42 protein-coding genes (1 of these 42 running past the window's edge) are annotated in these 57,671 nt (G+C 57.7%); 11 read left to right on the top strand and 31 right to left on the bottom strand.

Features of this window, described 5'->3' with window-relative positions:
- Positions 1-163: 163 nt before the first annotated feature.
- Positions 164-1,879: an amidohydrolase gene (locus CLV84_RS15275; RefSeq protein WP_104420636.1), complete on the bottom strand. Its 1,716-nt coding sequence runs from the start codon at positions 1,877-1,879 to the stop codon at positions 164-166.
- A 266-nt stretch (positions 1,880-2,145) separates the two neighbouring features.
- On the opposite strand from CLV84_RS15275, the gene murA reads away from it, so the two are divergent.
- Together murA and CLV84_RS15265 are read left to right on the top strand one after the other, a co-directional pair.
- Positions 2,146-3,462 (top strand): UDP-N-acetylglucosamine 1-carboxyvinyltransferase, encoded by a 1,317-nt coding sequence (gene murA, locus CLV84_RS15270; protein ID WP_104420635.1) that lies wholly within the window; start codon positions 2,146-2,148, stop codon positions 3,460-3,462.
- Between the two features lie 9 nt (positions 3,463-3,471).
- Positions 3,472-3,786, top strand: a complete 315-nt coding sequence (locus CLV84_RS15265; RefSeq protein WP_104420634.1) for a DUF4286 family protein — start codon at positions 3,472-3,474, stop codon at positions 3,784-3,786.
- A gap of 134 nt (positions 3,787-3,920) precedes the next feature.
- Here the strand turns inward: CLV84_RS15265 and CLV84_RS22005 are convergent, their stop codons facing one another.
- On the bottom strand, positions 3,921-5,186 hold the full coding sequence (locus CLV84_RS22005) for an N-acetylmuramoyl-L-alanine amidase family protein (RefSeq protein WP_211295268.1): 1,266 nt from the start codon (positions 5,184-5,186) through the stop codon (positions 3,921-3,923).
- Positions 5,187-5,274: 88 nt separating this feature from the next.
- Here CLV84_RS22005 and CLV84_RS15255 point away from each other — a divergent pair, with 88 nt between their 5' ends.
- Positions 5,275-5,937 (top strand): heme exporter protein CcmB, encoded by a 663-nt coding sequence (locus CLV84_RS15255; protein WP_104420633.1) that lies wholly within the window; start codon positions 5,275-5,277, stop codon positions 5,935-5,937.
- A gap of 46 nt (positions 5,938-5,983) precedes the next feature.
- Positions 5,984-7,384 carry an L-serine ammonia-lyase gene (locus CLV84_RS15250; RefSeq protein ID WP_104420632.1) on the top strand — a complete coding sequence of 467 codons (1,401 nt, stop codon included), beginning with the start codon at positions 5,984-5,986 and terminating at the stop codon, positions 7,382-7,384.
- Between the two features lie 1,426 nt (positions 7,385-8,810).
- On the opposite strand, the gene lptE is transcribed toward CLV84_RS15250, so the two are convergent.
- From lptE to CLV84_RS15225, 5 genes are all read right to left on the bottom strand, one after another.
- The gene (gene lptE, locus CLV84_RS15245; protein WP_104420631.1) at positions 8,811-9,317 is read right to left on the bottom strand and encodes an LPS assembly lipoprotein LptE; all 507 of its coding nucleotides are present in this window, start codon (positions 9,315-9,317) and stop codon (positions 8,811-8,813) included.
- A gap of 84 nt (positions 9,318-9,401) precedes the next feature.
- Positions 9,402-10,094, bottom strand: coding sequence for a Crp/Fnr family transcriptional regulator (locus tag CLV84_RS15240; protein ID WP_104420630.1), 693 nt, complete (start codon positions 10,092-10,094; stop codon positions 9,402-9,404).
- Between the two features lie 138 nt (positions 10,095-10,232).
- Entirely contained in the window at positions 10,233-10,799 is a 567-nt protein-coding gene (locus CLV84_RS15235; RefSeq protein WP_104420629.1) for an NUDIX domain-containing protein, read from the bottom strand.
- An 83-nt stretch (positions 10,800-10,882) separates the two neighbouring features.
- Positions 10,883-11,251: a cupin domain-containing protein gene (locus CLV84_RS15230; protein WP_104420628.1), complete on the bottom strand. Its 369-nt coding sequence runs from the start codon at positions 11,249-11,251 to the stop codon at positions 10,883-10,885.
- A gap of 29 nt (positions 11,252-11,280) precedes the next feature.
- Positions 11,281-13,641: a TonB-dependent receptor gene (locus CLV84_RS15225; protein WP_211295267.1), complete on the bottom strand. Its 2,361-nt coding sequence runs from the start codon at positions 13,639-13,641 to the stop codon at positions 11,281-11,283.
- Positions 13,642-13,713: 72 nt separating this feature from the next.
- Between CLV84_RS15225 and CLV84_RS15220 the strand changes: the two genes are divergently transcribed.
- Positions 13,714-14,400 (top strand): metal-dependent transcriptional regulator, encoded by a 687-nt coding sequence (locus tag CLV84_RS15220; protein WP_104420627.1) that lies wholly within the window; start codon positions 13,714-13,716, stop codon positions 14,398-14,400.
- On the opposite strand, the gene CLV84_RS15215 is transcribed toward CLV84_RS15220, so the two are convergent.
- From CLV84_RS15215 to CLV84_RS15115, 21 genes are all read right to left on the bottom strand, one after another.
- Positions 14,357-14,596, bottom strand: a complete 240-nt coding sequence (locus CLV84_RS15215) for a hypothetical protein (protein WP_104420626.1) — start codon at positions 14,594-14,596, stop codon at positions 14,357-14,359. The genes CLV84_RS15220 and CLV84_RS15215 overlap by 44 nt on opposite strands.
- Positions 14,597-14,606: 10 nt before the next feature.
- Positions 14,607-15,203 carry a DUF420 domain-containing protein gene (locus CLV84_RS15210; RefSeq protein ID WP_104420625.1) on the bottom strand — a complete coding sequence of 199 codons (597 nt, stop codon included), beginning with the start codon at positions 15,201-15,203 and terminating at the stop codon, positions 14,607-14,609.
- 1 nt (position 15,204) lies between these two features.
- The gene (locus CLV84_RS15205; RefSeq protein ID WP_104420624.1) at positions 15,205-15,849 is read right to left on the bottom strand and encodes a hypothetical protein; all 645 of its coding nucleotides are present in this window, start codon (positions 15,847-15,849) and stop codon (positions 15,205-15,207) included.
- A 121-nt stretch (positions 15,850-15,970) separates the two neighbouring features.
- Entirely contained in the window at positions 15,971-16,396 is a 426-nt protein-coding gene (locus CLV84_RS15200) for a cytochrome C oxidase subunit IV family protein (RefSeq protein ID WP_104420623.1), read from the bottom strand.
- A gap of 56 nt (positions 16,397-16,452) precedes the next feature.
- Complete coding sequence (locus CLV84_RS15195) at positions 16,453-17,496, bottom strand: cytochrome c oxidase subunit 3 (protein ID WP_104420622.1); 1,044 nt, start codon at positions 17,494-17,496, stop codon at positions 16,453-16,455.
- 31 nt (positions 17,497-17,527) lie between these two features.
- A complete protein-coding gene (locus CLV84_RS15190; protein WP_245911526.1) occupies positions 17,528-18,127 on the bottom strand; it encodes a cytochrome c oxidase subunit 3 in 600 nt (199 codons plus the stop codon).
- A complete protein-coding gene (cyoE, locus tag CLV84_RS15185; RefSeq protein ID WP_104420621.1) occupies positions 18,127-19,038 on the bottom strand; it encodes a heme o synthase in 912 nt (303 codons plus the stop codon). Before cyoE ends, CLV84_RS15190 begins: the two co-directional genes overlap by 1 nt.
- A gap of 92 nt (positions 19,039-19,130) precedes the next feature.
- Positions 19,131-20,987 carry a cytochrome c oxidase subunit I gene (locus CLV84_RS15180; RefSeq protein ID WP_104420620.1) on the bottom strand — a complete coding sequence of 619 codons (1,857 nt, stop codon included), beginning with the start codon at positions 20,985-20,987 and terminating at the stop codon, positions 19,131-19,133.
- 35 nt (positions 20,988-21,022) lie between these two features.
- Positions 21,023-22,540, bottom strand: coding sequence for an OmpA family protein (locus CLV84_RS15175; protein ID WP_104420619.1), 1,518 nt, complete (start codon positions 22,538-22,540; stop codon positions 21,023-21,025).
- A 129-nt stretch (positions 22,541-22,669) separates the two neighbouring features.
- Positions 22,670-24,334 carry a hypothetical protein gene (locus CLV84_RS15170; RefSeq protein WP_211295266.1) on the bottom strand — a complete coding sequence of 555 codons (1,665 nt, stop codon included), beginning with the start codon at positions 24,332-24,334 and terminating at the stop codon, positions 22,670-22,672.
- 52 nt (positions 24,335-24,386) lie between these two features.
- On the bottom strand, positions 24,387-25,280 hold the full coding sequence (locus tag CLV84_RS15165; protein WP_245911525.1) for a c-type cytochrome: 894 nt from the start codon (positions 25,278-25,280) through the stop codon (positions 24,387-24,389).
- A gap of 47 nt (positions 25,281-25,327) precedes the next feature.
- Positions 25,328-25,930 (bottom strand): DUF3341 domain-containing protein, encoded by a 603-nt coding sequence (locus tag CLV84_RS15160; RefSeq protein ID WP_245911524.1) that lies wholly within the window; start codon positions 25,928-25,930, stop codon positions 25,328-25,330.
- A gap of 21 nt (positions 25,931-25,951) precedes the next feature.
- Positions 25,952-27,478: an NrfD/PsrC family molybdoenzyme membrane anchor subunit gene (gene nrfD / locus CLV84_RS15155; RefSeq protein WP_104420616.1), complete on the bottom strand. Its 1,527-nt coding sequence runs from the start codon at positions 27,476-27,478 to the stop codon at positions 25,952-25,954.
- 96 nt (positions 27,479-27,574) lie between these two features.
- Positions 27,575-31,120, bottom strand: a complete 3,546-nt coding sequence (locus CLV84_RS15150; protein WP_104420615.1) for a TAT-variant-translocated molybdopterin oxidoreductase — start codon at positions 31,118-31,120, stop codon at positions 27,575-27,577.
- Between the two features lie 74 nt (positions 31,121-31,194).
- A complete protein-coding gene (locus CLV84_RS15145) occupies positions 31,195-32,724 on the bottom strand; it encodes a c-type cytochrome (protein WP_211295265.1) in 1,530 nt (509 codons plus the stop codon).
- 304 nt (positions 32,725-33,028) lie between these two features.
- On the bottom strand, positions 33,029-34,615 hold the full coding sequence (locus tag CLV84_RS15140; protein WP_104420614.1) for an alpha-N-arabinofuranosidase: 1,587 nt from the start codon (positions 34,613-34,615) through the stop codon (positions 33,029-33,031).
- Positions 34,616-34,658: 43 nt separating this feature from the next.
- Complete coding sequence (locus tag CLV84_RS15135) at positions 34,659-35,678, bottom strand: arabinan endo-1,5-alpha-L-arabinosidase (protein ID WP_211295264.1); 1,020 nt, start codon at positions 35,676-35,678, stop codon at positions 34,659-34,661.
- A gap of 2 nt (positions 35,679-35,680) precedes the next feature.
- Positions 35,681-37,189, bottom strand: a complete 1,509-nt coding sequence (locus CLV84_RS15130; protein ID WP_211295263.1) for an arabinan endo-1,5-alpha-L-arabinosidase — start codon at positions 37,187-37,189, stop codon at positions 35,681-35,683.
- A 42-nt stretch (positions 37,190-37,231) separates the two neighbouring features.
- Positions 37,232-38,788: an alpha-N-arabinofuranosidase gene (locus CLV84_RS15125; protein WP_104420613.1), complete on the bottom strand. Its 1,557-nt coding sequence runs from the start codon at positions 38,786-38,788 to the stop codon at positions 37,232-37,234.
- Positions 38,789-38,901: 113 nt separating this feature from the next.
- The gene (locus CLV84_RS15120) at positions 38,902-40,449 is read right to left on the bottom strand and encodes a RagB/SusD family nutrient uptake outer membrane protein (protein WP_104420612.1); all 1,548 of its coding nucleotides are present in this window, start codon (positions 40,447-40,449) and stop codon (positions 38,902-38,904) included.
- 12 nt (positions 40,450-40,461) lie between these two features.
- Positions 40,462-43,596, bottom strand: coding sequence for a SusC/RagA family TonB-linked outer membrane protein (locus tag CLV84_RS15115; RefSeq protein ID WP_170067722.1), 3,135 nt, complete (start codon positions 43,594-43,596; stop codon positions 40,462-40,464).
- A 289-nt stretch (positions 43,597-43,885) separates the two neighbouring features.
- Here CLV84_RS15115 and CLV84_RS15110 point away from each other — a divergent pair, with 289 nt between their 5' ends.
- The 3 genes from CLV84_RS15110 (at position 43,886) to CLV84_RS15100 (ending at position 51,490) form a co-directional block, all read left to right on the top strand.
- A complete protein-coding gene (locus CLV84_RS15110; RefSeq protein ID WP_146088825.1) occupies positions 43,886-48,244 on the top strand; it encodes a hybrid sensor histidine kinase/response regulator transcription factor in 4,359 nt (1,452 codons plus the stop codon).
- A 263-nt stretch (positions 48,245-48,507) separates the two neighbouring features.
- On the top strand, positions 48,508-50,262 hold the full coding sequence (locus tag CLV84_RS15105) for a sodium:solute symporter (RefSeq protein WP_104420609.1): 1,755 nt from the start codon (positions 48,508-48,510) through the stop codon (positions 50,260-50,262).
- Positions 50,263-50,329: 67 nt separating this feature from the next.
- Positions 50,330-51,490, top strand: a complete 1,161-nt coding sequence (locus CLV84_RS15100) for an aldose epimerase family protein (RefSeq protein WP_104420608.1) — start codon at positions 50,330-50,332, stop codon at positions 51,488-51,490.
- 197 nt (positions 51,491-51,687) lie between these two features.
- Here the strand turns inward: CLV84_RS15100 and CLV84_RS15095 are convergent, their stop codons facing one another.
- From CLV84_RS15095 to CLV84_RS15085, 3 genes are all read right to left on the bottom strand, one after another.
- Positions 51,688-52,209: a hypothetical protein gene (locus tag CLV84_RS15095; protein ID WP_104420607.1), complete on the bottom strand. Its 522-nt coding sequence runs from the start codon at positions 52,207-52,209 to the stop codon at positions 51,688-51,690.
- Positions 52,210-52,324: 115 nt separating this feature from the next.
- Positions 52,325-53,935, bottom strand: coding sequence for a carboxylesterase/lipase family protein (locus CLV84_RS15090; protein ID WP_104420606.1), 1,611 nt, complete (start codon positions 53,933-53,935; stop codon positions 52,325-52,327).
- 37 nt (positions 53,936-53,972) lie between these two features.
- Complete coding sequence (locus CLV84_RS15085) at positions 53,973-55,607, bottom strand: carboxylesterase/lipase family protein (protein WP_104420605.1); 1,635 nt, start codon at positions 55,605-55,607, stop codon at positions 53,973-53,975.
- Between the two features lie 108 nt (positions 55,608-55,715).
- On the opposite strand from CLV84_RS15085, the gene CLV84_RS15080 reads away from it, so the two are divergent.
- The 3 genes in view from CLV84_RS15080 to CLV84_RS15070 are tightly spaced (at most 56 nt apart) and all read left to right on the top strand, a layout consistent with a single transcriptional unit that may run on beyond the window.
- Positions 55,716-56,429 (top strand): NUDIX hydrolase, encoded by a 714-nt coding sequence (locus CLV84_RS15080; protein ID WP_104420604.1) that lies wholly within the window; start codon positions 55,716-55,718, stop codon positions 56,427-56,429.
- Between the two features lie 56 nt (positions 56,430-56,485).
- Positions 56,486-57,547 carry an aldo/keto reductase gene (locus CLV84_RS15075; RefSeq protein ID WP_245911523.1) on the top strand — a complete coding sequence of 354 codons (1,062 nt, stop codon included), beginning with the start codon at positions 56,486-56,488 and terminating at the stop codon, positions 57,545-57,547.
- A gap of 55 nt (positions 57,548-57,602) precedes the next feature.
- A protein-coding gene (locus CLV84_RS15070) for a glycoside hydrolase family 130 protein (protein ID WP_104420603.1) crosses the window boundary here: on the top strand, positions 57,603-57,671 show its start. 1,395 nt of this gene lie beyond the right edge of the window; the window shows 69 of its 1,464 coding nt (coding positions 1-69); the start codon lies at positions 57,603-57,605; its stop codon lies off the right edge, out of view.

The raw sequence follows: 57,671 nt of genomic DNA, 5'->3' as shown, positions 1-57,671 counted from the left end.
GTATATACTGAAAATAGGATGGCGAATTCTAGTGAATACTTTATTCATGCATGTGCAACGGCAAACCCATAAACCTCCGAAGTCAACTAGGTAGTAATCCGCCGGTAGACGCTTCAGGCCGGGAGATTTACTTAGCGGTCTCCTGCTCCATGGTACCTGAGATCTACCGGGCCAGTTCGTACTCCAACCTTCCTCCCACGAAGGTCATCAACACCTCCGTACCGAGGATATCTTCCTCGGCGCAGTCGCGCAGGTTGTTGGACAGCATGACGAAGTCCGCCTGCATGCCCGGCGCCAGGGTGCCTCGCTCGTCCTCCTGGAAGGCGGCGTAGGCCGGGGCGGCGGTGTAGCTGTGCAGGGCCTCCTCGCGGGTCATCGATTGCTCGGGGAAGAAGGTGGCTTTGCCGTCGGCGCGCTTGCGGGTGACGGTAGCGTAAAAGGATTCGATGGGGTTGACGTCCTCCACCGGCGCGTCGGTGCCGTTGGTGACGATCGCGCCGGCGTCAAGCAAACTACGCCAGGGGTAGGCACCCTCCCGCGCCCGTTCGGTCCCGAGGCGGGTCTCGGCAAACAGGGCGTCGGACGTACAGTGGATGCCCTGCATGGAGGCGATCACGCCCAGCTCCGCGAAGCGGGGGATGTCCGCCGGATCGATGTGCTGGCTGTGCTCGATGCGCCACCGCTTGTCGTCGGTGTCGTTGACGTATTTAGCCATGACGTTCAGGGTTTCGTGGTTGGCGCGATCACCGATGGCGTGGACGCACAGTTGCATCCCGTGCTCGTCGGCCAGCTGGGCGATGCTATCGACGGTTTCGACCAGGGTGGTATTCTGACCCACGAAGCCCGGATTGTCAAAGTAGGGTTCCAACAACCAGGCACCGTAGCTGCCCAGGGCGCCGTCGAGCTCGGTCTTGATGGCCGAGCATTCGAAACGATCGCCGTAATGGGGCAGCCCGGCCATGTTGCCGGACATCTCGTCGTAGCCGTGGCGGAGCATGACCCAGAGGTTGAGGCGCAGGCTATCGGTTGCGTCCAGTTCTTTGTACCAGTCCAGCTCGCTGAAGTAGGTTCCGGCATCCTGGAAACTGGTGATGCCATTGCGGAGGCACTCCTCCTGGGCGGCCCGGATACCGGCAAGCCACTCGTCCTTACGCTCCACCGGACTCATCGTCTGAATAAAGTTTTGGTAGGCATCCGTGATCAAGTCCATGGCGCGCTCCTCGAAGACGCCAGTGGGATCACCCACTTCGTCGCGGAGAATACGGCCGCCCCGGGGGTCGGGGGTTTCGCGGCTAACACCGGCCAGTTCCATCGCTTTATCGTTAGCGAAGAGAGCGTGGCCGCTGGCGTGGCGCAGCACCACCGGGTGGTCCGGGGTAATTTCGCTCAGGGCATCGTGCAGCGGGTAGCCGCCGATGCTGTGGTCGTGGGGCTGATCCCACTTCTCCTGGTGCCAGCCGCGGCCGGTGATCCAGACGCCTTCGGGGGTTTCTTGAGCGCGTTCCTCGACCATGGCGACAATCTCGTCCCAGCTGCGGGAGCGGAGGAAGTTGAGGTTGCGCAGGCTGCTGCCCAGTCCGCTGAAGTGGGCGTGCCCCTCAATGAAGCCCGGCATGAGGAAGCGACCGCCGGCGTCGATGCGCTCGGTCCCCCCTTCCAGATCGTCGGACCAGGCGGCGGTGTCGGTGCCGATGGCCATGATCGTCCCGTCACTGCTCACCAACAGCGCGGTGGCAGCGGGTTGATCCTGACCGGCCCAGATGTCGGCGTTATAGACCAGGAGGTCGGCGTGGGGTCGATCGGTTTCCTCGGTGCCGTTACAGCCGGCAACAAGGGCGAGAAAAACGGGAAAGAAAAAAAGTAGACGGTGGTGGTGCATGGCTGGGGTACTTCGAGTGGCTAAAATACGTTACCACGCGCCGGTCAGGGTAATGAAGGGTACCAGCCCCCCTCGCTACGTGAAGGCCGGCACCCCAAAAATTTGGAATAACCGCTCCGGAGATATACGAGATTCGGTGTCGGACGCATTAGTGGTATTGAAATGCCTTTTTCCCGCGCTCCGGCGCCCTACTTCTTCTCGTGAATTATAATCCTATAGCCATGACTTTACCCGTATTCCCCCCCAGCGATAGTACCTTGGCCGCCATGAATACCAACGGAACCTTTATCGTGGAGGGCGGCCACCGGCTTTCCGGCGAAATCATCCCCCAGGGGGCTAAGAACGAAGCCCTCCAGATCCTCAGCGCCACCTTGCTTACCGAAGAACCGGTGCGGGTGGAGAACCTGCCCGACATCGAGGACGTCAACAAGCTGCTCGACCTACTGGAAGGGCTCGGCGCGGACATCGAGCGCCACGACCGGCAGACGGTAACCATCACGGCTAAGCACATCGACCTCGATTACGTGCTCAGCGCCGATTACGTACGTGACGCCCAGCGTATCCGCGGCTCCGTCATGCTCATCGCGCCGCTACTCAACCGCTACGGCCGCGCCAGTCTGCCTAAGCCCGGCGGTGACAAAATCGGCCGCCGCCGCCTCGATACCCACCTGCTGGGTCTGCAAACCCTGGGTGCCGACTTCGAGTACGACGATGAAAAGAAAATCTACGCCTTCAAGACCGACGGCCTTAAGGGCACCTTCCTGCACATGGAAGAAATCAGCGTCACCGGCACGGCCAACGTCCTGATGGCCGCCGTCCTGGCCGAAGGCGAAACCACCATCTACAACGCCGCCTGCGAGCCCTACCTCCAGCAGCTGTCCCATATGCTCAACCGCATGGGCGCCAAGATCGAGGGCATCGGTTCCAACCTCCTGCGGGTACAGGGCGTCAAGAGCCTGAAGGGCACCACCCACCGGATGCTGCCCGACATGATCGAGATCGGCAGCTTTATCGGACTCGCGGCCATCACGAAAAGCGACATTACCATCAAGGACGTCCGCCTCGATATGCTGGGTATTATCCCACGCACCTTCGAGCGGCTGGGCATCAAGATGGAATACAACGGCGACGATATTCGGGTCGTCCCCCAGGAACACTACGAAATCCAGAACTTCCTCGACGGCGGGATCCTTACCATCTACGATGCTCCCTGGCCCGGCTTTACCCCCGACCTGATGAGTATCGCCCTGGTGACCGCCATCCAGGCCCGGGGCTCGGTCCTGTTCCATCAGAAGATGTTCGAGTCGCGCTTGTTCTTCGTCGATAAGTTGATCGACATGGGGGCCCAGGTGATCCTGTGCGATCCGCACCGGGCGACGGTGATCGGCATGGACAACCGGCAGCCCCTACGCGGCATCCGGATGACCAGTCCCGATATCCGCGCCGGTGTCAGCCTCCTTATCGCCGCCCTTTCGGCCGAGGGGACCAGCCAAATCGACAATATTTACCAGATCGACCGCGGTTACCAGAACATCGACACCCGGCTGCGCGCTTTGGGAGCACGCATCGAGCGTCAGGATTAAACGAATTGAATGCTGCTTTACAACATCACGAACAAGGTCGAACACGGAGTACACGATGAATGGGTGAGCTGGATGCGCCAGTCCTACATTCCCCACGTGATGGAGAGCGGCATTTTCGAAGATTTCAAGTTCAGTCGATTGTTGGGCGTAGATGAAACCGACGGTATCACCTACGCCCTGCAGTTTACCATCAGCTCCCGGCCGGCCTTCGATATTTACCAGGAGAAGTTCGCCTACGAGCACCAGCAGATGCACGATCTGCGCTACAAGGGCAACTTCGTGAGCTTCCGGTCGCTACTGGATGTGGTGCACCACGGCCACTAGGTTCGGCCATAGGGTTATCGGTTGTCGGGGTTGTCAGGTGGCGGGGTTATCGGTTGTCGGTTATCCCTTGTGGGGTTAGATTCTTAAAACCGAAACACCGACAACCGACAATTGACAACCGATACCCCTCCCCCCTATTCAATCAACCCCAACAACAACCAATCCGCCAGCAACTGCCGGTTGCGCGGATTGATGATGCGCTCCTGGTCGGAGGTGTTAGCGATATTGGCCAATTCGATGTAGACTCCGCTAGGGATGGTTTCCCGTAGCATATGTAAGTCACGGGAGGTTACGGATCCTTCGTAGCCGCGTCCGGGGCGGACCAGTTCGTACTGGGTCTTGATCGCTTTCTGGATTTTTTGCGCCTTCACCTCGCCTACCAGGTCCCCTTCCGGGTAGTAGAGAAAGACATCGATCCGTTGTCCGCGGTGCCGGCTATCGACGTGAATAGCGATCATGGTCTGGTCTACGATGCCTTTCTCGAAGTTTTCGCGGTAAAGGGCGTTGATGATGTCCGACCGCTGGAACAGCCGCATCTTTTGGTTCCGCGGCAGGGAGGCTCCCCCCCATACGGTTTCATCCTTGTCCGGCCGCAAAAACTGCTCGTCGCGAATCCCGTCGTTTTCGTCGCGGACGATCATGTACGGCGTCCCCCCGTGTTGGAGGATGTTGCGGCATAGGCGCAGGGCAACGTCGTAGGCATACTCGTCTTCCGCGAGCAGGTAGCCCCCGCGGCGACCGACGGCACCGGGGTCCGGTCCGCCGTGCCCGCTCACGATGTAGAAGATCTTGCCCGCCAGGCGGTCGTCGAGCAGGGGCACCTCGGCGTAGGCGTCTCCGAAGATGGCGAAAGTACGCGGGGCGACTAGGGTGACCTGCTCGGGCACGGCTATGGGATCCCGGTCGCTGCGTTCGTCCTTCAGGCGGTCGATGTCCGGAACCGGCGGCGTTTGCTCTCCCAGGGTGATTATCTCGGGCACCGGCTCCTCGGGGGTAAATTCCGAGCAATGATCGATGTGGTAGGGCACGTAGAGGAGTCGTTCCCGCTGGTAAGTGGACTCCCGCAAATTGGCGCGGAGCATCCAGTCATTGTAATCGCGGATGGCGATGGCACGGTCCCAGTCGTCGTGGCCGGTAGTGCTGCGGATACTGGTTCCGTTATACGTAAAGACCTCGATGGGCAACTGGTACCGCCTTCCTTCGAAGAGCTTGCTGCTGTGGCTGAGGCCGTTGATGCGCTTGAATTCGTCAATGTTGCAGCCGAATTCCACCAGCTGGTACCGGCGCAGCAGCGAGTAGATCCCGTCGCCGCTTTCGGCACGAACGGTCAGGTACTCGGCGTGCAGCAAATTTCCGGCCAGTAAGCAAACGGCCATTAAGATGCGGTACGGGATGGTCATTCAGTAAGTTTTCGGGAACGGCAAGCGAAATACAACAACGGTCAGGGGCGGGCACTGTGCATACGGCACGCGTATCTTCGCCCGTCCTATGTCAACCGTACGGCAAATTTATGAACTCCTGCGTTGGGAACTGAAGCTTGAGTGGCGGGACAAATACGCCCTGGCCAGTATTTTTCTTTATGTCGTCACCACGGTAGTCATCGTGTACCTGGCCGTTGGTCGCGGGCTGGAAGGGCAAATCTTCAACGCTCTCTACTGGATCGTACTTTTTTTCGGTGCCATGGTGGCCGCCACGCGGAGCTTTCTCCGGGAGGGCGGGCGACGACACCTCTATTATTACACGGTGGCCGATCCGCTGGCGCTGCTGTTCAGCAAGCTCATCTTCAACCTGCTGCTTATCTGGGCAATCGGGGCGCTTACCTACGGGCTCCTCAGCCTCTTCGCGCCCACCCAGGCGATCGTCCGCCCCCTACCCTTCTGGCTCGGGATGTTACTCGGTGGTCTTGGCTTATCGACCATCCTCACCTTCGTTTCGGCCATTGCTGCGCGGGCCGGGGGAAACGGGACGCTGATGGCCATCCTTTCCTTCCCCCTCGTCATTCCGCTGCTGAAACTCATGCTGGACGCCGGGCTGTACGCCCTCGATCTGGGCACCAACGACTGGACACAACCGCTGTACCTGACGGTCGTTATCAATCTGGTATCCCTCGCGGTGGCCGTGATCCTCTTCCCCTTCGTTTGGCGGGACTAGCCGACCACGCTTACCTTCGCGTCTTGCCCCACCTAGCCCTAGCCGTATGTCCAGATTAAGCGTTTTCGATATTTATAAGATCGGGGTCGGTCCCTCCTCTTCCCATACGTTGGGGCCCTGGCGTGCCGCCCTGGATTTTATAAAGGATTTGCGCCGGGCGCAGGTGCAGAGCATTTCCGTACAACTCTTTGGCAGTCTGGCAAAGACCGGTATTGGCCACGGTACGGACGTAGCCGTCATCCTCGGCCTCCAGGGCTACGACCCGGTGACGATGCCCACGGCGGACATCCCAGTCATCGTCGCCACGGTGAAAACCGAACAACGGATCCGGATTAACGGCCAACCGGCCCCCTTTACCTACGACCGCGACATCGTCTTCCAGCCCACTACCCACCCCGGCCACCCGAACGCCCTGACGTTCACGGCCTTGCTTGACAACGGCGAACTGCTCGTGCAAACCTACTTCAGCCTGGGTGGCGGATTCATCGAGCGGGAAGGAGAATCGGTGGAAGAAGAGATCGATTACGGATTCGTCCACGACGTCTCCTCCGGGGAGAAGATGATCCGACTCTCCCAGGATTCCGGCAAGACGGTTACCCGTCTCCTCTACGAAAACGAACGCTGTATTCGTTCCAGCGAGGAAATCCACGCACGGGTGGAACGCTTGTTCCAGGTGATGATGAACTGCGTATATCGGGGCTGCCATACCGATGGCGTACTGCCCGGCGGTCTGGGTGTCAAACGCCGGGCGGCCTTGCTAAGCCGAAAATTGTTGAGTGGCAAAACGTACCCCGACCGGGCCAGCTGGCTAGCGGCAATCCGCAAGGCACCCAAGGACTTCTCCGCCGTTAACCAGTGGATCAGCTGCTTCGCCCTGGCCGTCAACGAGGAGAATGCCGCCCTGGGCCGGGTGGTCACCTCCCCTACGAACGGTGCTTCCGGGGTGATCCCCGCGGTGCTGCTCTACCACTACCTGTTCGGCAATTTTCGGGAAAACGACCTGCTGCGATTCTTTCTCTGCAGCGGTCAGATCGGGGCGCTCTTTAAGCAGGGAGCAACGATTTCCGCGGCAGTGGGTGGCTGCCAGGCGGAAGTGGGCGTCAGCTCGGCCATGGCCGCCGCCGGGCTCACGGAAGTGTTGGGCGGAAGTACCAAGCAGGTGCTCCAGGCCGCCGAGATCGCCATGGAGCATCACCTTGGGCTGACCTGCGACCCCATTGGCGGCCTCGTGCAGGTTCCTTGCATCGAACGCAACGCCATGGGGGCGATGAAGGCCATCACCGCCAGCAACCTGGCCCTAAGCGGCAACGCTACGGATGCCGTAGTCCACTTCGACGCCGTGGTCGCCACGATGTGGGAGACGGCCCAGAACATGCACTCCAAATACAAGGAAACATCCGAGGGCGGACTGGCCGTACACGTCAGCGTCGCGCGTCCGGAATGCTGATCAATTGTTGAAGGGCTAAATCGGTGAATTTTTGAATTACTGAATTGGCCCGCACTGCCGCCCGCACTACTGAAGGGGGACCTTAGCACCCAACAGTGTATTCTTTACCGCCCCCCTGCCGCGAAGTGAGCCGCCCAGTGCGGTAGCTTATTCCCTACCTCCGGAGTGCTCATCAATTATTGAAGGGCTGAATTTTTGAATTGCTGAATTGGCCCGCAGTGCCGCCCGCACTACTGAAGGGGGACCTTAGCACCCAGCAGTGTATTCTTTACCGCCCCCCTGCCGCGAAGTGAGCCGCCCAGTGCGGTAGCTTATTCCCTACCTCCGGAGTGCTCATCAATAATTGAAGGGCTGAATTGGTGAATTTTTGAATTACTGAATTGGCCCGCACTGCCGCCCGCCCTACTAAAGGGGAACCCTTGCACCCAACAGTGTATTCTTTACCGCCCCCCTGCCGCGAAGTGGGCCGCCCAGTGCGGTAGCTTATTCCCTACCTCCGGAGTGCTCATCAATTGCTGAATTGTTGAATTTTTGAATTACTGAATTGGCCCGCACTGCCGCCCGCACTACTAAAGCGTGACCTTTGCACCCAGCAGTGTATTCTTTACCGCCCCCCTGCCGCGAAGTGAGCCGCCCAGTGCCGGAGCTTATTCCCTACCTCCGGAGTGCTCATCAATAATTGAAGGGCTGAATTGTTGAATTTTTGAATTACTGAATTGGCCCGCACTGCCGCCCGCACTACTAAAGGGGGACCTTTGCACCCAGCAGGGTATTCTTTACCGCCGCCCTGCCGCGAAGTGGGCCACTCAGTTCCGGAGCCTATTCTCCAATAAACTAATTCACCACTACCCGGCCACGAGCGAAGCGAGCTACCCCATGCGGTAGCCCATTCACGAATTCAAAAATTCACCCACTCACCATTACCCCACGAGCGAAGCGAGTTGCCCAAGCGGTAGCCCATTCACGAATTCAAAAATTCACCCATTCACCATTACCCCACGAGCGAAGCGAGCTGCCCCAAGCGGTAGCCCATTCACGAATTCAAAAATTCACCCATTCACCATTACCCCACGAGCGAAGCGAGCTGCCCCAAGCGGTAGCCCATTCACGAATTCAAAAATTCACCCATTCACCATTACCCCACGAGCGAAGCGAGCTGCCCCAAGCGGTAGCCCATTCACGAATTCAAAAATTCACCCATTCACCATTACCCCCACGAGCGAAGCGAGCTGCCCCAAGCGGTAGCCCATTCACGAATTCAAAAATTCACCCACTCACCATTACCCCACGAGCGAAGCGAGCTACCCCATGCGGTAGTCCATTCACGAATTCAAAAAGTCACAAATTCACCATTACCCCACGAGCGAAGCGAGCTGCCCCATGCGGTAGCCTATTCACAAATTCAACAATTCAACCATTCACCCCCCTACCATTCCCCGGCAAAAGCACGGTTGAAAATCTTTTCGTTGATGTTGTCCAGGATCTCCTCGATGGCCTCTTCCTCTACGGAGGCCAGGGCAACGCTGCCGTCGAAGTTGTAGTAGTCGGAGAAATTGCTTTTCCAGGACTCAGCGGTGGGGTCGCGCAAATTGATGTACTCGATGGCTACAACGATGGTAAGGCGGTTAAGTCGGGCGTAGGCGGCGGTTTCGTCGGCGGCCGTGGCTCCCTCGGCACTAACCCGGAAATCGACCAGCGTACCGCGCATTTCAATGTCGGGCTGCTCATCGGTGATAAGTAGACGGGCCTCATCGCGCACTTTATCCCGAAGCGCTTCGGTGATATCGAGGGGCAGCGTGGGCGGGGCGGTTAGGGCGTTGTTCTTGAAGACGGGTACGTAGGCTCGCTCCACCCCTTCCGGGATGGAAATACCCCGAAAAGAGTAGCAAGCGGTGAGTATAAGGGACAGAGCGGCGAGCAGTAGGATACGCATGCGAAGGGAACGAAAAAATCCCCCCCAGCGTTGCTGCCGAAGGGGATTGGAATTTTTGGGATCACAATGTTTGTTCCGCCTTGCCTAAGCGGCACTGGCGAGGAGCTCGTCCATATCGCGTACCAGAATACGGCCACGATTGAAATAAATCAGGTTTTCTTTCCGCAGCTCGTTCAGCACTAAAGTAACGGTCTGCCGGCTGGTGCAGGTAATGTTGGCGATGTCCTGGTGGGTCAGGCTGTGCTTGAGCAGCATTTCATAGCCTACGCGGCGACCGCGCTCACTGACCACTTTATGGAGGAAGCCGACGATGCGGCTCCGGGCATCTTTGAAGATGAGGTCCTCGAGCTTATGTTCGGCGGCCATCATCCGGCGTCCGAAGAGGTTGAGGATCTGGTGGCTCAGGGCCGGATTACCGAACACGATGCGCTGAAAGTCCGACACGCGAATGGTGTAGTAGTGGACTTCTTCCTTCAGCGACTGGGCGGTTTCGGTGCGGGTGGTCTCCCCGACCAGGGAAAGCTCGCCGAAGATGGCTTCGGGGTGAATCAATTGCTTGATCACCTCCTTGCCTTCGTTGCTATGGGTGCTGATCTTGATCGGACCTTTAGCGAGGAGGAAAATGTGCTCGCTGGGTTCACCGGGTTGGTAGATGACGGAGTAGCGCGGCTTTTTCTTAAACTCCATGGTTTCGCTAAGACGCTTCTTCTCGTCGGCGGAAAGGCCGTCGAAAAGGTCGAACTGTTCCAGGAGGGCTATTTTGTTGACAGAATCCATGATATTGCTTTGAGGTTAGGGCAAAGACCATTTGGCCTCTGGCGACGCCCGCCGACATTTGTCTTCGTCCGTCTGGTAATAGGACACGGATTACGTCATCCCCCCCTAAGCAATAAGGATTTTATTCCGAAATATTATTTAGTCGGGCAATTTACCCTTATCCAGCCCCATTAGTCGTACCCGTTGTAGTGCCAGTACGCTAACCGCGTCGGTGATCCGGCCATCGAGGGTCATGTCGATTGCCTCGCTCAGCGGGAGGCGCCGCAATTTCAGTTGCTCGGTATCCTCGGGTTCGGCTTCCTGCTGGTGCAAGCCGCGGGCAACGTAGGCCACGCCCCATTCGTCGGAAACGGAATTACTTAGGTGGAATTCGATAATTTGCTGCCATTCTTCGGCTACCAGCCCCGTTTCTTCCTTCAGTTCCCGTTTGGCGGTGGCGAGGGTATCCTCCCCGGCGGGGCAGCCCCCCTCTGGTATCTCCCAACTATAGGCATCCAGCGCGTAGCGGTACTGGCCTACTAAGTAGGTATAGCCGGCTGCATCGATCGGCACGATACCGATGGCGTGGTTCTTATACCGGACCAGGCCGTAAATGCCGTCCCCTCCTGCGGGATTGACCACGTCGTGGTGTTCCACCCGGATCCAGGGGTTCTCGTAGGCGACCGAAGTCTGCTTGGTAATCCAGGGGTTGCGGGTTTCGTCCATACCCCAAAGGTAAACCGGCCTTTGTTTTTCCTACCTTTTAGCTCCCTTAGAATGCCGCCGGGGACGTTAACGACCTGGCAACCTTATATCCGCTCACACGCATCCTGGGTAAGCGCGTGCCGGACTGCACCGGTGTGGGCAGTGGTCATCGGTTCGAGCAGCATGACCCAGGCCTCCTCACCGGGGTTGGTCCGGGGCCGATGTTGTACGCCGCGGGGTACCACGTAGAGTTCCCCCGTCTGGAGGGTAATGGTCGGCCGGTCCTTAAAATCGATGAAGAGCGTACCCCGAAATACCAGGAACAGCTCGTCTTCCGCCGCGTGGTCGTGCCAGACGAATTCGCCGCTGACCTTGGCGAGTTTGACGGCCTGACCGTTTAGTTCTGCGATCAGTTTGGGAGTCCAGTGGTCGTCGAATCGGTTGAATTTCTCCAGTACGTTGATGGCTGCCATGGCTTGGGAAGGATTGAAGGTTCGCAAATTTACCGGATCCGGTACCGAAAGCCGACAAAAGCTCGAATTCCCTGATTGGAAGCGTACACGTAAGTAGGATCGAAAGTCAGCGCGTACGGATTTTCCGGCGTCGGAACGACCGCTCCATCGGGTTGAAAGTCAACGTCCCGGTCGAAGGGATCGAATGCGCGGGCAATAGCGTTCGCGGGCGGCGTAAAGTCGAGCAGGTTTTTTATGCCCCCGTATAGTTCCCAGGCCGAGAAGCTCCTCCGTACCTGGAGGTTTTGAATACTGAACCACGGTGACTTCGGCGATCTCGGATCCAATGATCCCAGCAGCGGAAGGTCCATCGGTCCGTACACATTACCCGTGTAGTCTACCTGCCATCCCTTAGCCACCGGAACGTTAAGGGACCAAACTCCACTTACGGATTCAGTGAGTAATTGCCGCTGACGCAACTGCTGCTCGACGGTGTACACATCCTGGAGGGTAAACCCGATCCGGGCAGTGATGCCGTTGGTCATTGACAGATCGGCATTAATGCTGCTTCCTTTTGATACGGCGTGGCCATTCAGATTGGCGTAAATTATCCGGTTGGGATCCGTATCGTAATCCGGAAGGATGCGATTGCCGAAGCGGGTATACCAGATGGTGGCATCAAGGGTGAGTATACCCGGATCCCAGTCGTACACCTTCCGCAGTAGGTTGACGTTGACGTTCCAAGAGGTTTCCGGTCGCAGTTCGCCAGCAAAAACCGTCTCCCTCGCGCCCGTGAGCGCGGCGTGATCTTCCGTGAAGACGTTGGCGACCCGGTACCCGTTGCCGATGCTTACGCGGAGCTGGGTGTCTTCCGCGTGGTTGCTCCACTTGTAATTCAGGCGGGGCGTTAGGATGTTGCCGTGCCGGCTGTCCCGGTCGTACCGTAATCCCAGCAACAGTTGATTACGGGGCGACAGCGTGAAATGATGCTGTACGAATGCGCCCGGTAGGGAGACGGAGGAGGGTTGATTCCCTGTTTCGCTTCCCGTAGCGAAGGTATTATCGTCGTATCCCGTGTATCGGTACGCGATGCCGGCTAACAGATCGTGGGCTCCGGTCCATTCGGGATGATAAGTCAGCTGCCCGAAGCCAACGAATTGTTGGGCCTGGTAAATAGTGGTACCGTAGGTCGAATTTTGCGAATGGCCGTTCAGACTGTAGCTCAGTCGGAACGCTGCGGGCAGGGGGAGATCGTAGGTTCCGAAGAGCTCCCAACGATTCGTGTAAATGCTTTCCCCGTAGACGTTGTCGCTTCCGCGAAATTGGCGATCGAAACCCACTTCCCCGCCCAGCCGGTCTTCGTACACATAGCGGGCAGCGAAGGTCATTATCCTGTCGTCCGGCCGGGAAACGGACCACTTGTTGAAAACGGAGATCCGGTTCTGGAGGGCGATGTCCGTGAACCCATCCCCGTTATCGTCCCGGGGCCGCTCGTAGTTGAAGTAGTTTATCCCCAGCATCGAGGTAATGGATGGTCCGATGGCGGTGCGGTATCCCATGTCCGTATTGACCTCACCCCAGGACGTACCCATTACATCGACGGAAAAGCGGTCGGTATCGGCGGGAAGTTTGGTGATCACGTTGATCAATCCGCCCACCGCTTCCGAGCCGTAGAGTGTGGAAGCGGGTCCCTTCACCACCTCGACGCGCTCGATCAGGCTTTGCGGGATTCCCGTAAGACCGTACACGGTAGATAGTCCGCTGACGATCGGCATTCCGTCGATGAGCACCATGGTGTAGGGCCCCTCCAGGCCGTTCAGGTGGATATCGCCGGTGTTGCACACGTTGCAATTCAACTGGGGACGAACGCCATTGATATTCTGGAGGGATTCAAATACACTGGGGCTCGGGTTCGCGCGGAAGAATTCCGCACTATAAACTTCCACGGCGACCGGGCTCTGGCTCCGGGAAACCGTACGTAGGCTGCCGCTGACAACGACTTCGTCCAGCAGCGCGGCGGTCTTTTCCAGAACGACGTAGAGCGGTTTCGGAGACCCGGTCACCCGTTCGGTGTGTGGGTGGAACCCGATACGGGTAAAATGGATGGATAGCGAATCCGCCGCTTCCTGTACCCGAACGGTAAACGCGCCGGTTTCGTCGGAGTACGTGCCAACGGCCGTCCCTATTACGGAGATCGTTACCCCCGCCACTCCCCCTCCATCAATACCGACGACCCTTCCGGCAACCACCCGATCGTGGGGCATCGGGGTCGCCGACTGCGCTCCGGCCAGGTAACTGAGCAGGATTACGGCCAGGATACAACCGAGCCGGTCGAGGGAATTTATTCGCTTTCCCTTTTGGTAATCGTTTCCTCCTGCGCTCCGCCGCCATCCTTCTGTCTTTCGCCGCATATTAGCTTACTGTAATTACGAAGTTAGCATTATCTAACTCTGTAAACAAATCTTTCTGCTTACTTTTCGGCCATGGCAACACCCACAGTTGAAAACTACCTCAAGGCAATGCTCGCCCTTACCCGGGAGTCGGGTGCCGTGACGATATCGGACTTGAGTACGGAATTGGGGGTAAGCAAACCCACGGCAAACAACATGATTCGCAGGCTGAGTGAAAGGGGGCTGATTCACTACCAGAAATACCAGCCCCTTCGGCTTACCGAGCAGGGGCGTCGTCAGGCGGCCCTGGTGGTGCGCAAACACCGGCTGACCGAAATGTACCTGGTAAAGAAAATGGGCTTTGGTTGGGAGGAAGTACACCCCATAGCGGAACAGATCGAGCACATCGACAGTCCCGCCTTCTTCGAGAAAATGGATCAGTTATTAGGTTCCCCGAATTACGATCCCCACGGTTCGCCTATCCCCGACCGGGAAGGCAACTTGCGCGGTACCGACCGCGAGCGGCTGGGGGAATGTCAAGCCGGGGCGGTGGTCGTACTGGCCGGACTGAACGACTCATCGGCCGATTTCCTCCGGTATCTCGACGAAAAGGGGTTGCGCTTGGGAACACTAATGAAAATCGAGGCGATAGACGCCTACGACAAAAGCGTGCGATTAAGTTATGGCGGGAAGGAAACGACCCTACCGGAAACGACGGTACAACAACTCCTCGTGGTTAAGCCATCTCATGATCCTTCTTCCGGTTCCGCCACCAAATGAAGGCAACCGTACCTACCAGCACGTAGGGCATACCGAGGAGGTAAAGAATACCCTGGTTGAGCCCCTGCCCTTCCGTTCCTCCGTTGGCCAGGTTGCTTTCCGCAGTGGCGCGACACATCGGGCACTGGGCCATCAACTCGGGAGCGCCGAAAAGGAATAGCAGGAAAAGCAGCGAAAGGGGCAGCAAGTTTTTCATGACGGGTGGATTAAGGGTAGTAGGGTCGAAGCATCAGGTAAACGATCGGGCCGGTGAGTGCAACGTAGAACCACAATGGCCAAACATAACGAGCCATCTTGCGGTGCTGAGACCATTTTCCGGTAATGGCCCTTACCACAGTTAACAAAATAAAGGGCAAAAGGATGCCGGCGAGGGTGATGTGGGAAATGAGAATCACCAGGTACCAGGGCCGAATGCCCGCTACGGCGGCCCGCTCCGCATCGCTCAGCAGACCATCTAAATTGGTATCCCCGAACTTTACCTCGTCGGTAGTAAAGTGGTAGGCAACGTAGCAAAGTAGGAACACTACCGATAATCCCAGGGCGGTAATATTCGCATTCCGGTGGCTCACAAACCGGCCACGCTTGACGAAGTAAAGGGAAAAGACGAGGGCTACGGCCGTGAAGGCATTTAGCGTAGCGTTGACCGCGGGGAGGAAGCTGACGTCCCAGTCGATGGGTATTTTGACGGTACGCATCACGAATACCAACACGAGCACGGCGGCGGAAAAGACGTAAGTGAGGATCTTTAGTAAGCCCGCTTTCTCGGGATAGATTTCCAGTTCGGGATGCGGTCGGGCGTGCATGCTACAGTTCTTTGCCCCGGTCGAGGATGATCTCCTGCTTTTCGGGGAGGGGAATGATCAGGGAAATGAGTTGGACCAATCCGATCGTCTGATCGCGGCGGGCCAGATCGTAGTGTTTCACGATGGTCAGCGAGCTATCTACGAGGGCCACGACCGGCTGGATGCCAGGGGAATCGTAGGTACCGAGCGGTAGCTTAAATTGCTCCGCACTGCGGGCAAAGGTGCGTTCGTCGGCACGCAGGAAGCTAATCATGTCGTTTTCCGGAAGGTTATAGCGCGTGGCAAAGCTGTCCGCTACCTGTTCCGGATTCTCTCCCAGTATCAGGGTGGTAAAGTATAAGTTCGGACTTTCCTCGAACTGCTGGAACAGGCTGTCCAGTGTTTCCCCGTAGATGCGAGTGCCTGCTTCTTTGGTGGGATCGAGCCATCCGACCACCGTCATAGCTCCCCGTAAGGTTTCGGGCAACTCCCCGCGTACGGCGGGAAATTGGTACAGATCCGGCATGTTGCCAAAATCCTCCCGTTCGGCGAGAGCCGATCGTCGGTAATCGGCTCCCTGCTTGAGATAGTAAAAGGAAACGGCGGGAAAGCCAACCAGCAGCAGCACTACTACTAGCGAACTGAATATCTGCTTCTTATTGGCCATGGGCGAGAGTGCGCTTTAAAAGGGAAACGCCTGCTTGGGCAAAGGGCTGAAGCTTTCAGTCAATTTGACGGTAAGGTGAAAGAGGCATGCGGGGATGGATGGGTAGTAACCCAGCCTGTAGCTAAGCGGGAAGTGCGAGTAGAAGGTCGTCTTCCCGGGGAGAAATGGCGCCGACATCATCACCGGTAGGCACCTCAAGCTGATCCTTGTAGATTACCTTTTCCCGGCTTTTACGCCAGGCATCGCCTTCGTTGAAAAACGCGATCAATGCCCAAATGAGCAACATAGTAGGTAGCAGTACGGTCATCGCCAGTCCTTTCACCTCGTACCCCATGTGCATGAATTCGTAAATGATGAAGTACGCCTTGTATACCGACAGGCCGATAATCAGCAAGGATGCGACGTAAATCAGAATACGGATGTCTTCTGCCCACTCCGCGGCCTTGAGGAGGGAGAGAGCAACCTCTACGAGGGTGACGAGCGCAAGAAGGGCTAATCCCTTCCATACTCCACGAACCGATTCTTCGTAGCTGAGATGTTGTGCCATAACGTAAATGCTTTATTCCACGGTAGTGGAGAATAATTCGATTATCGGGTGCCGGATCAGAGGAGGTAGAATACCAGGAATACGAATACCCAAACAAGGTCCACGAAGTGCCAGTACAGACCAATCTTTTCGACCATCTCGTAACCGTTCTGACGAGCTACGTATACCCCGCCGCCCGCATTGATCATGATGATGAGTAGGAAGATGACCCCGGTAGCTACGTGAAAACCGTGGAAACCAGTGATACCGAAGAACAGGGCACCAAAGGCAACGGGACCGAACTCCTGGGTAAACTGAACGGGATTGCCGGCTTCGTTCGTCAGCAGATTACCTTCTTCGTCGGCGACGACGTATTTGCGGTGTATGAATGGCTTTGCTCCGGCTACCCCAGAACCGTCCGGACGCTGACCGTCAACGACGTATCCGGGATAATCACCCGGCGTAGTGGCGTAAGCGAAATGCTCGCCTTCTTCGCCATGGTCTCCGGCTGCTTCTTCGCCGTGTTCCGCACCCGCCAAGTGAAGGAGGTAGGTTTCTCCCTCCAGTACCCGCTCATCGGTGACCTCGCCGGTTTCCGGATCGAGGTAGAAACCGTTTTCCGTGTAGGTTCCGAAAGGATTCGTAGTAACGGTCATGTTCTCCGTTGCGATCAAATTCGTCCATTCCCAGGCCTGACAGCCGAGGAAGCCTAGCCCGCCGATTACGGTCAGTAACATCCAGAATACGACCCCCCGTTTGTTTTCCCGGGCGCCCTCCTGTACCGCACGCACCATGGTGCCCGAACTCACGATGAGGAGGAACGACATGAAGGTCACGAAGATCAAGGGAGCTTCCCCGTTTGGAAATAGCTCGTTGATACCGAAGGGAACGGTGGCAAACACCTTATCGGGAACGGGCCAGCTCGGGCTGCTAAAGCGGAGCGCGCCGTAAGAGATCAGGAATCCGGCGAAGGTGAAGGCATCGGAAAGGAGGAAGTACCACATCATCAGCTTCCCGTAGGAAGTACGGAAGGGCTTCCGGTCACCACCGGACCAATCACTATTTAACTCGGGCTTTTCGTCCTCGGCGATAATGATGTCCGTATCTCTTTCTTCGGTCATGTCGGTAAGGTTCTAGTTAATTGCTAACGAGCTAGCGTTGGAGGCTAAGGAATATAATGAGGTAAATCCAGAGAATATCTACAAAATGCCAGTAGATCATCGTTAGCTCCAGCCGTAATTGGCGGGCGGGGGTTTTACGAATGCGGCGAATGTACGCTACCAGAACGGTGACAAACAAGGCTGCCAGGCCACCAACTACGTGCAGGGCATGCAGCCAGCTGATCGCGTATATAAAGTCTCCGGAAGGATTTATCTTCAGCGGTACGCCCTGGGCGGCCAAATCTTGCCATCCCATAAACTGTAGCACAACGAAGGCTATGCCGAGCAGGAAGCTTACCAGTAGTAGACCCTTGTACACACCCATGGCCTCCCGTTTGAAGGCCCCGTATGCGGCGTGCAAAGTTAGGCTACTAACGACGATGACCAAAGTGTTGACGTAGAAAATGGTCGGGATAGAAAATTCCAGCCAGTTTCCCGAAGCACGGCGTACGATATAGGCACTCGTAAGCGCGACGAACATCATGACCAGGCTACCCAGTCCGATGTACATCAGCATTTTTAACGGATGCAGCCGACTACGCCGGGACAAGGCTTCCATTCGGGGATCCAGGGTTGTTTCAATTGCACTCATTACAGTAACATTTTACCGGCCCAGAAAATCGTAAATGCCAGGGGTAGGTAAGCGAATGAGAAAAACATCATTCGAAGGGCCGTGGTCCGTTGCGGACGACGATAAAAAGAAAGGGCAAAACGGAGAAAAATTACGCTCAGTACGATCACCAGTGCGGCTGCCCACCAGGTCGTTATACCAAGGAAATAAGGTAAAACGGCAAGCGGAATCAGGGCTATCGTAGCCAGGATAGCGTCCCGGCCCAAGGTTTTAGCATCCACCCCACCCTGCTCCAATTCGGGAACGAGTTTAAAGCCGGCACGGCGGTAATCATCCGCTCCCAGATAACCGATCGCGTAAAAGTGGGGTAATTGCCAAAAGAATTGGATAGTAAACAGCGTCACCCCCAGTCCCGTAATGGCGCCTTCCGCCGCCGCCGAGCCGATGAGGGCGGGCAGCGCACCGGGAATAGCGCCGATCAGTACGGCTACGGGTCCCACCCGCTTAAGCGGTGTGTACACGAAAGCATAGCTCATAAGGGAGAGCATGCCCAGAATAGCGGTCCACGGATTGAAGAGCGCCAGCAAGGCGATACCTCCCATGCTGGAGAAACCGGCCATTAGCAGCGCGTCGCTCGTAGACATACGTCCCTCCGCTAGCGGCCGTTGACGGGTACGTGCCATCTCTCGATCGAAGTCTTTCTCCAGTACTTCGTTAAGAATGTTGGCCGCGGCAGTCGTCAGGAAGCCACCGGCCGTGAGCACGGCAATGGCCCACCAACTTACGCCACCGGCGCCGAGCGCGACGAGGTAGGCCAGCACCGAGGACAGTACGACCGTAGCGGATAATCGAAACTTGACCAGGGCGGACAGATCATTCAGCGTACGGCTGAAATCCGAGGTAACGGCCTGACTTGTGGTTGAGCTTTTCATATGTAGATGACAACGACGCATTCCGTGTCCGAAAAGTAAATTTCGTGCACTCGGCGTGTAGTCAGTCGCCCCCCGTCGGAAGCGTGGGTGAATTAATGCGCTGCGCTTTCTTCCTCCAGCGGTGGCTGGAGTTGAGAAAGGTGGTCGATACCGTCCTTGCTGTAGTCATACGCCCAACGCTGTACTGTTGGGAGTTTACCGGGCCAGTTGCCGTGTCCGGGAAGAATCGGCGTGGTCCATTCAAGAGTATTGGCCTGGTATGGGTTGCGCTCGGTCACTTTCTTGCCCTTCCAGATGCTGTAGAAGTAGTTGATCACGAACAGCATTTGAAATCCGAACGTGAGGATCGCAGCGATAGTAATGAACTTGTTCATACCATCGAAGTGACCGAAGGCCTGGAAGTTGTCGAAACTGTAGTACCGACGGGGAACACCCGCCATACCGAGGTAGTGCATCGGCCAGAAAACACAGTACGCACCGATCATGGTACCCCAGAAGTGCAGATTACCAAGCGTCTTGTTCATGAAGCGACCGTACATCTTGGGAAACCAGTGGTAGATACCGGCGAACATTCCGAAGAAGGCTGCTACCCCCATCACGATGTGGAAGTGGGCAACTACGAAGTAGGTATCGTGCAGCTGAATATCGAGGGCGGAGTTACCTAACCAGATACCGGTCAATCCACCCGAGATGAACATGGATACGAAGCCGATAGCAAAGAGGCTGGCCGGATTAAACCGGATATTGCCCCCGTAAAGCGTCGCGATCCAGTTGAAAACCTTAACCGCCGAGGGTACGGCGATGATCAGGGTGAAGATTACGAAGAAGTTAGCGATGAAGGGGTTGACACCGGACATAAACATGTGGTGTGCCCATACGATAAAGGCCAGGAAGGCAATGGCCAGGATGGAGAACACCATGGCCTGATAACCGAAGATCGGCTTGCGGCTATTGACCGAAAGTACTTCGGACACGATACCGAAGGCGGGCAGGATGATGATGTACACCTCTGGGTGCCCCAGGAACCAGAACAAATGCTGGTAGAGGATCGGACTACCGCCCACGTGGTCGAGGGCAGCGCCGCCGATGTAGATGTCGCTCAAGTAAAAGCTTGTGCCCACGCCGCGATCCAGCATCAGTAGGAAAAAGGCGGAGGTGAGTACGGGGAAGGAGAGCAGACCCAGAATCGCCGTAACGAAGAAGGCCCAGATCGGAAGCGGCAGGCGCCACATGCTCATACCCTTGGTACGTAGGTTCAGTACGGTGGTGATGTAGTTGATACCACCCAGCAGCAGCGATACAACGAGCAATACCAGCGAGATCGTCCAAAGCGTCATGCCCGCACCGGAGCCGTCCATTGCCTGCGGAAGCGCGGAAAGCGGCGGATACGCTACCCAACCTCCCGCAAAGGGGCCGGTAGATAAGAACAAGGAAGCGAACATGATCGTACCGGATACGAAGAAGAACCAGTAGCTAAGCATGTTCAACAACGGGGAAGCCATATCGCGTGCACCGATCATCAAGGGGATGAGCAGGTTGCTGAAGGTGCCGGATAGGCCGGCCGTAAGGACGAAGAAGACCAGGATGGTACCGTGCATGGTTACCAAAGCATAGTAAAAGTCAGGCTGCAGCGTACCGATCCCGTCACTGTTCACGGTGATCCATTTTCCTAGTACCGGCTTGATCCACGCCAGACTCTCCTCGGGAAAACCGAGCTGCATCCGGAAAACGAGGGACATCAAAGCACCAATAACCGCCCACACCATTCCCGTAATCAGGAACTGTTTGGCGATCATTTTATGGTCCATGCTGAAAACGTAATGGCTGACGAAGTTGGACCGGTACTTATCACCATGGTGGTGATCGTGAAAGTGATCGTCGTAACCAAATTCCTCAATCAGCGCGTCGTCGCGCTTTAGTGGGGCCGTCGTAAGAACTGCTGTAGCCATGGAATTTAGATTGTAGGTATTTCTTTTAGGATAGCTTACTTCGAGGAAAGATTAGCCGTTTGGGGCTCGGAGACTTCTCCCTCTGTAATATAAATTTCGATGCTGGGGTTGCGATTCTCACCGCCTTCGGTGAGGTTTGTCGCGGTGGAAGTAGTTCCACTGGATCCACGGCTACCAAGCCGTTCGGCATCGATACCATTATCAATTAAGTACTGGCGAACCGCTTGGGCACGTACACCACTCAGGTCTTCGGTAACGTCTTCGTCACCCGCATTGTCCGAGCGTCCCATGATCATCGCCGAGTAGCCCTGGTTTTCTTCGAGGAAGGAAATCATGTTATCCAATTGGGCAAAGCTCTCCTCGGACAATTCTCCCGCTTCCTGAAAACGTACGTACTGTAGTGGAACAACGTTGTCTTCGAGACTCGGGGTGGCAATCGACTGGCTGAGTAATTGGGTAAATGCGTCCCGCTGCTCTTTCATTTCCGCCATATAGAGCGGATCGTCATCGGTGCCCTTCACGTTACCTTCGTAGTAGCTGGTCTGCTGGGAATACCACTGATCGAAGTCTTCCTGCTCCATGATCGTTACGGTACGCTTCATGGAATAGTGACCGATACCGCAGAGTTCGGCACAGGCAAGCTCGAAGTCCTGGGTTTGCCATAAGGGAAGTCCTTCATCCGAAGCCGGGTCGATTTCCTGGTATTCGGCATACTCCGACAGCCCCCGACGCCACTCCTTGGTCGTTTTACGGGGGGTGAAGACGAAATAGGTCGGTAGCCCGGGTACGGCGTCCATTTTAACGCGGAACTGAGGCAGGTAGAAATCGTGCAGTACGTCACGGGCCGTGATACGTACCCGAACTTTCTGGTCTACCGGAAGCGTAACATCGTTCACTACGATGTCATCGTGATTCTTCGGGTCGGTCCAGTCCTGGCCCAGCGGGTTTGCTCCGCTGATCAGCCGGAAATCTTTGCGACCTAATAAACCATCCGGACCGGGGTAACGCATGGTCCAGGCAAACTGAAACCCAGTGGCTTCGATCTCCATGTAGTTGTCATCATCCCCGACGTCACTCATGATGGTGTTCCAGGCATCCAGACCACCGACCACCAAGAAGGTCATCACAATGGCGGGGATGCCGGTCCATACCAGTTCGATGGTATTGTTGTGGCTGATGTACTGTGCCTGGTGGCCCTTACGGGTCCGATACTTGTAAGCGTAGTAGAACAGAAAAATATGGGTCAGGATGTAAGCCACGTAAGTGACGGCAAGCGTCCACTTCATCATGCTGTCGATTTCCGCACCGTGAACGGAGGCGGATTCGTGCGGGCCAAAACCCAAGATGTAGTTCTTAAAGTAATAAGCGGATGCGGTGGTGATGATCAGCAACAGGGCCATGAATACCATCAAACCCCGGGCCTGATTGGCGACATTGGTAGCCTCCACCTCCTCGCTTCCCCGCAGCTGTTTGGCCAAGTCGCGGACCCGAGCGATCTGAAAGATGATCAACAGGAGTAAGACGATACAGAATAAGACGATCAGCGTAGTCATTGCTTTAAATTAGCTTCGTTCGCACCGGCGAGGCATATATCGTGTTCGCCGGATGTAAAGTTAACGAGTGCGTAGGAGGATGGTTACCCTATTTATGCTTGTTTAGATTTTGTCTAAACAAAGCTCTTCCTAGGTGTGGTGGTGCAGGCTTTCCTCCAAGTATGGGTCGTGCTTCGGCTCCATTCTCGCGGTGCTGAGCTTGCTCAGCACGAAGAACAGGAAGCCCCCAAGAAAGCCGATGAAGGTGCCGATTTCCAGCAGACCGGGTAAGGTGTAGCCAGACTTGAACCCGAGGACGCTCAGCGCCTCACTGTGTCCGCCAGCGGCTTCTAGGTGACCAAGCATCTCATCGTCGCCGATATTTTCCTCCTGGATGAAGTGGTTGGGTTCGAAGACATCCGCATCCGTGCGGTCGGTAGCCGATGCGAGCTCGTCAATGCCTCCCATACGGGTATCGGGCGGTCCACCGCGGAATTCGTTAGCAACTGGTACGCCTTCTTCTTCCTCGGATGCGTCGAAGTGGATATTCTCGTTATCAATCGCATCCTCGTTGCGCCCCGCGGGATCCTGGAGGTTGTCTCCCTCGCTAACCACCTCACCCTGCGCAAGGGCAGCGGTTTCGTCTGCATCGTGGCCTTCGGCGTGTTGATCGTGGCCGAATTCGTCCTCCTCCGCGTGGGCGGCACCCATTTCAGCGTGCTCCTCCCCTTCCGCGTGACCGCCAGCGTGCTCGGTCATTTCGATAAGGCTAAGGCGGGCACCGGGCTTGATCATGGAGAAGAAGTCCAACCAGTGACCGAAGAAGACGAGCGCGGAGGCAAAAAACAGGGTTCCCATTTTACGCTTTGTATCGTTGCGCATGAGCACAAAGAAGGGCAAGAGGAAATTGAGCCCCAGGTTGGTCCAAAACAGTACCGGGTAGTTTTGCATCCGCTCGCGGAAGTAAATGGTTTCCTCTCCTACGTTCGCATACCAGATGAGCATGAACTGACTGAACCACACGTAGGTCCAGAAGATGGAGATCGCGAAGAGGTACTTACCCAGATCGTGAAAGTGTTCTTCATTCACCCCGGGAAAATACCCCCGTGACTTCAGGTAAATGAGCAGCATGATGGTCAGGGCCGTCATGGCTACGAACAGCGAGGCCGAGGCGTACCAGGCAAACATGGTCGAATACCAGTGGCTGTCGATCGACATGATCCACTGCCATATCATAGCGGCGGAAGTGAATCCGAAGATCGGCAGAAAGATCGCCGCGTATTTCTTATAGCGTTTGTAGTAGGTGAACTCGTTATCGCGATCGTCGAGATCTTCCGCGATGCTAATATTGCGCATCTTCCCAATCATAAAGTACCAAAACCCGACGAACCCGATGGTGCCGAAGGTGTACCAGTACTTATTGAGAAAGGAAGATTTGTGCTCCAGAATCGCGTCGGAAGCCACGGCAGCATCGTCATTCCAGTGGTACAGGTGATGGCCGTGGGTAAATAGTCCGACCATAATCACCCCCAACAAAAACAGGCCGGGAAGGAGGAAGGTGCCAAAACTCTCCCATACTCGCTTGAACTGCACGAACCACCCCGCATAAGCCGTGGTGAAGGCGGCCAACGCGAAACCGGCTATGGCTGCGATGCCGACAAAGAAAACGGAGTTGTGCAGGAAGTTGGTCCAGAAGCGCATGTGGTGCCCCTCACCTCCATCTGCGAAGAAGGTGATCAGGAGGCACAATAGACCAACCCCCATCATTGAGAGTGTGGTAATCTTGGCGCGGGAAGAAAAAACGAAAGTCTCCATGTACGGGATATTCGGGTGGGGACCGGCAGGCCGGCCCGGATGGTTGGGTTTCTTATTTCTTTTGCATTCCGGACTGGGAATCCCCTTCCTCGTCGGTAGCAGCTTCGCTGATCAGCGCCTCTCCGGTCTGGGTTTCGGTATCCGTAGCCTGTTGGGCCAGTGGATCGATTTCCCCGGCGGGCGTACCGAATCCCGCGTTGAGGGTATTCACTTGTTGGTTGTATTCCGTTTCGGTGTCCCGGGCTTGCAGGGCGCGAATGTAGTGAATGACCTGCCAACGCTCTTCGTAGTTCATCTTGTCGGCGTAGGCACCCATGACGTTGTATCCGTACATAATGGCATGATAGTACCGGCCGTTGCTAGCCTCCACAAACTCCGGCCGAAGAAAGCTGGCCGGAGCCGCGGGATACTTTGCCTGGGGATTCTTGTCGGTATCGTAAATGTAGCCGAGGCCATCACCGGCTTCCCCATGACAGATGGCACAGAAGATTTGGTAGAGGTTACCGCCCCGCACTAGCCCCTCCTCGGTAATCGGGAATGGGTTGGACGCAAAATCCGCAAGGGCAGCTTCGCGGCCCTCCGGGGTATCGTCGTAGTAGTATGGAACGTGACCGTTAGTCGGAATAGCGATGGCATTCGGATAATCGTTGTCTACGATCGAACCCCGCATGCTTTCCGCGTCGTCGAGGGTCCGGGGGGGCTGCATACCGGGGATGTACTGTCCGGCGTAGCCGCGGGGCACGGTACCATCTACGGTGTACTTCGGATAAGCCAGTTCTCCCAATTTGATGGTCGAACGGTCGTCCCAGGTATTGTAATAGTAGTAGTTGTACGTATTGGCCTCCATGGCAATGGAGTGGGCCATATCGGGCATGTATTCACTCCCGGTAAACTCGCCTTCGGCATCGGAGCATGCTGTCAGCAAGACCGCGAATAGGAGGGACATGATCAGATGTTGCAATTTCATGCGGTAGAATTGGGGGCAGTGCCAACTTAGGCAGCTACCGTTTTTTGGTGTACGGTTTCGACGCCGGTCCGGTCGAAGTAGTCCCGTAAACGGTCCACTTCGGATGTCCCTAGCTCCGTAACATCGAAGGCAATGCAGAATTTATCATCGGTGATGCGATCGTGCAGTCGACGCGGCTCGGCGCCCGGACCGAGTCCGTTGATGATGTAGAAAACGGTCACCATACCGACGGCCGAGAAGAGCACGGTCAATTCGAAGGTGATGGGAATAAAGGCCGGCACGGACCAGTACGGCTTACCACCGAAGATGATCGGCCAGTCGCGGGTGAACACCCAGGTCATGAAACCGAAACCTACGAGACAGCCGATGGTGCCGAAAATGAAGCCGGCAATGTGCAGCCTGCTTTCCTCCAGACCGAGCAGCGGGTCTAATCCGTGCACCGGAAAGGGAGTGTATACATCGTCGATGTCCAGGTGAGCGTCATTGGCTGCCCGAACCGCGTCCAGCAGCTTTACCTCATCGTCGTACAGCCCGAATAATATTTCCCGTTGACCGGCGCGCACGTATGACTCCTCCGGACTACCGCCGGTGACTTCTCCGCCTTCCCTTTCAATTCTTATTGTTGCCATGATATGGTCGCGTTAAGCGTGTTAGTCTAGAGGTTTGTCGTTCTCGCCGTCGATATCTACCGTACCACCGGCCGGAATGTCATTGACTTCGGGTTGCGTGGTTTTCCCGTGGGTGGTGGAGTGGTGCGCACCCGTAGCATGTGCGGTATGCCGGGTTCCTGCGTGGGCATGGGCCAGCGCGTTCGGACCGATGTACTGATCACCCGCGGTTTTGAGGATACTCTTGATCTCCGCGATCGCTACTACCGGAGCTACCCGGGTGAAAATCAGGAACAGCGTGAAGAACAGGCCCAGCGTTCCGATGAAGATGCAAATTTCGACCCAGGTCGGTACGTAGTAGCTCCAGCTGGAAGGGAGGTAATCCCTCGCCAGCGTGGTAGCAATGATCACGAAGCGCTCGAACCACATGCCGATGTTGATAAAGATTGACATGAAGAAGGTCCAGAACAGGCTCGTGCGCAACCGGCGACTCCAGAAGATCTGTGGAGATACCACGTTACAAAGCATCATACCGATGTAGCTCCAGTAGTAAGGACCAAGTACGCGGTTCAGGAAAGCAAACTGCTCGTAAATGTAACCGGAATACCAGGCGATGAAGAGCTCCGTGAGGTAAGCCACCCCGACGATGGATCCGGTCAGCAGGATTACCTTGTTCATCGATTCCACGTGCTCAATGGTGATGTAGTCTTCCAGGTGCAGCACTTTACGGGCAATGAGCATCAGTGTAAGCACCATCGCGAAGCCGGAGAAAATAGCTCCCGCCACGAAGTAAGGAGGGAAAATCGTCGTGTGCCAGCCCGGAATGACCGAAGTAGCGAAGTCAAACGATACGATCGTGTGTACCGAAAGTACCAGCGGCGTAGCCAGTCCGGCCAGGATCAGCGACAAGCTCTCCCACCGTTGCCAGTGTTTAGCGGAACCGTTCCAGCCGAAGCTGACGATGCTGTAAATCTTCTTGCGTAAACCGACCGCCCGGTCGCGTACGGTGGCGAGGTCAGGCACCAGACCGGCGTACCAGAATAGCAGGGACACCGTGAAGTAGGTTGAGATAGCGAACACGTCCCAGAGCAACGGACTATTGAAGTTCACCCACAGCGGGCCGCGCGTATTCGGATACGGAAAGATGAAGATGGCCAACCAAAGCCGTCCCATGTGAATAAGCGGGAACTGACCGGCGCACATAACCGCAAAAATGGTCATCGCTTCCGCGGCTCGGTTCACTCCCGTGCGCCACTTCTGACGGAAAAGGAGCAAGATGGCCGAAATCAAGGTACCCGCATGACCGATACCCACCCACCACACGAAGTTGGTGATGTCCCAGCCCCAGTTGACCGTCCGGTTCAGGTTCCAGGAGCCGATGCCGACCCAGATGGTCCAGGCAACGCTGAAGGCGAACAGCCCTAAACAGATCACCGAGATGATGAACGTAACGATCCAGGACAGCGAAGGCGCGGTTTCCGTCGGACGGCAGATGTCTTCCGTAATCTGGTGGTAAGTCTTGTGACCCGTGACCAGCGGCTGACGTACCGGAGCTATATGTCCACTCATAAAGATTTACGATTTTCGAATTGCGATAAACGGTGACGGGCGGTCCCTTCGGAGGTTAAAGCAAATCGGTTCAGTTGTTGTTGCGGGTTCTTGGTGTTAGGCTTCGGAGAGGCTTTCGATCGGATTGTGTACCCGGGCGGCGTAGAATACCGACGACTGGGTGTTGACTTCTTCGAGCGCCAGGTAGTTCAGCGGGTTGCGCAGTTTCCGTGGAATGTCACCGTTCTGATTATTCCGGTCACCGAAGGTGATCGCCCCGGTGGGACAGGCCGTCTGGCAAGCCGTGCGAACGTCCGAATCGCGGAGGGCCCGCTTTTCAATTTTCGCGGTGAGTTTGCCTGCCTGAAGTCGCTGGGCGCAGAAGCTACACTTCTCGATCACCCCACGGCTGCGAACGGTAACGTCAGGATTCAGCACCATGCGGGTAAGGTTGTCCGCGCCGAATGGCAGATCCTCATTGGCCAGTTCGGGCTCGTTGCTGCTGAACAGGTCGGCCGTGGTGTAATCCAGCCAGTTGAAACGCCGCACTTTGTACGGACAGTTGTTCGCGCAGTAACGCGTACCGATACAGCGGTTGTAGATCATTTGGTTGGCACCCTCGTCGCTGTGTTGGGTAGCGTTAACCGGGCAGACGTTTTCGCAGGGTGCGTTATCGCAGTGCTGACACATCATGGGTTGGTAAACCGCCCGGGGGTTCTCTACGTCACCGTAGAAATACCGGTCGATGCGCAGCCATTTCATTTCGTGGTGGCGGGAAACCTCGTACTTACCAACTACCGGAACGTTGTTCTCGGCTACACAGGCAACTTCACAGGCAGCACAACCGATACAGGCGTTGAGATCCACGTGCATCGCCCACCAGTGACCCTGGCTGTAGATGTCTTTTACGTATTCCTCGTAAGGGTAAAGGGTTTGCTCGTTGAGGTGCTGAGCTTCGGCACGTCGTTCGGCGATGTGCTCTTCCAGCTCACCGAGTTCCGAGAACTTACCCTGGAAGATGATCGAACGGTCGGTCAGTCCGCCCTGCATGCCCTTACCGATTTCCATGACGGTCGCTTCGTCCACGTTGTAGGGCTCGAGGTACTGCCGTTGGTCGGCATCCAGTTCTCCGGCGATGGTTTCCGTTTCTCCGGTGCGGTTGTTATAGTAGACTTTGCCTCCCTCGTTCGTCGTGGTCAGTCCCATCGTGTGATGGTACTGCACGCTGGCAAATTCCTCCTCGGTGTCGACTTTGTCGGAAATCAGTGCCTCGGTGGAGTAGTACTGCACGTAACCGTTATCGTCCAGTGGAAGCCAGGGGTAAACGTCGATTCCGACGTTCTGACCAATGGCCCGGCCGGGGGCGCCGGCGAGTTCCCGTCCATAGCCAAGCGCGAGGCCGAAGGTGCCTGGCATTTGGCCGAACTGACGAACGACCGTAATCTCTTTTGCTAAATCGCCGATGGCCAGTTCTACGATATCCGCCCGACCTTTGTACTCTTCGGTGTTAAGTCCTTTGTAAGCGGTGTAGCTGTTTCCGCCCGTCCACGTTACCGGGATGGTGAGGTAGTTGCCCCATACAGTTCGGGTCACGGGATCCGGACATTCCTGCAACCAGGGGTTATCCGCGTACACGCCGTTGCCTAGGTTGACGGTTTCAAAGAAGGTGATCTCGTTTTCTACTTCTACGGCTACGGTAACCCGGGCTACGGCATCCGATTCGTCGAAATCCTGAACGGAGCGTACGACGGCGTCGGCCGGTTTTACTTCATTCGTTGCCTCGCCTTCCTGCGGCTGAACGGGAGCACTGGCATTATAGCCGAGGTTGAAATCCGTCAGAGAGCCGGATGTTGGTCCGTTGAAAATACCATCGTGCAGCGCGCTGTCCCAGAAGGAACGGAAAGAGGAAAAGCGGTTTTGAGCGCTGAAGGCGGTCTCCTCCCAATTACGCATCACGTAATTCATATAGGGCTGCTCCGCGGTCGGGTCGTAGCGGTCGCTTTGCGCCCAGATGAGCAGGCTTTCGCCTTCCTGCCGCGTACCGAAACGGTTGACACTGGCAAAGATCGGTACGATCGCGGGCTGGATGAGGGAATAGACGCCCTGAACCGCCTCGGCATCACCCCAGCTTTCCAGGTAGTGATGGTTGGGAGTGATGTATTCGCAGAGTTGGCTGGTCTCCGTAGGAACTCCGGTCATACTAATGGTAAGTATGTTACGGAACCTTGCCCGGATCGGGTCTTCGACGAGGTTGGGGTCGATGCCGGGGTCGTTCTCGTCCACCACGTCGGCATCTTCGCTGCGGTCTCCCACTTCGTCCGCATCCAGCGGCGTGGAGGCATCATCATCGCCCCATTCCGGGTCGTTGCGCTGTAGGGCCGTACGGATTCGAGTTGCCCAGGGGTTATCGAAAGCGGGATTCGCTCCGTCGAGCACGATCACCGCGTCTATATCGCCGGATTCCAGCTCGGTAACGAAGCGGGCCATATCCTGGTCACTACCCTGCCGTTGGTAGCTCCACCGATCGGTTTCGATGGTGCTGCCGTAGCTGTTGAGCGCGCGGTTGATCGCGATCACCAGCTGCTGCTCGTAAAGGTTATTGCTGCCGGAAACTACCAGCGCCTCGCCACGGGCGGCGCGGAGCTCCGTTGCTACTGCCTGAATCTTGGCGGTAGTGGTCGCGTCGAGGTTAGCCGTTCCCCGACCGCCAACGATAGCGTTATACAGTGCCAGAATTGCCTGGCCCTGTTGGCTTGGCTTGACCAGAATGCGGTTGTCGGCATTCGAGCCCGTCAGGCTCATGTGGCTCTCCACCTGAATGTGGCGAGACATCCGTCCGGTAGTTGGCTTGCGCCCCATGGCGTACTGCCGACCGTATTCTACCGGCGAGATCCACGTACCGAGAAAGTCGCAGTTGAAGCCGACGATGACGTTAGCGTTGTCGAACCGGTAGTGAGGAATCGCCCGTACGCCGAACGCACTTTCGTAGGCGTCCAGTTGGGCGGCTGACGAAACCGGATCGTACTGTACGAGAACGGTGTTACCCGGCATACTCGCCTTGAAATCGCGGATCGCGGACTTCAGCGAAGGGCTTAGTATAGTGTGGGAAACGAGACGGATCTGCCGGGCGTCCTGAAGGCGATCCCGGATTTCGCCGTCCAAAATCTCCCAGCCTGCGTTATCAGCGTAATTGCGCGCCCGCTGGATTTGACCGTTCCGTACGCGGAATGGACCGTCGAATCGGCTCGTATCGTACATACTAAGTACGCTGGCCTGCGCGCGGGCACTGGTTCCCCCCTCCGTAATGGGGCTCATGCTGTTGCCTTCGATCTTGATCGGTCGACCTTCGCGGGTTTTGACGAGGACGGGGACGTAATCCCCCCCCTGAACGAATGTAGACGCGAAGTAGGTCGCGACACCCGGAACGATCGTGTCCGGCTTAGACACGTATGGAATGGCCTTACGTACCGGGATATCACACGAGGCGATGGTGGCCGCAGTCATGCCAAAGCCTAAATATTTTAGAAAGTCCCGCCGAGTAGCTTCCAGGCGCGGATTTTCGAACTGATCCTGTGCGACCTCACCGGAAGTAGCTTCCCGGTACTCGGGGCTGTTTTCCATTTGGTCGGTACCTATCCAGACGTTGTTGATTGGCTTCTTCATTCAACTATACTTTGGGGTGGGGAAATATTCCCGCACTCCGGGATTTCGCGCTAGGCGAAAAATGATTAGGTTTCTTAGTAATGGCAACGCTGGCAGTTAAGTCCGCCAACGTCTTCTACGGTAACCGCGTTACGGGTTCCCTCCTGGATTTCCTCGTGGTAGCGCTCGTAGGAGTTGTAGTATTCGTTGTCCTGGAACTGCACCTCGGTTTCCCGGTGGCAATTGATACACCATCCCATACTCAGCGGGCTGTACTGGTACACCACCTCCATTTCTTCGACGGGGCCGTGGCAGTTCTGGCACTTTAACTTGCCTACGGTCACGTGCTGCGCGTGGTTGAAGTAGGCGTGGTCGGGCAGGTTGTGAATCCGTGTCCATTCGATCGGACCGGGAACCCGGTTGTCGCCGGTATACTCGTTGGTCAGGGCTCCGTAGATACCTTCCACCTGCTCGTCGATCAATTCCTCCAGGTCGTCCACGTCGACGCCCTCGTTGTAGTTGCGGTTTTCGATCCACTTCCGGTAGATGCCCAGCGCCTGCTCGTTGCTCATCTGATCGTAGTTCTCGATGTAGGCTCCTTCGAGCGGGTCCCAGCCTACGGCAGCGAAGATTTTGGATATCTCGGCGGTACCGTACTGGCTACCGTAGTTGATGGCCCGGTGGCAATTCATACAGGTATTGACCGCGGGAATGACGGAGTGCTTCGACCGGCGGGCACCGTCGTGACAATACTGACACTCGATTTTTTGGATCCCCGCGTGGAGCTCGTGGCTGAATTTGATGGGCTGCTCCGGCTGGTAATCCTGTTGCCGGCCGAGGTCGATCGCGTGGTTGACGGTGGTGTAGCCGCCAATGACGACGACTAAGAACAGGACGAAGGCGATCATCCCTTTGCTGGTGAGGATCTGGGCCAACGTCCGCCGGGCGGGGGCAGCCCCCTCCCCGGCCTCCACCATATACTGCAGATTGCTGGTTACCCGGGCCAGAATAAGCGAAAGAACCAGCAGTACGCCACCGAGAACGATGAACAACCAGGTATTGTCGGTCTCATCGGCCTCCTCGGCTACCGCGGGGCCGATCGTCTGACCGGCCGGATTGTAGCTCCCCGTATAAATACCATCGATGTAGGCGAGCAGGTGCTCGATGTCGGAGCCGTTAAGATTTGTGTAATTCGACATCACCGTCGGTGCCCACTCGCTCCACAGCGCCAGGGCCCGCTGGCTCTCCCCCGAGCCGATGAGGCGCTGAGAGTTTTGAATCCACCGGTAAAGGTGCTCGCGTGGTTCGCCCGCCCAACGGGCTTCGACACCACCCAGAGCGGGTCCGGTCATGTCCGACGCCATGTTAGCGGCGTGGCAAGAGCCACAGACGTTCTCTTTCCACAGGGCCGCGCCCAGGGCGGGGTCACCCTCGCCCGCGGCTACGTCTCCGGCGGGAGCCGGTTCAGTAGCCGAATCGGCTGCCGAGTCGACCGGGTCTCCCTCGATGACGGATTCGGCGGTGGGGTCATCCGCTGTTTCATTCTGAGCAGAAACCGGTCCGACTAACAGAAGTAAGCCGAAGAGAAGTGGTAGGAACCGGTGGGTTTTTAGAAGATATGTCATTATCTAATTGACATTTAGGGGGTTGCAGGAAAAACCTCTAAGCGGGCTTTCCGCTGGTCGGGCAAAGATACTTTGGTGACATTTCTTTAACAAACTTGTACGGAACACGGTCCATTATTTAGATTTCATCTAGTTAAGACGGGAAATTCCTTGCTCCTGCGTTCGCGCAAAAGCCAGTTATCGGCCATAACGCCGTCCCACCGGGAAAGCGGGCAGCTTTAACGCCTCGGTTACCCTTATAAAAAGCCAGCGCCGGCCTCCATAGGGACTGCCGGCGCTAACATGAACCAGGATCGTAGGTGGATTATTTGCTCACCTTCCCCTTTAGCAGGGTGAAGGAATGGGCGGGAAAGGAATAAGTTACGCGCTCACCGTCACCAACTGCCAGATTCTCCTTTTTCACCGTACGCACCTGTTCGCCGGAGAAATCGTTGCCGGCCTTGATGTCCGGTCCATTTACCTCGTAGACTTCAAACTCCCCGGTGAAGTTGCCCGTCTGGCAGATCAGATCGGTAGCCAGGGCATCCTCCAGGTGGCGGTTGACTACCGCGATATACACCTCTCCGTTTTCTTTGTACATCGCCGATACGTCCAGGTAGGGAACGTCCTGGAGCTGCGCTTGTGACTCTCCCAGTCCAAGGAAGAAACGCTCCGTATCGTAGGTGTCCGAATCGACGTACACGTCCAGGCTCTCTCCGCCGTGCATATTTTGGGCGAAAAGCTGTAGGGGGTAGTAAATCGTCTGCCGGAAGATCCCGTCCTCCTCGGCGAAGATCGGCGCGATCACGTTCACCAGCTGGGCCATGTTGGCCATCTTCACCACGTCGGCGTTGCGGACCAACGCGTTCAGAAAGCCACTGATTACCAGGGCGTCTTCCAGGTTATACTTCTCCTCAAGGGCGCGCGTACCGGTCATGGTTTCCTCCGACCGCCAACGGTACCAGATGTTGTACTCGTCCCAGGCGATGTAAATGGGGTCCCGCTCGCCGCGATCGGCCCGGCTCATCATCTCGTCGATGAGGCCCTTCACCAGATGCGTCCGCTGCTCCAGTACCAGCGGGGTAGCCATGAAGTTGTAGTAGTTATCGTTCGGGTTGCCGACGTACATGTGCAGGGCCAGGTAGTCCACTACGTCCTTTAGTTCCTCCAGCACCACCCGGTTCCACTCCATCGGGTTGGCGTCCGGCCGGAAGTTGGACGCGCCGGCGGCGATAAGTTTGATGGAGGGATCGGTCAGCTGCATGAGCTTGGCCGCTTCCCGGGCCTTTTTCGCGTAATCCTCGGCGTTGAGGTGCCCCATCTGCCAAAAACCGTCCATTTCGTTACCGAGGCTCCAGTATTTGATGTTGTGGGGTTCCGGGTAGCCGTGTTGTTTGCGCAGCTCGGCGTAGTACGGCCCCTCCTTCACGTTGGTGTACTCCACCCACTGCTGGGCTTCCTCGATGGTTCCCGTACCCATGTTGACCGAGAAGTAAGGCTCGGTACCGATCTCCTTTACGTAGTCCATGAACTCGTTCGTGCCGAAGTGATTGGACTCCAATCGGTTCCAGGCCAATTCCATCCGGTCCGGGCGGTCGTCTACCGGCCCTACCCCGTCCTTCCAGTGGTAATTGGACACGAAATTGCCACCCGGATAGCGCACGATGGTGGGATTGAGGTCCACCACCGCCTCCATTACGTCCGTGCGAAAGCCGTTCTCATCCGACAGCGGATTGCCCGGATCGTAGATGCCGCCGTACACGCAGCGCCCCAGGTGCTCCACGAAGTTGCCGTAGAGGTGTTCGTGTACGTTTCCAACGGTTCGGTCCACGTCGATCTTGATGCGGGCATTTTGGGCGGTCAGGCCCCCGGCCGCAATTAGGAGAGCCACTAGCGTAAGGCAACGAGTCATTACTGTTCTTTGATTCACTTGAAAATGATTGTCTGTTGGTAGGTTAATTAAGTGCTTCGGGATCGGCCACCGGCCATCCGTCCCGCCAGCTTACTTCGCTGATGCGCAGCTTCGGTTTTCCGCCGTCATTCAGGTCGTAGGCGTGATAGAACAGGTAATCGGTCCCGTCTACCGTATAGATGCTGTTGTGACCCGCCCCGGCCCAGTTGGCGTTTCCTTCGACCACGAGGCTGCCGCCGCCCTCGAACATGGACTTGCCGTCCCGATCCAAATAGGGACCGGCCAGGGTTTCGGAGCGGCCAACCCGTACTTTGTAGGTGCTATTTTCTCCGCGGCAGCAGTAATCGTAAGAAGCAAACAGGTAATAATAGTCGCCCCGTTTGAAGAGGAACGGTGCCTCGATGGCGCCGTCGCCCGGGTTGGCATCGGCCAGGTCGAAGCTTCGCTCGACACGGGCCAGCGTATGCCACTCCTGGGGCTCGGCCACGGAGAGCAGATCATCGCTCAGCCTGACCATTTTCAGCCCCTCCCAAAAGGAACCGAAAGCCAGCCAGGCAACCCCCGCCTCGTCAAAAATCAGGTTCGGATCGATGGCGTTCCATAGGTCCCGGTTGGGAACGGATTGTACCACAATGCCATGGTCGGTCCACGCGTGCCGCGGATCGGCGGGATCGAGCACCGGGGTGGTCGCCACTCCGATCGCGGAGGTATTCTTAGCGAACGAGGAGACCGAATAGTAGAGGTAGTAGGTACCGTCGTGAAAAGCAATGTCCGGCGCCCAGAAGTGATGACGAAAGTCGGGCACGACTCCTCGCGTCCACGCAAGGGAATCCGAAAATACCGGCGCCTCGTTTTTCCAGTTCTTGAGATCGCGGGATGACTTAACCCCAACACCGCGGCCGGTAATAAAAAGGTAGTACGTTCCGTCCTCCTCCATCATCACCGGATCGTGGGCGATGATGCTATCCAGCGGCCGGTAGTCTTCCGTTTGGGCGCCGAGCGCGGGAGCCATGCCCATCCAGCAAATGAGCCATCCGGCCAGCAATAAACCTTTGTTAATCATGATCAACGTTTTTTACCCCAGACCGCGTAGCCTTTCGCATTTAGACCGGTAAGGATTAAGGTGTTGGGAACTTCATTCTCCCAGTCTCTGCCCCGGGCAACCCGCAACCTGTGGATACGGCCGTCAGCATAAGTTAGCACTAACCAGGGAGCCGTGTAGCTCCAGGTATTACCGGAGTCGGCTCCGAAAGTACCGTCCTCGGAAAAAGTGACGCGGTTGGATTCCTGGAAATCCGGATCCGTTTGTTGCTCGGCGTATCCGGGTACGACCGAATAGTCGAAGTCGATAATTTCCCAATCGCCCGGCAGCTCCCCTACCCCGATGCTATCCTGAACAACCCCGGCGTAGCGTTCCGGTGACACGATGGGCCAGCCGGCTTCCGTCCAGTAGATCCGCCGTACGTGCAGGTTCATAAAGAATTTGTTCTCCCCGGGACGCGCCTGGTGCGCCATGTACCAATCCGTGCCGTCATGGAAGACCGCCGGGTGGCTGACGCCCTGGTATCCGGAATGGCCGGCGAAGCGGTAGGGTGCCAGAATCATTGGGGCATTGTCCGACTCGGTATTTACGTCGTTGCCGAAGTAGTCCAAAAAGGGGCCGGTCGGACTACCTGACCGCCCTACCCGCACGTTGTACTTCGTTTCCAGCCAATCGTAAGCGATGAAAAGGTAGTAGGCATCCAGCTCCGAATGGTACATCACCTCGGGCCCTTCAATGTTGCCATTCACCGTACCCCCGGTAAATCCCCGCTGTGCAACGCGAACCCCCTTATCACCGCTCGTCTTCGGAAGGCCGGTAGCCGGATCCAGTTCGAGTACGTAAATGCCGTCCCAGGCCGAACCGTAATAAAACCAGTGGCTTCCATCTTCCGCTACCACGACACTGGGATCGATGGCGTTGGTTTGCCGGTAATTGTCGGCGGTCGAGGTAACTACCAACCCCCGCTCCGTCCACGGACCGCGGGGATCGTCAGCCGTAGCCAAGCCCATGGCACTCAGGCGACCTACGTTGGAGGCCAGAGAGTAGTACAGGCGATAGCTATCCCCGACCTTCATGGCGTAAGGCGCCCATAAGGATTGGTTGGGTAGGCCGCCGTGCTGTCGGATGAAGTTGGCCCCCTGCTGCGGCAACCCTTCGAAAACCCATCCTAGGAATTGCCAGGTTACCAGGTTCTTCGATCGCCGGATCTGCAGGCCGGGACGTACCTCGGTACCGAAAGCCACGTCGGTATTGTAGGAATAGTAATAATCTCCGTCCTTGAATACCGACGGATCGTGTACGTTATGCACCCCCCAGCGCGGGGCATTTTCGACCGCGGAGATGTTGTAGTAGGTATCCCCGAGGAGGGAAAAATCGATCTCCCCGCTGTCGGCATCCGTCGTATCCACCGGTATATCCGGTCCATCGTCATCCCCGGTCATCACCTCGTCCGGAGAGCAGGCCTCACCGAGGACCAGCACCAAGCCAAAAATCAGAAGGAAAGGAAGACGATACATCGGGGGGATGGGCATGACGGATTCGGTTTAGAAGGTGTCTGTAGGAGGAAAGCGGTACTACGATCCGGGTATTTCGATGACCACGGCCGAGAAGGGGGGGATGGTTAGTTGAAGGCCACCGTCCCCATCTTCCATACCGGTGAAGGCGGCGGGTACGATCCGCTCGGGATGATCAAAGGTGTTATGGTCCTGTACGCGGTCCGAGGTGAGGATGGTACCGGTAGCGCGGGATAGGTCGACCCCGTCGATGGCCAGCGAAACGGTATGGGTTTCCGACAGCGCGATGTTGGCCAGGGTGACATGCACGGTCCCCGTGGAGTCCCGCGAAGCGGATGCGCTGATGGCGGGCAGTTCCTCGTCCGCGAACCCGTAAGTCAGGTTATCCAGTTCGATCGGCAGGTAGTCCGCGTCCTGGTGGGCCTTGTACAAGTGCATGATCCAGTACGTCGGGGTGAGGATCATGTCCTTCCCGTTCGTCAAAATGACGGCCTGCAGTACGTTCACGGTCTGGGCCAGGTTGGCCATTCGTACCCGCTCGGAATGGTTGTTGAAGATGTTCAGGGTGGTAGCTGCGATCATGGCGTCCCGCATCGTGTTCTGCTGGTAGAGAAAGCCGGGGTTGGTACCGGGCTCTACCTGGTACCAGCCTCCCCACTCGTCCACGATCAGTCCCACCCGCCTGGCCGGGTCGTATTTGTCCATAATGGCGCTGTGCTTCTCCACCAGTTCCTCCATGCGCAGAGCGGTCTGCATGGTGGAGAAATACTGGGCTTCGTCGAAGTCGGAGGCCGACCCCTTATCGTTCCACTCCACGAAGGAGTAGGAATGCAGGGCCACCCCTTCGAGCAAGTTGTGGGGGATATCCCGCATCATTACTTCCGTCCAGTGGTAGTCGGCTACGTTAGCCCCGCTGGCAATGCGGTACAGCCGGTCGCTGTTTGTCCAGTCGGTCATGAAAGTGGCGTACTGACGGTACAGGTTAGCGTAGTATTCCGGGATCATGTTTCCCCCGCAGCCCCACATCTCGTTGCCTACCCCCCAGTATTTGACGTTCCAGGGTTCGGCGCGGCCGTTTTCGATCCGCAGATCCGACATAGGGCTTTTCACCTGGTAGTTGACGTATTGCACCCAGTCCGTGAGGTCGGCCACCGTACCGCTGCCGACGTTAGCCGCCAGGTAGGGTTCGGCACCCAAGCGCTCACACAGATTGAGAAAATCGTGGGTCCCGAAGGAGTTGTCTTCCGTTACCCCACCCCACCAACGGTTCACTATCTCCGGCCGCTCGTCCTTAGGGCCGATGCCGTCTTTCCACTGGTAGGTATCGGCAAAGCAGCCCCCGGGCCAGCGTAGGTTAGGGATTTGTAACTCCTGGAGGGCATCGATGATGTCGTTCCGTACGCCGTCGGTGTTGGGAATGGTATCGTTGCCCTCGCCGACGTAAAAGCCACCGTAAATGCAGCGCCCGAGATGCTCCGCGAAGTGGCCGTAAATATGGCGGCTGATCCGGTGGGAGGAATCCGGAAGGGAGATGGAAAGACGGGCAGTCTGAGCGGATAGCAGCAGCGGCGCAAGGAAAACTGCCAATGCAACGATAAGTCGAAAAGATGTAATCATGGTAGATAGTTGTCAGTTCCACTGGTGGCTTACACGACCGAAAAAGGCAGGGTGGCACGGGAGATAAACCGTCGCCGTCCACCCTGTGAATAAAGTCAATTAGGTAAAAAATGCTAGTTGGCCGAATTCGGCGAGAGGTTAGGATTCACGTCCAGCTCACGCTGGGGAACGGGCAGGTATTCGTTACCCGGTGACCAGGAAGTAAACTCTGCGTCGTGGGCTTGCAACTCGGCGAGCTTGTCGCCGTCGTAAAGCCATCCCCAACGGATGATGTCGTTGATGCGAGTACCTTCCAGGGCAAGCTCCAGGGCGCGTTCGTGGGCAATCCGCTCGCGCATTTCTCCCTGCGTCATGTTGGGATGTACCTCCGCCAGATCGGGCAGTTTGGCCCGATCGCGCACTTGCTGGATATAGCCATACGCTTCTTCGGTGCGCCCCAGTTCGTTCAATGCTTCGGCGTACATCAGGAGCACGTCGGCGTAGCGCATCAGCCGGTAATTGATGCCGGAATTAAAATCGAATTCGTTAGCGATACCGGGAAAACCGTCCCGGGTATATTTCCTCGGATAGATTTTATCCTCCGCGTAGGGCCATTCGTTACCGTAAATCGTGGTCGAATTCGCCTCCGGCTCGTAGCTCGCCAGGGTGGTCAGGAGCCGCGGATCTACGCCACCGTCCACGGTCCTTTCCGATTTGTAGGCGTCGTACAGCCACTGGGTGGGCAGGAAGTCGGAGTATCCATATTCATCGGCGCCGTACGTGACCGCTTGGGCGGAAACCTGCTTCCAGGTTGCCAGCGGCTCTCCGGCCCAATTCATATCCGCACCACCCACCTCGGAAGGGGAGGCAAACTGGACCTCGAAAAGGGATTCGGCATTGTTTTCGTTGACCTGTAGGAAGTTGTCCCGGTAGTCCGGCATCAGGCTGTATACCGCCAGCGGCCCGGTGACCAACTGGGCGAAACCGTCCGCTGCGGCCTGCCAGTTCTGCCGGTAAAGTTCAGCCTTTGCCAGGAAGCCCGTAGCGGCCCCTTTCGTTGCCCGGCCGAGGTCACCGGCATCCGGTCCGCTGACGTCCCGGTAGTTGACGGGCAACATATCCGCCGCCGCCCGGAAGTCATTCCGGATCAGCTCCCACAGCGCGTCTTCCGGTGCGGTTTCTGGATTGTAATCTTCCGTACCGGCCGGTGGTGTGGTGACGAGCGGGACGACTTTAAAGTTATTCGCCAGGTTGAAGTAGGCCAGCCCCCGCAGAAAATGCGCCTGCCCGAGAATGCGATCCTTGAGCGCGGCGTCCATCTCGATATCCGGCACGTTGGCCAGCACCTGGTTGGCGCGACCGATCATCAGGTAGCTGTCCCGCCAGACCCATTGAACGGGTGCGGAGGTGGTCGGTATGGTAAAGTTGCTGACCTGAACCAGATCGGCCCAGGGCGAATCGGCCTTGACGCCGTCTCCCCGCCCGTCGCTCAGGCTGGGGAAAATCCGCATATAGGCACCGTCCACGAGCATGCTGTTGTAGATCGCGTTTGCGCCGGCCAGCGCCTGTTCCGGGGTTTCCCAGTAGTTGGCGGTGGTGAGCTGGTTCGGGTTCGTTTGGTCTAGATCGTCGGCACAGGCGCAGAAGCACAGGGCGACGATGGCGTATTGTAGTTTCTTCATGATCGGCTGCTATTAAAAGGTGACCTCAAGTCCGAGCAGGTAAACCCGGGGTTTCGGAAAGGAGCCGAAGTCGAAACCAGGCTCGAAAATGCTAGGGTTGTTTTCCAGGTCGCGGGAGATGAAGTCCGGGTTGAATCCCTTGTAAGATTGGAAGGTGTACAGGTTCTGGATGGTCGCGTACACCCGGAACTTGGACAGTTGCTCGATGATGCCCTGCGGAAGGGTATAGCCGAGGCTCACGGTATTGATGCGCAGGTGGGTACCGTCCTGCAGCCAGCCCTCCCGGTTGGAATCCCGGGCATTCTGGTTGGGATCGCCCGCTACCAGGCGCGGGTATACATTGCTCGGGTTGTCCGGCGTCCACCGGTTCAGGGCATCCTCGTGGTAGTTGATGTAGCCCTGCGTATGGAGCAGGTCGCGGTACAGGCGGCTGTTGATCTGGTAGCCGGTCGCCCCGGAAGCGAAAGTGGTGAAATCGAAATTTTTGAAGGTGGCGTAGAAGTTGAAGCCATAGTATAGGCTGGGGATCGCGCTGCCCAGGTAGGTGCGGTCGTTGGCGTCGATGATACCGTCGGGAATGTTGGTGCGCTCTCCATTTTCGTCCACCCCACCGATGTCGCGGAAGATGAGATCGCCGGGAGCGGTTCCCGGGTCCTGGAAAGCGTGCTCGTCGATTTCCTCCTGGCTCTGGAATACGCCGACGACGTCCCAGCCGTAGTGCTGCCCGATCTCGCTTCCTACCTCGGTGATCGATCCGATGCCGAAGATCGGCTCGTTGTTGCCACCGAGGGCCACAACTTCGTTGTTGAGGGTCGCCATATTGGCCGATACCTCGAAATTGAACGGCCCGGAAAAGTCGCGGTATCCGAGGTTGAAGTCCAAGCCGTTGTTCCGCAGGATTCCCGCGTTGACGACCGGCGTGTTGGTAGCACCGTTGGATTCGGCGATCGGTACCCCGACCAGGATATCCGATGTCTCACTGCTGTAGTATTCTCCGGAAAAGGTCACTTTTCCTTCGAAGAGCGCTAGATCCAATCCGACGTTCGTCGTGGTTTTGGTTTCCCACTTGATGTCCTCCGAGACGATTTGCGTCTGCAATCCGCCGATTACCCGCTCGCCGTTGAAATTGTAGACGATGTTGGAGTTGATGCTGGTGGTGTAAAGGTAGTCGCCGATCTCCTGGTTGCCGAGCTTGCCGTAGCTACCGCGGAGCTTGAGTTCGGCGATCGCCTCCGGTAGGTTCAGGAAGTCCTCATTGTGCAGTTTCCAGCCAACGGCAATGGACGGGAAGTTCCCGTAGCGGTTTTCGGGGGCGAAGCGCGAGGATCCGTCCCGGCGGATGGTACCCGTGATCAGGTACCGATCGTCGTAGCTGTAGTTCACCCGCGCCAAATAGGACAGCAGCACGTTGCGGGTTTCGAAGCCGCTGGCCGTCTGGTTGGTACCGTTGTTGAGGACCGGGAAGTAGGGCTCGGTAAGCTGTTCGGTGTAGCCGTTGCGGAACAGGAAGTTGCCCTGCTGGTACATTTGGCCCACCAGTACGCTGAGCTGCTGGTTGCCGAAATCCTTCTCGAAGTTCAGCGTATTCTCTACCAATCCGGTCGAAAAGGAGCGCGACCCGTCGGTAAGGGCGGGAATGTCCTTCTGGAAGAAAAAGCCCAGGTCGAAGCCCGGCTGGAAGCTGAAGTCACGGGTGAAGGTCCGATCGTAGCTTAGGTTCAGCTTGTACTTCAGCGAGGTGCCCGCCCGCTCCAGGAGGGTAAGTTCCCCGTAGGTAACCGCGAAAATGCGGTCGGCCTCCACCCGGTTGTCGATCAGGCTGTTTAGCCCGATGACGTTCAGACTGATGGCTCGCTCCACCGCGGAAGAAGTGCCTCCGAAGCCGCCCCGCCGGTTGGGATCCAAAACCGGCATCGTAGGCACGGCCACCACCAGGTCGCCGATCAACGACGGCCGCCCGCCGGCCAGCAGCAGGCCTTCGTAGGTCAGCGGGCTCTCGTTGGAATGGCTGTAATAAAGGGATTGGCCGACCTTGAAGATGCCTTTCTCCGCCTCCGTGTTGGCACGGACTGAATAGCGGGTGTAGTCCGGCCCGTTGCCCACCAGGGTGCCTTCGTTGTCGAAATAGTCCAGCGACAGGTTATAGGTCACGTTCTCTCCCCCTCCGGCAAAGCGCAGGTTATGGTTCATCCGGTTACCGTTCTTGAAGCCTTCGGCCTGCCAGTCGGTGTCGATGTTGTCGATGTAGAGCGGGTCGTTAGGGTCGTTGCCCGGGGCGACGGTTTCCCCGCCGTTCAGCTGCGATTCGTTGTTCAGCAACTGGTACTGCTCCCGCCCCAGTACCGGAATATCCTGCCACACTTGGTCAAGGCCGTAGTAGGCGGTATAGGTAATCTGTAACGGCGTGTTGCGGCTACCCTTTTTGGTGGTAATGATAACGACGCCGTTCGCCGCCCGGGAACCGTAGATCGCGCCCGCGGACGCATCTTTCAGGATCTGGACGGAAGCAATATCGTTGGGGTTGAAGTCCCGGGGCGTCGTACCGATGGGCACCCCGTCAATAACGTAAAGGGGTTCCGCGTTTCCAAAGGTCCCAACACCCCGGATCCGGACCCGGGGGATCGATCCCGGTTCCCCGTCGCTGTTCACGTTCACTCCGGCCGCGCGGCCCTGTAATAGCTGGGCGACGTCATTGGTAGCATACTTTTCAATATCCTCCGTACTGATGACGGAAACCGATCCGGTCAGATCGGATTTGCGCTGGGTACCGTAGCCGACTACGACGATTTCATCCAGCTCGGCAATGTCGCCCGTCAACAACACATTGATGCGCGTCTCTCCGGGGCCCACCACCCGCTCCTCGTTCAGGAAACCGATGTAGGTATATAATAAGGTATCTCCGGGTACGGCACGGATGCGGTAGCTGCCGTCCACGTCGGTTACCGTTCCCGTGGTGGTGTTTTTGACCGAGACGGTAGCACCGATCAGTGGCTCGTCGTCCATCGACGTGACGTAGCCGGAAACGGTCGACTCCTGTCCGGTCAATGCCCCGGCTACGAACAGGAGAAGGGACCAGAGAGTCCACCGTCCCGCTGACCGGTGGGTAAACGGCGCGAAGGCGCGCGCTGGATGAAGGTAGGTTTGCATGATTCGTCGATTAAGTAAGAAAAAACAAAGCAACCAGCGGACCGTCATCAACTACTCTATATAGAAGGATATTGGGCCAAACAAGATTCCTGTTCGATAAAATTTGATTGACGGACCGGATCGCAGTATTATACTTCCAAAGATAGAAGCGTACTGGCTTCCGAAGGGTGGACGAATCCGTACGAATAGTGGACAATACCGTATTCCTGCCGGATCGTGTTCCCCTTCCACGGTGGACTATTTAATATTACCGATATTCGAGTCCTCCCGCACGGAAGTCGACCCCATCATGCACTACTACGTAGCTAAGCTCCTTGGCCCCCGGGCGCTCCTCGCCCTACTGCTGTGGTGGCCACCGTACGACGCGCTTTCGGCCCAGCAGCCCTTTCCTTTTCAGCTGCAGTACCTCACCACGGACGACGGCCTGGCCCAGAATACCGTGGACGCCCTCCTCAGGGATAGTGATGGATTCATGTGGTTCGCGACCTGGAACGGATTGTCCCGCTACGACGGCTACGGTTTCGAAAACTATCGATCCCAGCCGGAGGAAGCGGCGGGCCTGCCCGACAATGGCATCCACGCGCTAGCGGAAGACCACGACCGGAAGATCTGGATCGGTACCGCTAAGGGCCTGGCGGTTTACGATATGGAACGGGCGCGATTCGTCAGTTTCGGGGCGGGCGATCCGATCCTGCGCACCGCCGACATATCCGCCCTCTACACGGATTCGTCCGGGAGCGTATGGGTGGCCACCAAGTACGACGGCCTCTACGTCCTCACAATCGACCCGGAAGATCCGGCCACCATAAGGGTGGCTACGAAATTCCGCATGCCCCCCCCGGCCGGGAGCATAACTTCCCTGACGGGCGGCAACCAAAACACCGTGATCATCGGGACCACCTCCGGGGTGTTTACCAGCGAGGGGGAAGAACTGAGCCGCCTGCCCGGAGCGGCGGGCAGCTTGAATGCCACCACGCTCTACCACGACGGAGCGGAACTTTGGATCGGCACGCACACCGGCTTAATCCGCTACGGGTGGGCCGACCGCCGCATTACCGCTTTCGTACACGATCCGCAAGACGAAGCCACGCTCCTCCACAACACGGTTACCTCGATTTGCCGTGACGTCGAGGGGAATTTGCTCGTAGGAACCTTAGGCGGCATCAGTTACTTTCAACCCCTTCGTGGCGATTTTCGCTCCCTTACGCAGCGGGGCGCCGGCGCGCAGGAATTAAACAACCGCTTCGTTAACGCCTTGCTCACCGATACCCTCGGCAACGTCTGGATCGGTACGGACAAAGGCGGGGTGAATAAATACAACCTGCACCAGCACCGCTTCGGCGCGCTCACCCACCAGGCGGGCAAGGCCGGAACCCTGAGCCATCCCACCGTCAATTCCGTGCTGGAGGAGGGCAATACGCTCTGGGTGGGCACCGCCGGGGGCGGACTGAACCGGATCGACCGGAAGAGCGGCACCGTCCGCCACTATACCCACGACCCCAAAGCGACCGCGGGCATCAGCAGCGACTTTGTAACCGCTATCCTCCGGGGGCAGGGCGACGACCTTTGGTTAGGCACCTGGGGAGCCGGCGTTAATCGCATGAATACCCGCAATGGTCGCTTCGAGCCATTTCTTGTCGGCAAGGGGCAGCACCCAACCAATAGCGTGCGCTTCATATCGTCATTGCACGCGGATCCCAGGGGCTTTTTGCTGATCGGATCCGAAGAGGGGCTGGCCACCGTGGATCCGGAGACCGGCGAGCTCTTGCTCTTCACGGGCGACCACCCCCTGGCTACCATCCGCGAAGTAGGTTGCATTCTGCTAGACGCTAAGAACGTCTACTGGATCGGAACACGCAAGGCGCTGTTCCGCTTCCCGGCCAGCGCCCTGGATCGGAGGGGAGAATCCATTAAACCCGACGATATCGAGCGATATACCCGTACATCCGGTGAGGGACTACCCGGTGATTATATCCTGAGTCTCCGGGAGGATCACCGCGGCCGGATCTGGGTGGGTACTTACGGCAGGGGGCTCGCCGTGACGCCTCCGCCGGGCCGAAACAAACCGGCCTTCACCGCTTACGACGAGGGGGACGGCCTGGGAAACAATGTCGTGTACACCATTGAAATCGACGATCGGGGATACCTCTGGCTAGGGACGGACCATGGATTATCGTCGCTCAATCCGGAAACGATCACGTTCAAAAATTACTACCGCGCCGACGGCCTCCTAAGCAATCAGTTTTACTGGTCGGCCTCCCACCGGGGCAGCGACGGCTATTTGTATTTCGGGTCGGTGGAGGGATTGAATTATTTCCGCCCCAGCGCGATCGGCGATTATCCCGATCCCGCGCCGGCGGTACTCACTTCCCTGCAGATTCTTAATGAGCCGGTAGGTGTCGGACAAGCCTATCACGGTACCGTTCCGCTTCCTACGGTGATCAACCGGGCCGACGAGGTGAGGCTGTCCTACCGCGACAACGTTTTTTCCCTCACTTTCTCGGCCCTGGATTATTTCTTACCCGAGCAGACGCGCTTCGCGTACCGGATGGTCGGCGTAGATAAAGACTGGGTTATCGTAGGTGCCGACCGGCGTTTCGCGACCTACACCAACCTCGGGGGCGGGGAATACACCTTCGAGGTGAAAGCCTCTAACGGTCACGGAAGCTGGCAACCAGCACCTACCCGGCTGCGGTTCGTGATTCTTCCCCCATTTTACCAGACGGCCTGGTTTCGCATCTTGATCGGCGTGCTGCTCGTCGGCGCGGTGTTCTGTTACATGCGGTGGCGCTTCAATTTCTTGCGGAAACAAACGAAAAAACTGGAAGGGCTGGTCAGCGTGCGGACCGCCGAGATCGAGCGCCAGAAAGCCCACCTGCACGCTACCAACACTACGCTGGCGCACCGGCAAAAGGAGATCGCCGAACAGAAGGACGAACTGGAATTCAAAAACCGGGAGATCAGCCAGCAGCGCGACCGCCTGATCGAACTCAATAAGCAAGTCCGGGAGGTCAACCAGACCCGCCTGCGCTTCTTCACCAATATTTCCCACGAATTCCGCACCCCTTTGACCCTCATCCTCGACCCGCTGGAAGGCCTGCTGGAACGGTTCGACCACAATGAAGAGGTAAAGCACCGGATCCGGATCGTGAACCGCAACGCTCAGCGTTTACTGCACCTCATCAATCAATTGATGAGCTTCCGGCGGATCGAGGAAGGGCAACAGGTAGCCCGCATCACCCGGGGCGACGTCGTCCACTTCGTCAAGGAAATATTCCTGTCCTTTCAGGATCTGGCCCACCACCAGCAGATCGACTACCGGTTTGCCCTGACGAATCCCCGCCAACAAACTTGGTTTGACGCGGAAAAACTGGAGCATATTCTGTACAACCTGCTCTCCAACGCCCTCAAATTCACGCCCAAAGGCGGCCAGGTATCCCTGGAGCTGCGCTTTCTGGATTCTCCCGGGACGGGAGAGACGGACCCCCACCTCGAAATCGCCGTCCGCGACACCGGGATCGGCATCGCTAAATCGGATCAGCCGCTGGTATTCGATCACTTTTACCAGGTTTCGGGTACGGGTCAGCATTCCATGGTCGGTTCGGGCATCGGGCTGGCGCTGGTCCGGGAACTGGTGCAACTCATGCACGGCAGCATACAGTTGGAAAGCGAAGTCGGCAAGGGCGCTACCTTCACCGTTCGCCTACCCTACCTACGACGTTCCTTTTTGTCGGCGGAAATTGCCGATACCAGCCCGGGAGCACCTTCCAGAAGCGTGCTGCCGAACCGGCCGCTCCCGCCGCCCGGGACGCCCGAACCGACGCCCGCCCCGCCGAAACGGAAAGACGCCCCACTGGTGCTGGTCGTGGAAGATAACGCCGACCTCCGTTTTCTGCTCACCCAGCGGCTCGGAAAGAAATACCGGATCGTCGTTGCCGAAGACGGCGTACGGGGGCGAGAGCTAGCCGAAGCGGAGGCACCGGATCTCATCATCAGCGATATCATGATGCCGCGCATGGACGGTATCGAGCTCTGTCGCCACCTTAAGACCGACATTACGACCAGCCACATCCCCGTAATCCTGCTCACGGCCAAAGCCATGGTCGAGAACTTCGTAGAGGGATTGGAAACCGGCGCCGACGACTACGTGGCGAAGCCCTTCAACCTAAAGATTCTCACGGCACGTATCGACAACCTCATCCGTACGCGCCGGCGGCTGCGCAAGCTATTTGGCAAACAGGCCACTCCCCCACCGCAAACCGCGACGCCCAACCCGGTCGACCAACGGTTCCTGCAGGCCGTCTACGATGTGCTGGAAGAAAATTACGCGCGCCCGGACTTCAACCAACAGCACCTGGCCGAAGCGCTGTTTATCAGCCGAAGTCTGCTCTATAAAAAGATCAAATCGCTGACTGACCGTTCCGTCACCGACTTCGTCAACTTTTTTAAGTTGGAAAAGGCCCGCCACTTGCTGGCTGCCGAGCGGATGACGATCGCCGAGATCGCCTATCAGTGCGGCTTTTCCGATCCGAAATACTTCAGCCGCGTATTCAGGAAAGCGTACGGTTATCCGCCCAGCGAATATCTGCAGCGCAACGTTTCGCCCGACGTTATCGACCCGGCCGGCCTGAAAGATCGCCTCAATTGAGCCGGCGCGATGCAACGGCCACGCACACGGAAACACAAAAAATATTTACAATTGTCAAAGAGACACTTTAGTATATCTTTGTAATCACCGCGCACCGGCTCCTTCGGTCGCCGGCCCTTACCGATCATGCAGCATTCCCGATTCCGCATACCATCCTACCGGCCGACGGGGGCCTCCGGTTCCGGCGACAGTGCCGGTGGGCGCGCTATTCGGAAGCGCCCTGCTTGCTGGTCGAATCCTTCCTCCACCCAAATTGCTAGGCCTTGACCGTACTCGCTACCATCGACTGGATCATCATCGTCGCGTATTTCACCCTGATTCTGGGCATCGCCTGGTGGGTCATCAGCCAGAAGTCCGACACCTCCGACGACTACTTTCTCGCGGGCAGGAACCTCGGTTGGTTCGTGGTCGGCGCCTCGATCTTCGCTTCCAATATCGGCTCGGAGCACCTGGTGGGGCTGGCCGGTTCCGGAGCCACGGACGGGGTCGCCATGGCCCATTACGAGTTACACGCCTGGTGCCTCCTAGTGCTGGGGTGGGTGCTGGCGCCTTTCTACATGCGGTCGAAGGTCTTCACCATGCCGGAGTTCCTGGAACGGCGCTTCTCCCCCGCCGCCCGGGTGGTGCTGTCGCTGATCAGTCTGGTGGCTTACGTACTTACCAAGGTCGCGGTGGGCATCTTCGCGGGGGGCATCGTCTTCGGCGTCCTCATGCCCGAAATCTCCTTTATGGGGCTCGACAGCTTCTGGATCGGCTCGATCCTGGTGATCATCCTCACCGGAGTCTACACCATTCTGGGTGGGTTGAAGGCCGTAGCCTATACGGAATCCATTCAGACGGTGATCCTGATCCTCGGCTCCGTCCTGGTGACCTACTACGGCCTCGACGCCCTGGGGGGCTGGGGCGAACTCCGGCGCATCGCGGGTACCGAGATGTTCAACCTCTGGAAGCCGATGGTGCCGGAAGGAATAGAAAGCACCTGGGAGCCGGTCATTTCCGAAACCCGGATGGCCTGGTACTTCAACAGTAACTACCCCTGGCTGGGGATGCTATTTTGCGCCCCCATTATCGGCTTGTGGTACTGGTGTACCGATCAGTACATCGTGCAGCGTACCCTCGGGGCGGAAAGCCTCACCGAGGCGCGTCGCGGTACCATCGCCGCCTCCCTCCTCAAACTGCTACCGGTCTTCATCTTCATCATTCCCGGCATGATTTCCTTCGCCCTCGCCAGCAGTGGGAAGATGCAAGTCATCAGCGACGCCCTGCTCGATAGCAACGGCGAGCTGGTGACGGAAAACGCCCAGCAGGCCTTTCCGCTGCTGGTGGCCACCGTCTTGCCGGTGGGTATGCGCGGCATCGTGGTGGCCGGACTACTGGCCGCGCTGATGAGCTCCCTGGCCGGCGTGTTTAATGCCTCCTCTACCCTGTTCACCATGGACTTCTACTCGAAGTTCCGGCCCAACGCCAGTGAAGCCAGCCTCGTTCGCATCGGCCGCTTCGCTACGGCCGCCATGGTGGTGATCGGCCTGGCGTGGATCCCGGTTATCCAGGGCAGCCGCGGACTTTACGATTACCTGCAGAGCGTGCAGGGCTACCTGGCGCCCCCTATATTCGTGGTCTTCTTCTTCGGGGTGTTCAACAAACGGCTCAATGCGCAGGGGTGCCTTTGGGCCCTGGGGGTCGGCTTTGCCATGGGCTTGTTTCGCCTGGCCATCGACACCCCCGTTGCCCTGGGCGAAAACTTCGCCTACACGGAAGGCTCCTTCTTCTGGTTCGTCAACAACATCTTCTTCCAGTACTACAGTTTGCTGATCTTCCTCGTTTGTGCCGCCGTGATGGTGGGCGTCAGTTACGCCACCCCCGCCCCGGCTTACGAAAAGATCGCCGGACTCACTTATGGCACGCTGTCGGACGCCGACCGTGCGGAGACGAAAGCCAGCTATTCGAAGGGAGACGTGATCTGGTCGGGCGTGGTCGTGGTACTCATTCTGATCGCCTACGTTTACTTTAGCGGCTGATTCCGACTATAATCCTCCCTCACCGCTTCTTTTTTGCGCCGGAGCGCAGGAGCAATCAATCCAAGACATGCGAAAATTTCTTCCCCTCTATCTTTTTCTCTGCCTGACGTACGCCTGTGGGGGCGATACGAATACGGAACCGGCCGCTGCTACCGAAGCAGCCGCCGCACAGGATTCCGTAACCGTCACCACCTTCGGCACCGCCCCCGAGGGAGAAGCCAGGCTGTTCACACTCACCAATGCGACCGGCATGGAGGTCGACATCACCAATTACGGGGGCATCGTCACGAGCATCCGCGTGCCCGACCGGGAGGGAAATATCGCTGACGTAGCGCTCGGCTTCCCGACACTGGAAGGCTACCTCGGTGAGGACCCCTACTTCGGCGCCCTCATCGGCCGCTTCGGCAACCGCATCGCCAACGCTACCTTCCAACTGGAAGGGGAATCCTACGAGCTCCCCGCCAACGACGGTCCCAACACCCTACACGGAGGTCCCGGAGGCTTCCACACCAAGATCTGGAACGCCACCCCCACCGAAGATGGCAACGGCGTAGAATTGCAGCGAACCAGCCCCGACGGCGAGGAAGGCTTCCCCGGCAACCTGGACGTAACCGTCCGCTACACCCTCACCGACGATAACGAACTGCGGATCGAATACACGGCCACCTCCGACCAGGCTACCCCCGTCAACCTGACCAACCACAGCTACTTCAACCTCAGCGGCGAAGGCTCTATCCTGGACCACGTTCTCACGATCGACGCCGACGCCTTTACGCCCGTCAATAACACCCTGATTCCCACCGGCGAACTGCGCGCGGTGGAAGGCACCCCCTTCGACTTCCGGGAGCCCACCCCGATCGGCGAGCGCATCGAGGCCGACAACGAGCAATTGGGCTTCGGACAGGGCTACGACCACAACTGGGTACTGAACAGCGGCGGTGGCGGTCTCGCTTCGGTCGCCACGCTTTACGATCCTTCTTCCGGACGGGTGATGGAAGTACTCACCACCGAGCCCGGCCTCCAGTTTTACTCCGGTAACTTCCTCGACGGCTCCCTGACCGGTAAGGATGGTATCAACTATGAACTGCGGACCGGCCTCTGCCTGGAGACCCAGCACTTCCCCGATTCCCCCAATCAGCCGGAATTCCCCTCCACTACCCTCGAGCCGGGCGATACCTACTCTTCCGAAACGGTTTACCGCTTCTCTACCCGCGAGGAATCGAAGTAAGCGCCTGTTTGGGTTTTCCGCTCCGGTCGTTGGATCAAATGGCGACCTGCTTGGAAACGGGACGCGGTAAATAGCGCTGCTATCTACCGCGTCCCTTAAATCCGTCAGGGTGTTAAGCGGCCATTTACAGCCCGCCGAGAAGGTTCCAGTCGAGCAATAAGGTACCCGTTGCGGAGATCGTACCGGCCAGGTGGTGGCTATTCAGCTTGGGATCGAATCAGGCTTTCCGTGAAATCCTCCATGACCCGGTCTGCACCCCGGGCCATGGCGTAAGTGTCGGAATAGCTTCCGATCAATTCCCCGTTGTCGGCGTACACTAGTGATGCGGAAAAGGAGTAAAGGGACGCCCCTTCACCGGAATAACTGTACTTGAGCAGGTACTGTACGTCCGGATCTTCGTACAGGCGCTGATAGACAGTGCCCCGTTCGGTGCGAAAAACGGTGGTGTCACCCGTTTCGTAACGCAGCGACGCTACCGGCACGCTCGCGCTGACCAAACCGTTGGAATACACGGTGAACCCCGCATCGGCCAGGGCCCGCTCTACGAACAGTTGTACCGGATTGCCCGGGTCACCGTGGACGGCGCGTACCGTCCCACCCCGTGGTATGTCGAGCAGGTTCATTTCCCGGGCCGGCCGATAGTTTCGTGCCAGGTAGACCGGCAGGCAGGAGGAGAAAAGAAAAGCGAGTACGATCAGGAGTAGAGGTTTGCTATGCATAGGGCATTGGTTTGCCCAAACATAGCCGCAGTCAGCACCTCCACCCCTTACGGCAACGTTAAACCATTTATCCGCGGTGTTAAGGTTAGGCGAATTCCTGCGCCCCGGCGCCCTGCTATTGGTTCTGCGACGTGAAGTCTAGTAACGCCTGATCCGGGTGGTTACGGACCTCACTTTGCGTGTCCAGGATCATGTTGGCGCCTTCCGCTTCGGTGTACTTCGGCCACTGCGGCAAACCCGGATGATTCGGATCGCCGGTGCGGGCGAAGTTGATCCAGGCCTGGCTCACGTCTTCGGCCAGGGCGTGAGCTTCCTCCCCACCCCCGGTCATCTGGTCGCAGCGGTCGATGTTGTCGAAGACGAAGGGCAGCTCCATACAGTGCATGGCCTTGAAGCGGCCGTCCATGACCGGAGATTGCCAGGTGAAGAGGTACATGTAGACGGGTGCTCCGCCGGGAATGGCCGATTTGAGGTTGGCCTGGTGGACCGCCCCGGGCCGGAAAAGCATGTCGACGTCCATCAAATCGGTGGGGCGGGTATCGTCGGGGTAGGCCTCCTTAACGGCGGCCAGGTAGTTCTCCAGGTTTTCGCCGTATTGGTTGCCCAGGTATTCCAGTACGGCCTCCTCTTCCGCGTAGGACATCTCCCGGCTGCGCAACGATGGCATGAATTCGTTCTTGACCGTACCGATGAGCAGGGGAATGTCTTTAGATAACGCCAGGGCTTCCGGCGCGTACATCTGGTAGGGAAGGACTTCCCCGTCTACGCTGGGGCCCCAGCTCAGTCCGAAGCCGGGAACGGTTTCGCCGCCATCCGCGAGGCGCTTCGAGACGACCTGAATGGCCCGCTGCCCGGCGGCCACCAGCGTATCGAAGGGCACAGACTGAATCCGGTCGATGCTGCCCGCATCCAGGCCGAGCTGGGCGACCGTTTCCGCGCCGAGCGCCCGGGTAGTTTCCCGCGTCAGGAAGCCGCCGCGGAAGGCGCCGCTCTGATTGACGGCCTTGTGAAATAAGCCTTGCGCGGAGGGCATGGCCATCAGCGTATTGACCTTGGCTCCCCCGCCGGACTGACCGAAAATCAGCACGTTGTCGGGGTCGCCACCGAAGTTGGCGATGTTGTCGCGTACCCACTCGAGGGCCAGGCGGGCGTCGACCATGCTGTTGTTGGCGGAGGTGGCGTATTGCTCTCCGTAAGCGGACAGGTCGAGGAAGCCGAGAATATTGAGTCGGTGATTAATGGAAACTACGACCACGTCACCGTTCTTGGCCAGATTTTCTCCGTGGTAAGAAGGTAACTCTTGCGAGGAGCCGGCAGTGAAGCCGCCGCCGTGTAACCAGACCATCACGGGCCGCTTCTTGCCATCGTCAATGGCGGGGGTCCAGACGTTCAGTACCAGGCAGTCTTCGTTGGGGTAGCCCCAATCGTGGTCGAAAACGAACTCGCTCTCATCGTTCACTGTGGTGGTCGGCGTCATCAGGGGAGCTACCGGCCCCCAGGCCATGGAGCTCCGCGTTTCCTGCCAGGGCTCGGGGGGCGTGGCGGTCTCGAAGCGGGCGGCCCGACCGTAGGGAATGCCCTTATAGGTGTAGATGCCGTCGCGGATGAAGCCGCGCACCTTGCCGGACTTGGTGTCCGTCACGGCGACGTCCCGCCCGGTCTGCACCTGTGCGTGGGTACCTACCGCCATAAGCAGGAAAATAAGGAGAACATAGAGCTTTTGCATGATCGAACATTGAGTTAAGGTAAGCCAGGCACGGGGATCACCCCTCCGGGTAAGTCTGTTGCAGGAATCGGTAGCGGGCGTCGTTTTCCGCCGCTTTCATTTCCGTTGCGGCGTCAATAACCATCACGGGGGGAGATTGCTCGTCTGCCGCCGCAGCCGGCCAATCGGGCAATGCAGCCGCATTTGGATCACCGGTTTTGATGAAATTGGCAAAGTATTCCTGCATGACGCGGGATACTTCGTAGTCGGTTTCGGTCCAGGCGTAATCGTCCACGAGGGGGAGGTTACCCAGGCAGTATTCGATCTCGCTGGCGTGGGGGGCACCAATGGGTTGGGGCGGCGGCGGCGCGCTCTCGTCCCGCTCGACGGTACCGCCCGCCAGCGCGCTCATCCGGCTCTGGTCGACCAGGGGCGGACGCACCCGGCTGAAGAGATAGCGGTAAACCGCCGCGTCGCTGTTCTTCCGGTGTAGGTCGAACCACCGCCAGGTACTGTAGACGATGAAGCGGTCGGACGCCAGGTCGGTGGCCGATTGCTCGATCTCCTCCGGCGAACCGTGGGGATACAACTTCAGCACTTCCGCGTGGCGCTCCGGATAGGTGGCCCGGACCCGCGCGGAATAATTTTCCTCGGAGTAGGCTTGCCCCTGCATCAGGGCCATTCCGGGGATCTCGGCCGAGTTCCAGCCCAGTAGTAAGGGGACCTGTGCTTGCTCCCCCGCGGCAAAAATTTCCGGTAGAGTGCCGGGCAGCAGGTAGCCGTCAACAACCAGCGGAAAACCGAAGCGGCCGGATGCCGTGTACAGCCGGTAGACTTCCAGGGTGCTGAGTTTACGGAGTTCGGCCAGGCTGGTGTAGCCTGCGGCTTCGGCAAACTCCCGGCCGGTTCGTTCCGCCTCGGAGAGCGGTACGGGAGCCAGCGTGGGCTGAATGCCGGCACCGCTTTCCCCGATGGCCCCGGCGATAAGATTCCGCGACAGGGGGGAGGCCATCTGAATGCTTACCGATACCGAGCCCGCCGATTCCCCGGCGATGGTTACGCGGTCGGGATCGCCACCGAAAGCCGCGATGTTGTCGTGGACCCACTGCAGGGCGGCTTGCTGATCCAGGAGGCCGTAGTTGCCGGAGGCACCGTAGTCCGCTTCGGCGCTGAGCTCCGGATGGGCCAGGAAGCCGAAGATGTTCAGCCGGTAATTGACGGTGACGGCCACGATACCCTTCTCCGCCATGCTGCTGCCGTCGTAGCGGGGCTCGCTACCATCGCCGGCTACGAATCCGCCACCGTAAAAGTATACCATCACCGGTAAGGCGGCGGTGTCGGACGCGGCGGGCGACCAAACATTGAGGTAGAGGCAATCTTCGCTCATTCCGGAGGAACGGAAGTCCATATCCCCGAAGACGGGAGGCTGCACCGCACGGGCCCCGAAAGCCTTGGTCTCCCGAACGCCTTCCCATGCTTCCACCGGCCGGGGTGCCCGCCACCGCAGGTCGCCGACGGGGGGAGCGGCGAAGGGAATGCCCAAATAGGTTTGCACGCCGTTGCGCGTATCGTACAGTCCCTCTACCGTACCGGCCGCGGTGGTTGCCCGAACCGGAATACCGTAGTTGTGTTGGGCGGTGACCGATGCGTGTGTCATCAGGGAGAGGAGTAAAAGGAGGTAAGTGAATTTCATGGCAGGGGATGTAGAAACGAAGGATTCGGTCATTGTCTCACCGTGAGACAATGATACGTATCTTTCGCGAATTCGCCCCCATCCTCCTCCTGTCTATCTTACGGCCGCATGCGCCTTGACCCTCCTCCCGCTTTCCTGCCCCACCTGGCTTACGATTCGGTCATTTTCGGCTATTCGGACCTGAAGCTGAAGATCCTGGTGATGGAGTACCACCGTACCAACTGGTTTGCCCTGCCGGGCGGCTTCGTTGGAGTGGACGAGCCCCTCGACCGGGCGGTACGCCGCGGGCTTTACGAGCGGACCGGCCTAAAGGATATCTTCCTGCGCCAATTTCAAACATTCGGGAGCCTGGAGCGCCACGACCCGGCGGCCATGCGGCAAATCATCGAGCGGAGTGGCTATTCGGTGGACGACTACGGCTGGATGCTCGACCGCTTCGTTTCCATCGGGTACTATGCATTGATCGATTTCCGCTCCGTTCACCTGCGCCCCGACGCCCTCTCCGATTCCATTGGATGGTACGATATCGATCGGCTACCCCCGCTGCTGTTCGACCACGCCAAGATGGTGGAGCAGGCACTGGCCACCCTGCGGCAAAACCTGGAAGCCAATCTGGTGGGTAAAAACTTGCTACCCGGCCGGTTTACGATGAAGGAACTGCAGCTCGTCTACGAGGCAATCCTGGGAGAACCCCTACCCCGTTCCAGTTTCCAGCGCAAGATGCTCGCCTCCGGCCACCTCCGCCGACACGAAAAACTCCAGGAAGGAAAGGCCCACAAAGCACCCTACCTCTACAGCTTTACCGGAGAAAGCGACAGCTAATCGGCCGGGCTACGCTCGCCGGACCGAACTTTGGAAGCCGAATACGTTACAGCGACATGGATATCAAGAATTTCAACGCTACGATGCGCTACAATGCCTTCGGCACCACCGGCTGGCAGGTGTCCAAGATTGCGCTCGGCACCATGACTTTCGGGCAGCAGAATACGGAACAGGAGGGGCACCGGCAATTGGATTTCGCGCTGGAACGCGGGATCAATATCATCGACACGGCCGAAATGTACTCCATCCCACCCCGGGCCGAAACCCAGGGAAGTACCGAACGCATCATCGGTACCTGGAACCGCGCACGCAAGCGGCGGCAGGATTTCTACCTGGCGACGAAGATCGCGGGCCCGGGCGGAATGGCCGACCATATCCGGCCAGACATGGGGTACGCCGGCGGTCAGCTCCGCTCCGCCGTTAACCGTAGCCTGGAACGTTTGCAGACGGATTACATCGACCTCTACCAGCTCCACTGGCCGGAACGGCAAGCCAACTTTTTCGGCACCCGCGGCGTCTCCGCCCTTGATGGATGGGAGGACAACTTCCTGACCGTGATGCAGGACCTACAGGCCCTGCAACGGGAAGGGCTGATCCGCGAATGGGGCATGAGCAACGAAACCGCCTGGGGGCTCATGCGGGCCCTGCACCTGGCGGAGGTCAACGACCTGCCCCGACCGGTCAGCATCCAGAACCCCTACAGTCTCCTGGCGCGGGGTTTCGAAGTAGGCCTGGCGGAAGTTTGTTTGCGGGAGAACGTGGCCGGATTCCCCTATTCGCCGTTGGCGATGGGGCGACTGTCGGGGAAGTACCTGCGCGGGGAGGCCGACCCCTCGAGCCGCTTGAACCAGTTTACCCACTATACCCGCTACAATAGCGAGAATTCCCTGGCCGCGACCCAAGCCTATGCGGCAATCGCCGAGAAACACGGCCTGAACATGAGCCAGATGGCCCTGGCATTCGTCACCGATCGCGCCTTCACCGCAAGTACCATTATCGGTGCGACGAATCTGGAGCAACTCACCGTGAATATCCATAGCATCTCCCTTTACCTGAACGAGGAAGTGTTAAAGGATTTAGAGGAAGTACAGAATAGATTTCCCAATCCGGCCGTTTGACGCAGCATAATGCGAACGCTATTGTAGTTTCGCGCCCCATTGATAAAAAACGTCTATGCAATTATCTGTTGAGCGTAAGCCGCTTCGTCTCTTCGGTGACTCCAGTCGCGTAATCGGTCGGTTC

The organism is Neolewinella xylanilytica (genome assembly GCF_002934605.1).
In the GTDB taxonomy this organism is placed as follows: domain Bacteria; phylum Bacteroidota; class Bacteroidia; order Chitinophagales; family Saprospiraceae; genus Neolewinella; species Neolewinella xylanilytica.
The sequence above is the reverse complement of the archived record's forward strand: the minus strand, read 5'-3'. Positions and strand labels throughout refer to the sequence as shown.

Bases quoted from the DNA above. Each gene is read 5' to 3' on its own strand.
- CLV84_RS15125 (WP_104420613.1), bottom strand. From the start codon at position 38,788: ATGATTACATCTTTTCGACTTATCGTTGCATTGGCAGTTTTCCTTGCG.
- CLV84_RS15140 (WP_104420614.1), bottom strand. From the start codon at position 34,615: ATGACTCGTTGCCTTACGCTAGTGGCTCTCCTAATTGCGGCCGGGGGC.
- lptE (WP_104420631.1), bottom strand. From the start codon at position 9,317: ATGCGTATCCTACTGCTCGCCGCTCTGTCCCTTATACTCACCGCTTGC.
- CLV84_RS15220 (WP_104420627.1), top strand. From the start codon at position 13,714: ATGGCAACACCCACAGTTGAAAACTACCTCAAGGCAATGCTCGCCCTT.
- CLV84_RS15095 (WP_104420607.1), bottom strand. From the start codon at position 52,209: ATGCATAGCAAACCTCTACTCCTGATCGTACTCGCTTTTCTTTTCTCC.
- CLV84_RS15210 (WP_104420625.1), bottom strand. From the start codon at position 15,203: ATGCACGCCCGACCGCATCCCGAACTGGAAATCTATCCCGAGAAAGCG.
- CLV84_RS15205 (WP_104420624.1), bottom strand. From the start codon at position 15,849: ATGGCCAATAAGAAGCAGATATTCAGTTCGCTAGTAGTAGTGCTGCTG.
- CLV84_RS15265 (WP_104420634.1), top strand. From the start codon at position 3,472: ATGCTGCTTTACAACATCACGAACAAGGTCGAACACGGAGTACACGAT.
- murA (WP_104420635.1), top strand. From the start codon at position 2,146: ATGAATACCAACGGAACCTTTATCGTGGAGGGCGGCCACCGGCTTTCC.
- CLV84_RS22005 (WP_211295268.1), bottom strand. From the start codon at position 5,186: ATGACCATCCCGTACCGCATCTTAATGGCCGTTTGCTTACTGGCCGGA.
- CLV84_RS15080 (WP_104420604.1), top strand. From the start codon at position 55,716: ATGCGCCTTGACCCTCCTCCCGCTTTCCTGCCCCACCTGGCTTACGAT.
- CLV84_RS15225 (WP_211295267.1), bottom strand. From the start codon at position 13,641: ATGCGGCGAAAGACAGAAGGATGGCGGCGGAGCGCAGGAGGAAACGAT.
- CLV84_RS15230 (WP_104420628.1), bottom strand. From the start codon at position 11,251: ATGGCAGCCATCAACGTACTGGAGAAATTCAACCGATTCGACGACCAC.
- CLV84_RS15090 (WP_104420606.1), bottom strand. From the start codon at position 53,935: ATGCAAAAGCTCTATGTTCTCCTTATTTTCCTGCTTATGGCGGTAGGT.
- CLV84_RS15135 (WP_211295264.1), bottom strand. From the start codon at position 35,678: ATGATTAACAAAGGTTTATTGCTGGCCGGATGGCTCATTTGCTGGATG.
- CLV84_RS15250 (WP_104420632.1), top strand. From the start codon at position 5,984: ATGTCCAGATTAAGCGTTTTCGATATTTATAAGATCGGGGTCGGTCCC.
- CLV84_RS15075 (WP_245911523.1), top strand. From the start codon at position 56,486: ATGGATATCAAGAATTTCAACGCTACGATGCGCTACAATGCCTTCGGC.
- CLV84_RS15190 (WP_245911526.1), bottom strand. From the start codon at position 18,127: ATGAGTGCAATTGAAACAACCCTGGATCCCCGAATGGAAGCCTTGTCC.
- CLV84_RS15130 (WP_211295263.1), bottom strand. From the start codon at position 37,189: ATGCCCATCCCCCCGATGTATCGTCTTCCTTTCCTTCTGATTTTTGGC.
- CLV84_RS15200 (WP_104420623.1), bottom strand. From the start codon at position 16,396: ATGGCACAACATCTCAGCTACGAAGAATCGGTTCGTGGAGTATGGAAG.
- CLV84_RS15100 (WP_104420608.1), top strand. From the start codon at position 50,330: ATGCGAAAATTTCTTCCCCTCTATCTTTTTCTCTGCCTGACGTACGCC.
- CLV84_RS15165 (WP_245911525.1), bottom strand. From the start codon at position 25,280: ATGTCCCTCCTATTCGCGGTCTTGCTGACAGCATGCTCCGATGCCGAA.
- CLV84_RS15085 (WP_104420605.1), bottom strand. From the start codon at position 55,607: ATGAAATTCACTTACCTCCTTTTACTCCTCTCCCTGATGACACACGCA.
- nrfD (WP_104420616.1), bottom strand. From the start codon at position 27,478: ATGAGTGGACATATAGCTCCGGTACGTCAGCCGCTGGTCACGGGTCAC.
- CLV84_RS15240 (WP_104420630.1), bottom strand. From the start codon at position 10,094: ATGGATTCTGTCAACAAAATAGCCCTCCTGGAACAGTTCGACCTTTTC.
- CLV84_RS15170 (WP_211295266.1), bottom strand. From the start codon at position 24,334: ATGGAGACTTTCGTTTTTTCTTCCCGCGCCAAGATTACCACACTCTCA.
- CLV84_RS15115 (WP_170067722.1), bottom strand. From the start codon at position 43,596: ATGCAAACCTACCTTCATCCAGCGCGCGCCTTCGCGCCGTTTACCCAC.
- CLV84_RS15145 (WP_211295265.1), bottom strand. From the start codon at position 32,724: ATGACATATCTTCTAAAAACCCACCGGTTCCTACCACTTCTCTTCGGC.
- CLV84_RS15120 (WP_104420612.1), bottom strand. From the start codon at position 40,449: ATGAAGAAACTACAATACGCCATCGTCGCCCTGTGCTTCTGCGCCTGT.
- CLV84_RS15195 (WP_104420622.1), bottom strand. From the start codon at position 17,496: ATGACCGAAGAAAGAGATACGGACATCATTATCGCCGAGGACGAAAAG.
- CLV84_RS15150 (WP_104420615.1), bottom strand. From the start codon at position 31,120: ATGAAGAAGCCAATCAACAACGTCTGGATAGGTACCGACCAAATGGAA.
- CLV84_RS15180 (WP_104420620.1), bottom strand. From the start codon at position 20,987: ATGGCTACAGCAGTTCTTACGACGGCCCCACTAAAGCGCGACGACGCG.
- CLV84_RS15175 (WP_104420619.1), bottom strand. From the start codon at position 22,540: ATGACTACGCTGATCGTCTTATTCTGTATCGTCTTACTCCTGTTGATC.
- CLV84_RS15275 (WP_104420636.1), bottom strand. From the start codon at position 1,879: ATGCACCACCACCGTCTACTTTTTTTCTTTCCCGTTTTTCTCGCCCTT.
- CLV84_RS15110 (WP_146088825.1), top strand. From the start codon at position 43,886: ATGCACTACTACGTAGCTAAGCTCCTTGGCCCCCGGGCGCTCCTCGCC.
- CLV84_RS15160 (WP_245911524.1), bottom strand. From the start codon at position 25,930: ATGGCAACAATAAGAATTGAAAGGGAAGGCGGAGAAGTCACCGGCGGT.
- CLV84_RS15235 (WP_104420629.1), bottom strand. From the start codon at position 10,799: ATGGACGAAACCCGCAACCCCTGGATTACCAAGCAGACTTCGGTCGCC.
- CLV84_RS15215 (WP_104420626.1), bottom strand. From the start codon at position 14,596: ATGAAAAACTTGCTGCCCCTTTCGCTGCTTTTCCTGCTATTCCTTTTC.
- cyoE (WP_104420621.1), bottom strand. From the start codon at position 19,038: ATGAAAAGCTCAACCACAAGTCAGGCCGTTACCTCGGATTTCAGCCGT.
- CLV84_RS15255 (WP_104420633.1), top strand. From the start codon at position 5,275: ATGTCAACCGTACGGCAAATTTATGAACTCCTGCGTTGGGAACTGAAG.